Here is a 57,671-nt window from a genome sequence, read left to right as displayed (position 1 = left end):
ATGATGTTGCGTCCGGCATCACCAGGATCGCCATAGACGGCAATGTCTAACAGATCCGGGCCTCCGGTTGGATTCAGTGAGCCCAATACCTTGGTGAGTTCGGACTTGTCGGCCGCGTCTTCGATAACGCCCAAGTCGGCTGCGATTGGCTTGATTCCTGCCCGTTCGATCGCCTCGGTATCAAGGAAGCTGTTATAGATGATGGTGGATTTTGGTGCCAGTTTGGATTCATCCTCCAGAATGTCACGAATCTGCTGTTCTGCGTTCTCTGCCAGAACTGCGAAGGAGCCATATGCCGGACGGTCTGGAGGAAGTGTATAGGTATCTACCCAAGGTCCGTTTACGAAGCGGAAAAGATCCTGGGTCGGCTTGACTATTGAGGAAAATGATGTCGGGTCAATCCCTGACTGTAAATCGTGTGTCATATGCAAAAGCGTAGCCACGCAAGGTGACAATGACATAGTTCAGCAATGCTGATTTTTGGCTGATTGATTGGAGATTTGACTTATTCGAATCCGGCATCGGCAGGCTTATTGCATAGCCGGCATTCGCGTGCATACGATTATGATGGGCAAGGGGCGAGGTACGATATATACCATCCGACTATTGAGAAAGATTATCAAGTGATAGAACTGAAGACACCAGATGAGATCAAGGCCATGAGGCCAGCTGGGAAATTCGTAGGCGACATTCTCAAGAATCTGCGCGAAAACACACATCCCGGAACGAACCTGTTGGAAATCGACGATTATGTTCGTCGCCGCATCGAAGAACGCAAAGGTGCCGTATCGTGCTACGTCGATTATGCGCCTGACTTTGGAACAGGACCTTTTGCACATTATATATGTGCTTCAGTCAATGACGCTGTGCTGCATGGCGTTCCGTATGACTACACACTGAAGAATGGTGACCTCCTGTCCCTTGATCTCGCCATCACGGTCGATGGATGGGTAGGAGACTCCGCAATCAGCTTCATCGTCGGAGAAAAGAAGGATCCAGAGGATCTACGCCTGATCAAGACAACCATCGATGCCTTGCGCGCCGGCATTTCGCAGGCTGTACCCGGCAATCGTCTGGGTGATGTATCTGCAGCAATCGGGGATGTTGCGCACGAACAGGGTTATACGGTCAATCTTGAATTCGGCGGCCACGGTGTGGGGCATATCATGCATGGTGATCCGCATGTTGCCAATGATGGCAAGGCTCACCACGGGTACAAGCTCCGTTCGGGTCTGGTGATTGCCATTGAACCATGGTTCCTCAGGACCACGGATGAAATCGTTCAGGATCAGCGTGATGGATGGACCCTTCGTTCCGCTGACGGCTCTCGTGGAGCCCATACCGAGCACACGATCGCGATTACCGACGACGGTCCAATCATCCTCACCCGCCGTGATGAGGACGATGCAGCAATTCCAGACAAGGCACGATAGTTCGAGATAGACCGGCATTCACGGGTTCGGCCTGAGAACCATGCAGCGTGTGGCAGGGCAGCATATCTCGTGATGGTAAACCAGCGGTTTCCCGTGCGCTGCGGAATGCGTTTTGAGATGCCAGTTCATAGATGTAACAATCGTTCTGGTAAAATGTCGTGTTCAGTAGCGCACAGCTATGCGTGACGAACTATTCGCTAAATATCGCCCGCGACCGTATCTCTTCGAAGAAGATACGCACGAGAAGCTGGAGGCTCATTATGACCATTGCGAATTTGGATGTTGATTCCGATTCATTCAAACTTCCCGTTGTCAAGGCCACCTGTGGCCCAGACGGGATTGTCGTTTCCACATTGAGAAACGATGGATGGGTCACGCTCGATCCAGGTTTTCTTACCACTGCCCAATGCGAATCGAAGATCACCTTCATCGATGGCAACCGCTCGATTCTCAGATATCGTGGCTATCCCATCGAACAGCTGTGCGAACATTCCAACTTTCTCGAAGTCGCATGGCTGCTGCAGAAAGGATCCTTGCCCTCACGGTCGGAGTATGAGCAGTACCGCGACGGTGTTTTGAAACATACGATGGTCGGCGAGGATTTTCGTACACTGCTTGGCTCGTTCCCGCGCAATGCGCACCCCATGAGTGTACTCGCCTCGTCAGTCAATGCATTGGCAACATTCTGCCCAGATACCTGCGATATCAATGACGATGATCAGCTCGATGCGGCTGCAGCAATCATCATGGCCAAGGTGCGCACGATAGTCTCGCTGATACATCGGCGTCGTCGCAATGAGCCTTTGCTCTATCCAGACATCACGCGTGGATATGTCGACGATTTTCTTCGTATGAGCTTTGCCGTGCCATATCAGCCATTCGAATCGGATCAACTGATGGTGGAGGCTTTGGACAAGCTGCTGATCATTCACGCTGATCATGAACAGAACTGTTCGACTTCCGTGGTTCGAATCGCTGCCTCCGCACACGCGAATCTCTATTCCGCAGTTGCCGCCGGAATCAATGCACTTTCGGGCCCATTGCACGGAGGTGCGAATGAAGCGGTGCTGAAACAGCTGGAGGTCATCAAGAATTCCGGCAAGTGCGTGAAGCAGTTCGTTGAGGACGCTAAAGCCGAAGGTCGGCGCATTTCGGGCCTTGGACACCGCGTCTACAAGTCATTCGATCCCCGTGCCAAGATTGCCAAGCAATGGCTGACGCGCATCATGAATGAGCGATCGTTCAATCCGCAGAGCGAGGATCGCGAGCTTTTTGATGTCGCCACCGAGCTTGAGGACATTGCCTTGCATGACGACTACTTCGTTTCTCGCCATCTGTATCCCAACGTCGACTTCTACACGGGATTGCTGTATAAAGCCATCGGTTTCGATTCGGAAATGTTCACCACACTGTTTGCACTTGGTCGAATTCCAGGATGGATTGCCCAATATCGAGAACTTCTGAAGGATCCGATGACCAAGATCGGTCGTCCACGGCAGGTCTATACCGGAGAGCCGGAACGCGAGTATATTCCCATCGAACAACGCTGATTTGCCCCAACGAATGGCTCATTGCTCAACGAGATTTCGAGTTTTGTGGCAATTCCCAGGTTTAACCCCTGTTCTTCGGTGAAATATGACCAGAAGATCAAGGAAATGGCTATTTATACTTGGGAATTGCCACAAAACTCGAAATCTCGAGAAAAGGCACTGAACAATCGAAAAATCATCCGTTAGAATGCAGCTGAGCGTTCAATTCGATACCCTGTACCCGGCTTCTCGCCTCTACTGCTCCACTCACGGAGTTGCGCATGAAGAGTATGTGGTCCCTGCCGCTCAGCTCGGCACCTTTGACTACATCAAGTGGCTTACCGGCAGCGATCTTTGCCTTGTCATGGAGTGTCACCTTCGTTCCGGCTGTTACATACAGTCCAGCTTCGACGACGCACTGATCCCCGAGAGAAATGCCGATGCCGGCATTCGCTCCAAGAAGAGAATGCTCGCCAATGGTCACGCGGTGCCTCCCACCGCCCGAGAGCGTTCCCATAATCGAAGATCCACCACCGATGTCGGACCCATCACCAACGACCACGCCCTGTGAGATGCGACCTTCAACCATGGAAGTTCCCAGCGTTCCTGCGTTGTAATTGACAAAACCTTCGTGCATGACCGTCGTTCCCTCAGAAAGATAGGCGCCAAGACGTATGCGGTCGGCGTTGCCGATGCGCACTCCAGTCGGCACCACGTAATCGACCATGCGTGGGAACTTATCAATGGAAAGCACATTCACATCGGGAACAGGTCCCTGGCCACCTTTGGAAGCGGCCTGAATGACGTCCATCTTGCGCTGCCCATAGTCCGAAACGGCAAATGGTCCATAGTTGGTCCACACCACATTGGTGAGTGCTCCAAAGATGCCGTCGAGGTTCAGGGTGTTGGGCTTGGCAAGTCGCATACTCAAGAGATGCAGTCGCAGATAGGCATCCGCCGCATCTTCGATGGGATTGTCAAGTCTGCTGACCGTAAACACAGGAATTCTGCGTACTCCACGAAGATCGGCTTCATGATGGACAAGACTGCCGAAGCCATGATCCTCTCGTTCGGAGAGTTCCGGCACCTTGCCGATTTCGAGTTTTGGATACCATACATCCAAGGTGTCACCAGCGGCACTTATGCTCGCCAAACCCCAACCCCATGCAGTACGACTTGATTCCATTGGTTTCTCCTTTGTGTGCGACGCCTATCGGCAAGCAGCCCAGTGTTGAGCCCAGCGACTCTGTCCCCAGAATAAAGCCCACCCAAGATAGCTGTCTTGTGTGCATCTACTGTGCATATCCATCTCGGGGGAGTGTTTGTGTACCATGTGTGTATATGAGCAATGACCAAAAGGAACACAGAAACGCGCAGAACAGGCGGAAGATGATTACCCGCATTGTTGTTGCCGTACTCGCTGTGGCTATGTTCGCCTCACTTGTCATTCCAGCTGTCATCTCAGGGCTTTGACCTTTCCCAATGGAGCAGGTAGTTCATCAATGATGGATACTGATGTGAAATCAGTGTAAGCAAAGGGAACATAGCCGGTTGATGCCGGTAGGGTGGTAATGATGGCAGAATTTGATGTTAATCAAACAATAGAGCAGGCTCGCTCTACCTATGAGTCGATTGCCAAGGCAGTCGATCCTGGCGTGCTGAAAAGCAAGATACATGAACTGGAACAGCAGGCGAGTGCTCCCGGACTCTGGGATGATCAGGATCATGCCCAGCAGGTGACCAGTGCACTTTCCGTTGCACAGACGCAGTTGCGCCATCTTCAATCCGCAAGGCAGCGCTTGGAAGATGTCGAGACACTGTTGGAGATGGCGCAGGAGGAAGAGGATAGAGACACTCTTGATGAGGCTCAGCGCGATGCCGAACAACTGCAAAAAGATCTCTCGGATATGGCAATCCAGACCTTGCTCGACGGCGAGTACGATGCTCGTGCTGCAGTCGTGACGATTCGTTCTGGTGCTGGCGGTGTCGACGCAGCAGACTGGGCACAGATGCTCATGCGCATGTACTTGCGTTGGGCTGAGCGTCACGGATTCAAGACCCAGATCATGGACACCTCATATGCAGAGGAGGCGGGCATCAAGTCTGCCACGTTCCAGGTTAACGCTGCATACGCATATGGAAGGCTTTCGGTCGAGGGTGGCACGCATCGTCTCGTTCGCATTTCTCCATTCGACAATCAGGGGCGTCGTCAGACAAGTTTTGCAGCAGTAGAGGTAATTCCACTCGTTGAGGCGACAGACCATATCGACGTGCCGGATTCCGATATTCGCGTGGATACATACTGCTCGTCGGGACCTGGCGGCCAGGGTGTGAATACCACGTACTCCGCCGTGCGCATCACGCATTTGCCGACGAACATCGTCGTGACGATGCAGGATGAGCGCAGCCAGATACAGAACCGGGCAGCTGCAATGGCCGTGCTGCAGTCGCGTCTGCTCGTGCTTCGCCACGAGGAAGAGGCCAGGAAGAAGAAGGAGCTTGCCGGTGACATCAAGGCCAGCTGGGGCGACCAGATGCGCTCGTATGTCTTGCATCCATATCAGATGGTGAAGGATCTTCGCACTGGGTATGAGACGTCTGACACCCAGGGTGTTTTCGATGGTGACATTGATGCCTTCATCGATGCCGGAATTCGTTGGAGACATCAGCAGCGGCGCGAGGCTGCTGAGGAGAAAGCGGAAGAGAATAAGGAGTAGTTTCTGATGGCGCTTATTTCAATGAAGCATGTAACCAAAATCTATCCGAAGGGCACTCGCCCTGCTTTGGACGACGTGGATCTTGAGATTGAGCGTGGCAACTTCGTCTTTCTTGTAGGGGCATCCGGTTCTGGAAAGTCGACACTGCTGAGCCTTCTGCTCCATGAGGAGCTCGCGACCGATGGCGAAATCAGGGTTGCCGGCAATGATCTTCGCAGGCTGAGCAATCGCAGAGTCCCACAATATCGTCGTTCTTTGGGATTCGTTTTTCAGGACTACAAGCTGCTGACAAATAAGACCGTATGGCAGAACGTTGCGTTTGCGCTTGAGGTGATTGGGACTCGGCGCTCGACAATACGTTCGCTCGTGCCGCAGGTCTTGAAGACCGTCGGCCTGATCGGCAAGGAGAATAACTTTCCTCACGAACTTTCTGGCGGCGAGGCGCAGCGCGTCGCCATCGCACGAGCATATGTGAATCATCCCCAGATTCTTCTTGCGGACGAGCCGACTGGAAACCTTGATCCGACCACATCTCTGGGCATCATGGAAGTTCTTGATGCCATCAATCGCACTGGAACAACCGTCGTTATGGCAACACATAACGAGGAAATCGTGAACTCCATGCGCAAACGCGTCGTCGAACTGCATTCTGGGAAAATCGTGCGTGATGAACGTAATGGCTCGTATGATTCTGCAAAGTTCTTCCCTGATGCCGATGTCGCCGCCAAGGCACATCAGGCTTTGAAGCGAGGGGCGGCGGTGAATGTCGCCCAGAGCGCAGAGAGCGGGGCCATCTCTCAGCCTCTGGTCTCCGCAGTCCCGTCATCGATGGAATCTTCAACTGCCAATGCGCATGATATGGATAGATTCAAGAACACTCTCGTTGAGAGCAAAGCCGTGAACGATGCAGATGAGGGACACGAAGCGTCGCGCAGATCCGCAGATAACGGCACTGGATCCAAGGGCTCCTCCCACACTGAACATGGGGAAGCGGCCGAACAGGGCTCGGCTGAGCAGGGCAAGGTGGAACAGAACTCCTCAGGTGTTTCGTCGCCGGCGCCATCTGTACCGCCATCATCAGCTTCATCGACGCTGCCACAGCCGCCTGCCAAGACTGAATCCGAAGCGGTGGAGCACCATAAGGATGCTCACGATGAATTTCCGACAGAAGCACGTCCTGGGACTTCACTATCAGACGAGCATGTCACCAACGGGACTCGAACGAATTCACATGCACCTGCCAGAGATGCTTTCAATGCGTCTCAGTATGAGGACACGGCCAATGAAGGCATTGCGCGCTTGGCCAAATCGGTGCATTCAGGCAAAACCGGTCGGTATGGCAAGGCTTTCGCACCTGTTGAGAATACTCTGACGTGGGGCAAAGGCATAACGGCCGAAGATGTCAAGGCTGCAGCCAATAAGCCTCCGACACCGCCAAAGGCTGCTTCCCACGAGCCAGGGCAGGTCAAGGAGCATAATTCCAAGCGGCAATCATCCCCTTCAGCATCACAGCCAACGCCGCCATCAGCAGATGGTCATGAGGAGGCCAAACAATGAGATTGCGTTTCATTCTCTCTGAAACTTGGACAAGTCTCAAGCGAAACGGTTCCATGATTCTTTCGGTCACGCTCGTGACTTTCATTTCATTCCTTTTCATCGGTGCGGCAGTGCTGATGCAGGCACAGATCACGAAGGCAAAGGGGGATTGGTACGACAAGGTCGAAGTGGTTGTTTGGCTATGTCCTGATGGCACGAGTCAGGCCGCGTCATGCGCATCCGGCAAATCGCCAACTCAGGACGAGATTGTCAACATAGAAGACACCATCAACAATGAGCTTTCGAATGATGTTGCGAAAATCACCTATGTGAGCAAGCAACAATTCTACAAAGACACATTCCTGAAGCAATATCCTAATGGTGTGTATCAAGGTCGAACCCTGACCGCTGCAGACATGCAGGATTCGTTACGCTTGAAGCTTACCGACCCACAAAAGTATCAGGAAGTATCCGAGGTTCTCACCGGCAGAACCGGCATTGAGCAGGTTGAGGATCAGCGGCAGATTTTCGATCCCGTGTTCAATGCTCTGAACAAGGCGACGGAGGTCACGGTGGTGCTTGCAGGTGTGATGGTTGTCGTCGCAATCATGCTCACGGGAACCACGATTCGTATGTCTGCAGCCTCTCGACGTAGCGAAACCGAAATCATGCGCTATGTTGGTGCATCTAACTGGACGATTCGATTACCGTTCATTCTTGAGGGTTCTGTGGCTTCGATCATCGGCTCGCTGCTTGCCGTTGGCACGTTGAGTCTCGTTGTTGATACCTTCATCACGAACTGGCTTGCGAAGTCCATCACGTGGATGCCCTTCATCAGGCAAAGCAATGTACTGGTCACGGCACCGTTCCTTATTGTGGGGGCAATAATCCTTTCAGCGCTTGCATCTGCCGTTTCGCTCAGAAGGTATTTGAAGGCATAAGGAGCGGGCAATATTGATCGAATTGTTCAAAATTATGTGATGGATGCTGTGATTATGAGTTTGACACGCTACAATGTCACACACGAAGTAGTTGAAAGGTTGATGTAATGGGTGCAACGCGAGGACGACGCGCTTTGGTGTGCGCTGCAATGAGTTTTGCCATGTTCATGACCATCGGTGTGGCGAGTGTGAGTACTGCGGTCTCCACTGCCGAAGCGGTTCCGAGCTATTCTCAATATCAGCAGGCGGTTGAAACCAACAATCAGCTCAAGGCTCAGCTTGCCGGAGTGAGCACTGATTTGCAAAACAAGATTTTGGAACTGAACGATCTGACATCCAACCAGATTCCAGCAGCCCAAACAGCCGCGAATGCTGCCCAGGATGCTGCGCAGCAGGCGAAGGATCAGGCGAGTGCAGCCCAAGACAGGCTCAATGCGGCACAAGCCGATAAGACGGATCTAGAGAAGAAGATCGCGCAGACCGGTGCCAATTACGATGATGCCAAAGAGGCAGTGGCCCAGTTGGCTCGTGATAGTTTCCACGGTTCAAGTACCTCTCAGGTCATGGATGTCGTGACCAATTCCAAGACCACCCAGCAGTTTGTGGATTCGATGCAGGCAAATGTCGCTGTTACCCGAACAGAGAGCCAGGCAGCGGACTCAGCGGCTACCACACTGAATACTTCCATGAATCGTAAGCAGCGGCTTGAGTCGATCGAACAGGAAATTGCGACGTTGAAAACGCAAGCTGACCAGCAGTCAGCATCAGCGCAGAAGGCCGTGTCTGAGGCTCAGGCGAAGCAGGCCTCACTGCAGAAGCTGCGTGATGAAGGTACAGCACAACGCACCAGTCTGGAAGCACAGAAGGGCCAGCTGACTTCGGCTTCTGCCAAGCAGGCTGCCGACATCGTTACGATCAAGTCCCAGATCGATTCCTATAATCAGCAGGTTGCGGCTGCAGCGGCACAGGCATCTGCAAGTTCTGGAGGGGCTCAGCAGGTTTCCACAGGCAGAACTTCATCGTCTTCAGGATCATCAGGATCTCAGTCTTCATCGAGTTCTTCAGGATCGAGTTCCGGTTCATCATCGAGCTCTGGTTCATCATCAAGCACAGGTTCAGCAGCATCATCAGGTGCAAGTGGCATGAGCTATGCCGTTCCGGGAAGTTGCGGCTCCACGGCGACATACTGCTATGGACATAGCACTGGAAGGTCGAGCGTCGGTTCAGGGGCATATCCGTCAAGGCAATGCACCCTTTGGGCATATCTTCGTCGAACTCAGTTAGGACTTCCCGTTGGGTCATATATGGGCAATGGCGGTTCCTGGGCTGCAACGGCTCGGAGTCTGGGGTATTTGGTGAACAACACGCCTCATGTCGGAGCAGTCATGGTTGTGGCACCAGGGCAGCGCGTCACCACGTGGAATGCGAGTGCGGCCTATGGGCATGTGGCCGTTGTTGAACGAGTGAATTCCGATGGTACGATTCTGATTTCAGAAGGTGGAACTGGCTTCTCAACGTTCCCCTATTCGGAGATCGTTTCCAGCCCAAGCAGATTCCAATACATTCAATACTGAAATCGCTTCAGACATGTGCTGAAGCGTGACAATACGCTATTAAAGAAGGGCACTATGTCAAAGGAAGAGGGGACTTCGACGGTCGCCACCAATCGTCGTGCACGACACGATTATGAGATAGAGGATCACATTGAGGCCGGTGTGGCGTTGACGGGTACCGAGGTCAAGTCGCTGCGCGAGGGACGTGCATCACTTGCGGAATCGTTTGTGAGCATCGACCGCCGCGGTGAAATGTGGCTCGAGAATGCCAACATTCCAGAATATCTCAATGGAACATGGAATAACCATGCCCCAAAGCGCAAGCGTAAGCTGCTGCTTCACACTCGCGAGATTGCCAAGATGTCTCGCCAGACCGAGGCAAAAGGGTATACGATCATCCCCTTAAGCATCTATTTCAAGGATGGCAGGGTAAAGGTAGAGATCGCCCTAGCCCGTGGCAAGCGTGAATATGACAAGCGTCAAAGCCTTCGTGAGGCTCAGGACAAGCGCGAGGCGCAACGAATGATGCGGTACAAGAACAGGCAGGGCTGAACTTTCTGCTCATTGTGAACTCCTTGGAGTATACATACGTCAAAATGCTTGAAAATGGTCGATGTTTCGCGAATATTTGGCTTTGATACTTTGATGAGTTCACAATGAGCGCGTATTTCATCCGAACGCAATGCTGTACAGGTGCCCGATGTCGGTGATGTAACCGAATTGTGACATAAGGCATTGTATTGAGGCTGTATGGTTATGCGTACCATAAGTTTGGTCTCATCTAGAGGGAGAGAGCATTGAAAATTTCAACGAGCATCAAGGCTGCCATTTCGGCAACCGTGAGTGTGGCCCTGTTGGCTGCCGTTGCGGCTTGCGGCACAACTGATTCGAGCGAGAGTGCAAGTTCAGGAACCGCTTCTTCGTCTGCGGCGGATATTCGTCCCTATGATGTGAGCTCAGTGCAGAAGGATGATGCCATTGCAGCGCTGCTTCCCGCGAGCGTTGCGAAGAGTGGGACCTTGACCGTCGGCATGGATACGTCATATGCACCTGCGGAATTCCTTGATTCGGATGGCAAGACACCTATCGGTTATGATGTCGATCTGCTCAATGCTCTCTCACGGGTACTGGGACTGAAGTCCAATCCTGAAACCGCAACCTTCGATTCAATCATTCCAAGCATCGGCAGCAAATACGATATTGGCATTTCAAGCTTCACCATCACCAACGAACGCATGAAAGCCGTTGACTTCGTCTCATACTTCAAGGCTGGGATGTCATATGCGGTAAAGAAGGGGAACCCCCAGAAGATCGATGCCAACAATCTGTGTGGTGTCAATCTTTCAGTGCAGACTTCCACGACCGAAGAGGAAGACATCGATGCTACAAGCAAGAAGTGCGTTGCCGATGGCAAGAAGGCAGTCAACGTACTCTCGTACAAGCAGCAGACGGATGTCACCACTGCACTGGTGACCGGCAAGGTCGACGTGCTCTACGTTGATAGCCCGGTTGCAGGCTATGCGATCCGTCAGACTGGCGATCAGCTGCAGACTCTGGGCAACGATGTCGGCATCGCTCCGCAGGGCGTCGCAGTCAAGAAAGGCGACACGGCAATGGCTGACGCTGTTCAAAAAGCGATGCAAAAGCTGATGGATGACGGAATGTATACTAAGATACTTTCACATTGGGGGGCACAGGACGGGGCCATATCCAAGGCAGAAATCAATCCTGCCACTTCCGACTGATGCCTGGTGCATGAGCTTCCAAGTCTGATGTGAACACTGGTTTATGAGGAGTGTTCCTTGAAGATTTGACGAGCATAATCACGTTAGAGGAGAAGTGAATGAAGAGTCGAGAAGATTCTGAGTTGGGTATACCAGGCGAGATTCACGCCAGGCCCGTACGAAAGCCGGGACCTGTCGTAGCAGCAATCGTCGTTCTGATCTTTGCACTGATGCTTGCGCATGGCATTGTTACCAACCCAAACTTTGACTGGCCAACGGTATGGATGTATCTCTTCAACGAGAACGTTCTGAGCGGCATCGGCTGGACCTTGAAACTCACCCTCTACTCGATGATCATTGCCACGGTTCTGGCAATCATCCTCGCCGTTATGCGTAAATCGTCAAATCCTGTGCTGCGTTGGGTGAGCTGGTACTTCATCTGGTTCTTCCGTGGAACACCTGTGTATACGCAGCTGATCTTCTGGGGCCTGTTCGCCGTGCTGATTCCACGTCTCGCGGTGGGTGTCCCATTCGGTCCAGAATTCTGGAGCATTGACACCAAAAGTGTCGTAACAGCCAGCGTCGCTGCAGTGCTTGGCCTTGGACTCAACGAGGCTGCCTATCTGTCCGAAATCGTTCGTGCAGGCATCGAGGCGGTTGATGATGGTCAGACCGAGGCTGCGCAGGCACTCGGTATGAGACGTTCTCTGATCATGCGAAGAATCATCCTTCCTCAGGCAATGCGCATCATCGTGCCACCGACCGGCAATGAGACCATTGGAATGCTGAAGACCACATCCTTGGTTCTGGCCGTTCCTTTCAATCTCGAGCTTCAGTTTGCGACCAACGCCATTGCCAGCCGCATCTACAAACCAATTCCGCTCCTCTTGGTTGCCAGTATCTGGTACTTGGTAATCACGACCATTCTGATGATCCTGCAGGCTCAGTTGGAAAAGCATTTTGGCAAGGGATTCGACAAGAGTTCTCTCTCGCACGCCGGGAAATCTGCGGCAATCGACCATCCCACCGGTGAAAGTGCCATGGAGGCAGCGAGAATGAACAAGGTTAAAATGGGAGGTCTCAACGCATGAGCGGCGATACGGCTGAAATCGAAATCAGGGGCGTACACAAGGCTTTTGGCTCGTTGCATGTGCTCAAGGGAATCGACATAGATATTCCACGGGGTAGTGTTACTGCGATTCTCGGACCTTCCGGCTCAGGAAAGTCAACCCTGCTGCGCATGATCAATCAGTTGGAGACGCGAACTGCCGGAGACATATTGGTGCATGGCGATTTGATTGGATATCGGCGCATAGGAACCGGCGCGGATGCGACCTTGCAGGAGCTCGATGATAAGGCCATTGCGGAGCAGCGTGCAAAGATCGGCATGGTATTTCAGCGCTTCAACCTGTTCCCGCATAAAACTGCCATCGACAATGTGATGGAGGCTCCAATTCATGTTGCTCATCGTTCCAAGGCTGATGCGCGAGACGAGGCAATCAGGCAATTGACCCGTGTCGGTCTTGCCGATCGATTGGACTATTATCCTTCGCAACTTTCTGGCGGTCAGCAGCAACGTGTGGCCATTGCACGCGCCCTGGCCATGCATCCCAACATCATGCTGTTCGATGAGCCAACCTCTGCGCTTGATCCTGAACTCGTCGGTGAAGTCTTGAGCGTGATGCGGCAGGTTGCCGAAGAGGGCATGACCATGGTGGTGGTTACCCACGAAATGGGATTCGCACGAGAAGTTGCCGATCAGATTATCTTTCTGGACGAAGGGGTCGTTGTTGAACACGGTGGTCCTGAGATCATCGACAATCCTCAGACGACGCGTTTCCAGGCCTTCTTGAAGTCGGTTCTGTGACGGCTGTGATGCATTGGTAGGCTTCGATCAGTCTGTCCAAGGACATGGAGGCATTGGCTGAACTCGTTGAAGGCAAGGCTGTCATCGGAACGCAGATTCTGGAGGCTTCGAGAGTGTGAGAACAATATCGCCTGAAAAGTTGTGCCGCCCTTGTGCCGGTTGTATATATCGCATGGATATTCGATTGTAGGATAATGCCTGCAAGGTCATTCGCAACGGGATTGCGAATGCTGGCATCACTCGCGCCTTTGATATCGCAGGATTCGAGAACGTCCCACAATGCTATGTGGTAGTGATGCAGCAAGGCTTGTTTCGATGCTATCGATTCGTCATGCAACCCGCCGCTGTTTCGTATACCATGCGAGGTGCATCGATTGATGTCTGCTTCTCCACCGATGTCGCTGCCACATGGGGGATAGAGGGCCTCAAGCACTCGCCAGAAACGATTCTGCGGGTGCATGTAATAGAATCCCGCTGCGCGAGATTTGGGGCTTGGCATTGAACCGAGAATCAGAAGCTGTGATTCTTCATCCCATACGGGACCAAAGCCATGCTCAACATGTTCGTATTCGCTCATAGAGTGTTACCAGCTCCATCCAAAGGATTGGGCAAGGTACGATCTGCAACGTGGCCTTGCAGGAAGTGCCTCATCATAAGGCTCCCCGAAGGAGTCGGTATTGTTTCTGCGGATGCGGCTGTGTGGTGATGGATTCGACGAGACCCTTGTTGAGCAGCGAGCGTAGTCCCGATGCCACGGAAATCGGAGAAAGATGCAGATCAAACATGATGTCACGAACACTGGCAGATGGTCTATCCTCAAGTAGTTGGACGATGCGCTGGGCAATATTGCGTTCAGCGCTGTTTTCGAATGCCCCGCGACGGGTAATCGTCACTCTGAAGGCATCAATGGTGTGATCAATGTCTGCGGGTTCCATGCCTTCGTTGCGAAGCGTCGCTGCTATCTGTTGATAGCCTGAACCGCCGTTTTCGATGACATAGCCACCGTCCGGGTAAGGAGTCGATTCGAGAATGGAGACGAGGAACTGATTCCTGGTCGAGGGCATGATCGGATTGCCGAGCGTGCTGTGCGTGACGGAACCGAATAATCCACCCGGATTGGTGATTTCAATGCGATTGGTAAACACGTCCACGCGAACTTGCGTGCCTTGTGCCACAGGTGCATAGTCCCGGTGCATCATCGCATTGGCAATTGCCTCGCGTAGAACGGGTCGTGGATAATCGGGAGTCTGCTGGGCATCGTGGGTTTCGCGTGGTGGCCCTGCGGTCCATGACACCAAGGATTCGACGGCATCGTCGATGATGATGGGAATGGGTCCGGTAATGCTTTCGGCGGTAACGAGGTGCCCGTCACCAGAGAAGACTTCGGCTCTGCTGGTACCAGGAAATACCGCAATCGTCACGTTGAGGCGAGGAAAGTACTGTTGCGGATACCGTCCGAGAGCAAGCAAACCGGCCAATGTTGGGTGCAGCGTCGCAAAGTCTGCATCAATGGCATGCAATGCATGCTGCAGGTTCTCGCTCTGCTGCATGGTCAGTTCGCTCACGCGCGTACCGCCCTGATCCGAATCAAGATCAGTGCCAGATGTACTGTGATGAGTGAGGGAAGGGTTTGATTCGTCGGCACTGATCTCTGGCGCAAAGTCCAGCACGCGCAGCGCCCGCAGTATGTCGATATCATTGCTGGCTGCAAAAACCTTTGGGTGCAGTTCGCGCTGCCGCTCGATAAGACCATGTACCAGTGCAGGGTTCAAGTCATCTATGCTCGCTTCTGCAATGACCCGAGCATCATATGTCGGCTGTGCATGCTCTTCCATCAGACGCTCGACCTCGTAGCCGGTCATGCGTCGATCACCGTCGCCAGTACGAATGAACGAGCCGTTATATGCACCCAGAGCTGTGGTGTAGCACGGTTTATCTCGCGGCAGCATCTCGTCGATCTGCGCGAAGACGAGATTGCTGCCCTCAAAAGGGCAGGTCATGATGATCGGGCGAACTACCGGTGTCATCTTTTCACATGCCTGACTCAAGGCCTCCTGCATTGAACGCGCGTTGAAGCCTTCTACGGGCGTAAAACCCGCTTTCTCCGAAAGACCAAGGATGATATAGCCGCCTGTGCCGTTCGAAAAGGCGGAAAGTGTGTCGGTAATCGATGAAGAGAGCTTGCGCCTGCTCTCCTTCACCTCGCATTGCTGGGTATCGTTGCCGATTATGCGCATGAGTTCGATGAGCTCGCTCATTTTCGCAGCGTAATCATCGTCTCTCATGTTCCTCACCCAGTCTGAAAGCAATGCATGGAAAGCATCGTCCTTCAATCCAGAGTAGCCCAAGTTTGGGCGACATATTAGTCAGTGACTGCCTTGTTATACAAGCCTTTGGCCTTGAGCCACTGTATGGTTCGGGTGTAATGCCTCGTAATGCCGTAATAGAAGCTCGATGGCTCGTAGCCTGTGCTGTTGGTGGTGTGCAGATTGAAGTTCACGCCGAGCAGCAGATCCTTGTTCTTCAGTGCACCGTCCGAGGAATAGTCAACGACGAGAGAAGCTGGATCCGTAGGTGGCAGCGATTGATAGTCCTCGTCCATCAGCTTTGCCAGGGTCTGGGCATCGGTGGCGTTCAGGTTGACATGCCCTGCTCCAATGGTGATGTCTGGACCTTCGGCAGTGCTTGATGATGCCGATTCGATTCTGCTGTAGCCAATCTGTGCGATGCTGGTTGCCTTTCGATACCCGGAGTCATTGATAAGGCGCGCGTAGGCAGGGCTGTTCAATAGATATCGTCCATAGAACGAATAGCTTCTCGATAGTCGGGCTGCGTTACTGAGAGCGTATTCGATGTTGATGGTCTGCACTGTGCTCGCAAAGCAGTTGACGCATTCCTTCGCTGTGTATCCAGTTCCAGACGAGCCATTGCCATCGGCATCTGAAGATTCGAGCAGCGCAGCATACCTGGGATCTTTCGCGCGTTCAACGATTTCCTGATGCAGGGCACGTACATGCTGAATTGACTGTCTATTGCGCAAGCGTATTGAACCCCAGTCATAGCTGGCGGCATAGGGCAGCATGTTGAGATATTCGTTGGGTAGGCTCACCGACGACACGTTGCTGGCGCGTGGAATGCGTCGTGTGTATCCAGTGATGTCCCATGTGGTGAAGGAGCAATAGATCGCCATGATGACGACGAACGCTCCGAAGCGCTTGAGACTTTTCAAGGAAAAGATCTTGATGGTTCCTTTCACCACCATGGTGGTGATGATGAAGATGACCGGTGAGGCGATCGCCACCCCGAGGAAAAACATCGTATGGTTTGCCAGTGCATTGATATTGCCGGTTTGCAAGCTCTGCAGGATCCCGCCCGCCAGACATGATCCGACAAAGGTCACCATCACTGTGGTGATCGTCTGAGCACCCCCGAACATTACATTATTGCCTGCATGCTCCGACTTCATGCGGCGATACAGCACCATGGCGATCGTGAGCAAGGCGGCGCTGATTGCGATGAATGTGATGATATGCGCGAGTGAAATGCGGTCGCCATTCATGGCCAGATCAAGCAAGGGGTGCATCCATGCGGCGCCATTGAGGGATTCGAAGGTAAAACCATACAGGAAGAGACTCAGAATCAGCAAGGTCAGCGTATATACAACGGGAACTATCACATTGATGAAGGCAATCATGAGTATGCCAATGCCAAGATTGCCGGTCAGCATCGAGCCAAGAACCGATGTGGCAAAGATAAAGAGCATGATGATCGAGGTGATGATAAACCATCGGAGTAAATCCGCATCGTTGGGTGCAAGGAGCATGCTGGCATTGTTGACTCCCTGGCCGTCAAGGTTCAGCTGGCCGGAATTCATGAATCCCTTGAAGAAGAAGCGCATGAATGGCAGCAGCGAGAAGGTGGCGACGATATGGGGAACATAGAGCAGGATCACACCGCAAACAATGTTCGTTCGGAAGATGGTTCCGCGTGTCAGCGGCATTGAATGCATGATTGACACTCTCCCGGATGAATTCAGATAGGTGAATAACGCCAAGGCATACACCATCGGAGAGAGAATCTGATACGCAAGGAATCCTGGATTGCCATCCTGAATGGTTATGCGAAGAATGCTGGGCTGGGCATTGCCCGCTTCCGGCGTGAGCAGCACGACGATCGGTCCGGAAATGAGCAATACGGCAATGCCGAGGAGCGAAAGTGCCCACAGACGTTTGATCTCATGCCACAGTAGGGGTGCTGATATGAACTGTCGTGATGCATTGACGGTGCCTCTGCCGCGGGCAACATGACGACTGGCAGCCTGCTCGGTTGTAGGGGAGGTTTCAGTGCTTGCTGGTGTAGTCATTGCTGTCTTCTCTCAATTCATACATGAAAATCTCTTCCAAAGTCAGTGGAATCTCATCGAAGATAACCGGATGGGTGCGGTTCACGAAGCGGTCAAGCTCCTCATCGCTGTTGCGAACGATCAGATAGTTGATGGAGCCGCGATCATATTCGTGGAGTATATGCAGTGGCTCGAGCATTGCAGCCGACGGCTGACGTTGAGGGCCGAAACTGATCTGTAGCTTGTGTATGTCTGATTTCAGATCTTCGATGTCCTGCTCGATGGCCACCTTGCCTGCCTTGATCGCACAGACGTGATCGCAGTAACCTTCGAGCTCGCGCAGATTATGCGACGATATCACGGCGGTCATTGACCTATCGGCTGTGGCATCGACGATAAGTTCCCAAATGCTCTTGCGGACGATGGGATCAAGACCATCAATGGGTTCGTCAAGAAGCATATATCGAGGCTGACGCGCGAATACCAGACAGAAGACGCCCTGCTTGCGCATACCTTTGGACATCTTCGAGAATTGCATGTGCGGGTCGAGATGGAATTGATGCATTGCGGTCTCGAAGAGCTCCTGACTCCATGATTGCGCATAGATGCCGGCGGTCAAGGTGCCGGCACTGTGCAGTGTGAATCTATTGAAATATGTCAGGTCATCAGGAATGAAGGCAATCTGCCTCTTCACTTCCGCATTCTCATACACTGGATGCCCGTCATAGGCGATGGTGCCGCTATCCTGGGTCAAGACTCCGGCAAGCATCTTGAGCAATGTAGTTTTGCCAGAACCGTTGGTTCCCACCAGGCCATATATGGAACCTGTCGGCACGGAAATGCTGATATCCGATACGGCAGTATGAGCATCAAATGCCTTGGTAATTGATCGAAGCTCAATCATTGGGATTCCTTACTTGTATTGGTGTGGGGCTGAGCCGCATGGTTACTTTCGCTGATCGGGGATTCGCTGCGGTGAGATCCCTGCAGGTGAGATTCGCGAAGCTCGGACAAGAGTGAGGTGATGGTGGTCTCAAACCGATGACTATCGGGGATGATCATGCGCAAGTCTCGAATATCATCGCGAATCTGTGCCATGGACTGGGCAATCATTCTCTCGTCTGGTTGAATGTCCTGCGGAGAGTGGGCGAAGCTTCCCACTCCAGAAACGCTGTAGATGTAGCCCTGCGATTCGAGGTGTCTGAATGCTTTCTGCACGGTATTGGGATTGACCGTCAGCTCCTTAGACAATTCACGAACTGAGGGGAGCTTGCTCTCCGGTGCGATGATTCCTGAGAGAATCTGCTCCTTGATGCCACGAACAACCTGCTCATAGATCGACTTGCGGCTTTTGAGATCGATTTCAATCATGCGATGCTCCGACGGTATGACAAGATACCTCCCGATATTAAGTGCGGCGCTGCGCCTCGCGGTCTGTTGTGCATATGCCGCTGCGCTACATTGCCCAAGCAGGAAGCCCACGAAATATGCTTACTAACTGTACTAATGCAAATAGTACACCAAGAGGGTGCGCACGTCTAATGCGTGACGATTGTAATACATAAGGGAAGTAAACAAATTGGGTACCTGTGAGGAGTTTTAGCCAGAAATTTGCTTTGATATTGCGTTCAACGGTTCATTGTTCGCTCTTTACTGGGTATTTTGTGGCAATAATCTCACAAGAATGCTATTAAGTGAGTATTGTTAACTATATTGAGTTATTCAAGTGAATTCACGAAAAGATATCGTGTAATTCTGCAAGAATGGGGGGGCAGTTTGACACTGAAGTTCCCTAACCGGCCTGGTAGCCCAAACATTCACCGTGCGGGTAAGTCGCGGCTCCTGATGAGTGCGTCACCGGCGGATATACGGCTGCAAAACAGAACCGTCATTATGAGAGCGCTCTATCCTGACGATTCGTACTCACGGTCGGAGCTGGCGAAGCTCACAGGCATGTCCAAGGTCTCGACCTCGGATGTCGTATCGGAGCTGCTCAAGGAAGGTCTGCTGAGTGAAGGGGCATATAGAACACCGCATGGCCCCGGGAAACCATCGCAGCTGATCCATTTCAATGCAGCATCCGGCGCAATCGTCTCGATGGATCTTTCGAATGTTGCTCGTTTGAGGGGAGTCGTCGTTGATCTTGCCGGCAAGGTCATGCACCGCGTTGAGATAGAACTGCCGCATGACGAGAAGCTTGATGCGTCCGAAGTCATCAAGCTGTGCAGGAGCTTGCTGAAAATGTGCGATGCTTGCGTTATCGGCATTGCCGTTGCGACCCCAGGCACGGTGAATGCCGAAGGTCTGATTCTTGAGGCTCCAAAACTGGGCTGGGTCAATATGAATCTTGTCAAGCAGTTGGGCGTGCTCGCTGATTGTCCTGTGGTGGTCACGAATGACGCGGACGCCGCCGTCTTCGCTGAAGGGCATTTCGGGGCTGGTTTCAGCGACATGATACTGGTACAGATCGCACATGGCGTGGGTGCGGGCTTGCTCATTGACAATGATGTTGTGCGTGGAAAAGGCTTTATGGCAGGCGAAATCGGACATGTGGTCATGTCTGACGGAACATGTCCCTGCGTTTGCGGAAAAATCGGCTGCTTGGAAACCATGGTCTCGGCACCAGTCCTGGACGAAGCCATAACAAACAATCCGGATGGAAGAGACCAGATTCTTGCTCAGGCCGGCCATGAGCTGGGCAGGGCATTGGCCATGCCGGTAGCGTTGACGAACATCACGCATGTCGTGATTGCAGGTGTGCCTCGATTGGCCAATCAGACCATGGTGGATGCCGCGCAATCAACCATAGATGTGCTGACACGCTCGCGGTTTATGCAGGCGGTGCACGTTCAGGTATCGACGTTAGGGGAGGATGCCGCAATGCGTGGAGCTGCGGGATTGGTGCTTCGCAACGTTCTGGCCGTGCTATGAAAGCAATGGTGAGGGAAGCGACAATGACAGCAAAGGTAAGGGAAGAGAAGCCGTGTCTTCAGCACGGCATGAATGGTCTCCAATGCAATGCGAATGGGCAGCGTTTGACCACTGTCAAACATCGCGATGCTTTCATAGGCATCGATGTTGGCGGAACGACAATAGAAGGTGTTCTGATTGATGAGGCGGGTGGTGTCATCACAACTCGAAGAAGTGATAGCGCCCAGGGTGATGACGCCGTCGCCAAACAGACGGCCATGATGATTGACGGGCTTCGCGTTCTCGGTTCAGAGCTTGGATTGGCTCTCGTCGGTATTGGCATTGGGATTCCAGGTACGGTGGATGTGGAAACGGGAGAGGTTGTCAATGCCGTCAATTTAGGAATTTCGCATTTCAATCTCGAATCGAGAATTGCCCAATTCATTCCCGGCGTGCCGATTCGTATTGAAAATGATGTCAATGCTGCAGCGCTTGGTGCTTGGACCATGCTTGGCAAGTGCAATCCGCGTGGCGAAATAAAGAACGAGATGAAGAACGAGATGAAGATGGCCTTTCTCAATCTCGGCACAGGTCTGGCATGTGGCATCGTCGATCATGGTCATATCGACCATGGCTCAACGGGAGTTGCCGGCGAAATTGGCCATATTCCAGTTGAAGTTCATGGATATCCCTGTGCATGCGGCCAACGGGGATGCTTGGAGACCGTTGCATCGGGATCAGGGGTGGCGAAGCTCTGGCCAACGAGGCACGGCTATGCGTTGCCGGCCTTGCTGAGCGCTGTGCAACGAGGCGACCAATCTGCCCGAACGATTCTTAACACCGTCATTCAAGGTATGAGCATGGCAGTGATGATCATCGCAATGAGCATCGATCCACAAGTGATCGTCATCGGTGGTGGATTGGCAAGGTCAGGGCAGCCTTTGCTTGATGCCATCACTGCTGATCTGCGCATACGTGCTCAATCAAGTGCCTTCATCTCTGGTCTCAGACTTCCTCAACGGTTGATGCTCGCCCCGGTAAGCCTACCGATTGGGGCCATCGGAGCGGCAACCATTGCAGCTGACCGACACAGAATCTCATCATGATCGAAAACCACAACAGAAGGGGTAATTATGACAGAAGTCATCATCGTAAAGAATCAAGACGAGGCGGGGAGCATCTATGCCCAGCGCGTTGCTCGGCTGATTGAAAGCAAGCCGGATTGTGTGCTTGGTCTTGCCACGGGCTCAAGTCCGCTCGCCGCATATCGCCAGCTCAGCGCACTCGTCAAGAATGATTCGATTGATGTATCGCAGGTGCGCGGCTTTGCACTTGATGAATATGCGGGTCTGGATCCGAAGCATCCGCAATCGTACCAGAGCACCATCAATCGCACGGTTGTCGAACCCCTGGGATTGGATCCAGAGAAGATTCATGTGCCCAACGGTAATCTTTCAACCATCAGCGAGGCTGGACACGCATACGATCAGGCGATTGAAGACGCAGGGGGCGTTGATATCCAGATTCTGGGCATCGGCACGGATGGACATATCGGCTTCAATGAGCCGGGTTCTTCGCTCGCATCGGGAACGCGCATCAAGACCTTGACCGAGCAGACACGCATTGATAATGCCCGATTCTTTGACGACGATATCAATCAGGTTCCGACGCACTGCATCACTCAGGGTATCGGTACGATTCTCAAGGCTCGCCATTTGATTCTGCTCGCCTTCGGCTCTGGAAAGGCTGAGGCGATTGCCGAAACAGTAGAAGGTGGCATTTCATCGTTCTGCCCTGCTTCAGCGCTTCAGCTGCATCGACATGCAACCGTGATCGTGGATGAAGCAGCTGCCTCGCGCCTGCGCAACAAGGACTACTACAAGTACTCATTCGAACACAAGCCAGCATGGCAGGGCATCTGATCCTGGCTGGAAGAAATTCCCCGGAACGATCGAAACGAGGCAGGATTGCGAGTAACGATGCCTGCCAGAGGAGAGGGTGAGCGGTACATGAATGGCAACGAATCGAAGGAAGAGCAGAGCCTTGCGGTGCAGAAGGCGGTCACAGGAGCGGCACAGACCTTTGCAATCCGAAATGCCACAAAAATTGATGCTCGTGGCATCGAGCACCATTTTTGGCTGGTTTCAGCACACGGAGAGATTGTTGCAACAGGAACCAGAGATGATGATTATAACCGCGCATGGGCTGCTGTCTGTGCGCACTCGGATGCAGTGCAGTCGTCAACCGATGCCCAGGGCGCCATTCTCACACCGGGGTACATCGACATTCATTCCCACGGCGCATGGGAACGCTCATTCGATGATGGCAGTGAAGGCATTGCAATGGCACGTGTCGGCCATGCCGTTCATGGCACCACGCGGCAGGTGCTCAGTCTGATAACGAATCCACTGGATGTGATGTGCAACAATCTGCGTACGGTTGCCAAGGTCTGTGCTGCACGTCCTGATTGCCTTGGCGCTCATCTCGAGGGGCCATTCCTTGCATTATCACGCAAGGGTGCGCACGACCCTGCATGTCTGCGGGATCCTGAGCCACAGTATGTCGATCGTTTGCTGGAGGCCGGCAATGGGTGCATTCGTCAGATCACGATTGCACCGGAGCTGCCGCATGGCATCGAAGCGATACGTCGATTCAGTCAGGCAGGTGTCGTACCTGCCATCGGCCATTGCGATGCCGACTACGAGACCACGCGGCGAGGAGTCGATGCAGGAGCCAGAATTCTCACCCATGTGTTCAATGCCATGAACGGCATCCATCACCGCAAGCCGGGGCCGATTCCTGCGATTCTGGAAGATCCTCGCGTTCAGGTCGAACTGATCAACGACGGATTTCATGTGCAGAACCCTGTGGTCAAGCTTGCGTTCGCACTCTTCGGCAGACGCATAGCGCTCATCACCGATTCCATGGCGGCGACAGGATGCCCCGATGGTGCGTACACCCTGGGAAAGCTTGATGTCAACGTTGAGGAAGGTCATGCTCGACTTGTTTCGAATGGTGCCATAGCAGGCTCCACGCTGACCATGGAGGAATCCGTGCGCAGAGGAGTGGAGGAACTGGGCTTGTCCGCCGTGGATGTCGTCGCAGCTGCGACCGAAGGCCCGGCACATGCGCTGGGAATCGAGCGTCCCAATACGATCACGAACTATCCACTCGGCTTTCTTGCACCGGGATACGCTGCGGATTGCATTATTCACGCCGAACAGTCCTGGAAGGCGCAGTCAGTCTGGTGCGAAGGCCGACAGTTGGTCTGAAATCGGAGTCGAATTCGTTCATTGTGAACTTAGCGAAGTATCAACGCTGAAAAAGGGCTGTTTCATTACGTCAGATTGCCCAATATTCGCGTTGATACTTCGCTAAGTTCACAATGAACGTTTGCGAGAGGCTTTTTTATTGCTCGGTGAGTTCGGTGATGCGATTGGCCATGCCGAATTCTGTGTGAGTACTGCGATATCTGCCTCCCGCAAGCCCTATGCACACGAAGACGCAACCAAACAGCGCTACCAGGCCTATGCTTTGCAACCATCCGAACGCGCTTGGACTGGGAGTCTGGAAAGTCGTCATGCCAAGAGCATTGTTAATGGAAGCAGTGAACCACCACCCCGGCAGGAGCTTTCCGAGAGTTACCATGGCCTGAGGCATGACAGACGGATCAAATGCGGCACCCGAAGTGAACATCAGAATCAATCCAAATGATGTTGCGACTGCATTGGACACGACGGTCGACGTTCTGAATTGTCCGATCATGAAGCCAAAGGCCATCGAAACCAGGGTACAAGCCAGTTGGGAGAGGGCTACCATGGCTATCGCAGGCATGCTGATTGCAGAGAAGGCATGGTTGAACGGCATGATTGCCAGCAATACGATCGAATAATACAGTGCCCAGCAAACGAGGCCGAAGCTCACGCCACCAAGCAACTGTTGCGCGCTCAGTGCATATGACCGAACGGAGGAGGCGGATAGACGGCGTCTCGTCTCAGGCGCATTGAACACTCCGATTAATAGGGAGATGCATACGGTCATCGCCATGAAAATGGGATAGATCGAGAGCTTGATGGTCAGGCCAAAGCTGTTGGCTATTGATTTGCCCGTGTCTGCGGCATCTTTCAATACCTGAACGGTAGGGGAGAGATTGGAGCCCTTCGATTGCTGTACAACATAGCGCACGGCGCTTGGCAGGTCGGGCTGCACACCTGAAGCCAGAACGGTTCTGAGTTCTGAAAAATAGCCATTCACATCGATTTTTGCCAATGATCCCTCACTGGAAAGGTAGCTCACCGTGGTATCGGCAAGCGGCATGGTTGCATTCGAACTCTGTGACGAAGCGTTGTCTGCCGAACCATTGCTTGATGGTTCAGTGCTTGATGAGATTGCGGCCTTTTCGAAACGCTCAGCATAGCCGTGCGGAATAATTACAATCAGGTCAACGTCATTGCGTGCAATCGCATCCTGCAGGCGTTGCGGTGTGTCTTGAAGCTTCACCATGGTGGCGCTTGAACCAAGATAATCGCGCAGTCCTTGCGCGAGATTGCCTGAATCGCGGTTGATGATTGCAATATTGGCTTCTGGCAATTTGGAATCGGCATGATGAGCAGATGACGAACTGATGCCAGAAGTCTGACTTGATAAGGCGTTCGTATCATTGCCCGCCGCAATGATGCTGGAAATTCCCAGAGACAGCATCAGTGCGCCGAAACTGATTAGATAAATGAGCATGTACAGCTTGTGCGCCCAGAGAATACGAAGTGCTGTTTTAAAGGTTTGCATAGCTGCGTCTCCTCATCAGACTGATTGCCAATGTCATGCAGATGGCTCCGGTGATCAGCAGAATTCCTACGGTGGTCATGAATGGCTGCAGACTGTCGTAATAGAGCAGGTCATAGAACAGGTTCGAAACCTGCTTTACCGGGTTGAACAGATCAAATGTCGGAATATTGCGACTTATCGAATCGCTCAAGCTCATGGCAAACGATCCATACAGTCCTGCAAACAGCGCTCCAAAACACGCAATGGCAGTGCTGATACCGGTCTTCGCACCGCGTGAGAGTCTGGGAATTGCACCAATCAGCAGTCCGAAGGCAGTTGCGGTGAAGCTTGCAATCAGCAAGGCGAGAATGGCGAGCGGCTCTCGACCTCCGACCGCAATATTGCACACGAATCGGATGTAGCAGAACGACACCACGAGGCTCAGGAACGAGGTCAACCAGCTGGCGAGCAAAATGGCACTGAATTGTCGCCATTTTGGCAGCGGTGCAATCGAGCGACGCGCTCCCACTGCCGACAGATTCGCTTGTGCAGTGGATATGGAGGTGATGGCAAAGCTCATCGACATCATCGAAACCATGCCAAGCAGCGCATAATAATACCGTGCAAACTGATCTGGCGCGAAGTTAGTGAGCGAGCGGTTGCGTGTATAGCTCAGCTTTGCGCTCGCCGTACTCGCTGCAATATAACGTTCAAGCTGTGCCTGAATCTGTAGTTGTGCCTGCTGCCGTGTCTGCGTCTGCCCCTGCGTGCTCGCTGTCGGATGAGATGCAGCCAGAGTCTTGAGGGTCGTCTGGCTGTGATTGAACTGAGTGATGATGCTTCTCAAGGAGCTCACGGTAATGCTCGCAGTTGACGATGACATGTTATTGGTGAATTCGTTGTATAGGTCGTCGGAGATGGCAATGCCGAAGCTTCCTACGTCATTCACAAAGAGATAACCGCTATCGTGCCCGGCCTGCACGCGCTTTTTTGCGGCAGAAACGGACGAAACCGTTGTTGGACGTATCAACTTCGTGCCGTTGGTATTCTTTCCCGCGAGCGCATTGACCAGCGAATCTGCACCTGCAACGGTGCTCCAGTTCGAGTCATGCACAACGGCGAAATTCTGGGCCTGGATCTGCCTGTTCGTCAGTCCGCTGAACATGCCCCAGAACAGACTCGCCATGAGAATGGGGAATATGAACAGCCAGAGCAGGTTGCTTTTCTCGCGAAGATTCACCTTAATGGTGGTCAAGAATGTGGTCCACATGATGGTTTGCTTCCTCCTTGTCTCTCGCGCTCAGTCCCGTAATGCCTTGCCGGTCAATTCCAGGAACACGTCGTTCAAGGTCGGCGGCTGCGAACTTAAGTGGCCAAAGTTAGTGCCAGATGCGTGGAGAATATCGAGAATGTCGGCCAGGTTACGATTGCCATGTCTGCAAGCGATCTTGAGTTCCTTGCCATTGAAGTCAGCCTGTGCCACGAAGGGCAGCGCTTGCATGGTGTGCAGAGTCTGCGCATCAAGGTCGAGCGTATCAACCGTGATGCGCTCGCCCATGTCGATCATGTCTTTGAGCTGGTTGGCGGTGCCTTGGGCAATCTGTCGGCCATGATCCATGATCATGATTCTTGTGCAGATCTGTTCGACCTCTTCCATGTAATGGCTGGTATAGAGAATCGTTGCACCTTCGTCACGCAAGTGTTGAATGCCTTCGAGGATTGCGTTGCGGCTTTGCGGGTCAACGGCAACGGTCGGTTCGTCAAAGAGAATCAGCTCTGGCTTGTGCACGATGCCGCATGCGATGTTGAGTCTTCTGAGCAAGCCTCCAGAGAGCTTGGCCGGGCGGTAATGGCTAAATTCCTCTAACCCGACGAACGCGATGGCATCGTCGACGAGAGCTTTGCGATCCCTATTTTTTGGAATGTAGAGCGAGCAGAAAAAGTCGATGTTCTCTCTCACGGTGAGTTCGTTGAAAACGGCGACATTCTGAGGAACCATGCCGATTTTTCGTTTGAGGTCGTACGATGTTGGGGTCATTGGCCTGCCAAACACGCTGACTGTGCCGGATTCATGGCTGAGCAGTGCAAGAATGCAGTTGATTGCCGTGGTCTTGCCGGAACCATTCGGCCCAAGCAGCCCGAATATTTCGCCTTGGTGAACGTGGAGGTTGAAATGGTCAAGCGCGAGCATCGTGCCATAATGCTTGACAAGGTTGTCGACGAAAATCGCATCGTGTGCGGTGCGTGTTTTCTCGCCTGTGTTCTCGTCTGTGTTCACATGTGTGTTCGCCTGTGTGCTCATATGTGTGTCCATACTCGAATCGTCGCACAGATAGAGCCTCACGAACAGTGATAGGCGTCATCACGTGGCATGACATTTGTCATCTCTGAAGAGGAACGCAGCGTAACCTTTACTGTAGGTCATGAATGGGAGGGAGGAGTCATGGTACGCGGAGCTTTCAAACTTGTGTTGTGGGTACTATGCGTATCATTTGGGTTGCTCTTGCATGGTGGTTCTCTCTCGGCTGCTTCGGTCTTTGCTCTGTGTGCTTCCATAGCTTCCGCAGCACTGTATGAAGGGCTTGCTCCAAGCAGATTTGCCGCCGCTTCCTCGGCAGTGCTCGCAATGATGGCCATTGGATTGCCTCAGCTGTATGCATTTGTGCCATTATTCGCCTTTGACATCGCCTCTGCCGTGATGACACGCATAGGCGTGGAGGGGCGGGTCTCGATGAAGCGGCATGCGTCCACCTTCACGCTTCGGACTCTATGGTTCGAATATCTCTTGATTATCTGCATCATCACATCTACCTTCATGCTGCTTGGCTCTCAGCATGTGCATGGCGATGATTCGCTTGCTCTTCGACTTGGAGGTCTTTGCCTGGTCGCATTGAGCTTCTGCTCCGGCATGGCATCGAGTCTTGTTGCGAATCTGAGAAGGCGGATCCTCCTTGCCAACGACGAAAGGCGAGATTTAAGAAGGCGTATGCACCATGATGCTCTGGTTGCGGAGGATGAGCGCAGAAGCGCAATGCACGATGCCACGCTTGCCGAGCGGACCAGAATTGCCCGTGAGATTCACGACGGAGTCGGCCATATGCTGACCAGAGGCATCATGCAGGCACATACATCCCAAGTGATATCGATGCTCGCCGCAGATACGCAGAACGCCAGGAGCTTTGGAGATGTCGAGGCGACCTTCACCGAAGCCATGAACGCGGTGAGAAGCACCGTGCACGATTTGGATGATGAGGGCAATGATGTGGCACTGCAGATCGAATCTGCGTCCAGGACCTTGCAAGGGCTGGCGCAAAGTCCCAGGGTAACCTTGGAAAACGAAGTCAGGCAGGCACCAGCTCCAATCACGCGTTGTCTGGCGATGACCATTCGCGAATCATTGAACAATGCGGTTCGCCATAGTTCGGCAACGCAGGTCGGTATCGTTCTTCGAGATATGCCTGCGCTGTGGCAGCTTGTGATACAGGATAATGGAGCGCACAACCCAAGTGACGCTGCATATTTAGCAGTGCATGCTCATACGCGGTGGGGTGATATGCGGGGCATGGGGATTGCGGATATAGAGGCGCGAGCCCAGGAATTCGGCGGCAGTGCGCTATGTGGTCCCAATGCGCAAGGTTGGAGAGTCTTCGTATCGTTGCCGAAAGAACCTTGGAAGCAGTATGGCAGTGCTGACCATGCTGAGCATGCTGGGCAGGATCATGCAGAGCAGGTTCACGCACAGTCAGCGGTTGCTGAGCAGTCAAGCGGCATCGAACTCGTGGAAAGGCGCAGGAGGGGAGTGCAATGAAAGTAGCCATTGCCGACGATGATCCAATCGTCTGCTCGTCCATATCCACCATTCTGACGCAGGTTGCCCATGCTGACATAGTATGGATAGCAAACGATGGGACGGAGGCAGTCACATGCTATGCTCAAGCGCGCCCCGATGTGCTGCTGATGGATGTGCAGATGCCGCACACGAGTGGCTTGGAAGCCGCAACATCCATACTTGGCAGCGACAGCCTTGCGAAAATCCTATTCCTGACTACCTTTGCAGACAGGGAATACATTGAGCAAGCGCTCGCAATCGGTGGACGTGGTTACCTGATTAAGCAGGATGTTGCCGCAATCATTCCCGCCGTGCAGACGGTGCTTTCCGGCGAAATAGTTCTCGGTTCCGAGGCCCTCTCACATCTTTCGATAGGTAATGGTGATGCAACACAGAACGCCGGCAGACATGCGGTGAACAGGGAATCCGATCGGTGCGCCAATCCGTTTAAGAATCTCACCAACCGCGAGCAACGCATCAGCGCTCTCATTGCAGAAGGTCTCGATAACCACGACATTGCTCGGCAACTCTATTTGAGTGAAGGCACGGTGCGCAACCGGATCAGCGACATCCTCGCCAAGCTCAACCTGAACAACCGCACCCAGCTCGCCATTCTCTGGCTACGTTGCCATCAACGCTAGCGTTCGTCCCACACACCCAGCTCGGTGCTCCAAAGTATCTCAAAAGAACACAAGTTAAGAGGTCTGTAGTACTAATTTGTGGTATTATTTTTAGATGTTTTTGGAAATCGAGGATTCCGCGCGAAAGCATGGATGCACTGATGCTGAGATAACTCATGCAGTCATGCATCATATCGGTCGCCAAGGCATACGAGGGGTTGATAATCAGGCCACGTTTATGTTTGTCGGTCATCCTAGGGCAGGTGCTCTTGAACATGATTATCTTGAAGTTGGGGTTGCGAAGTGGAAGGACGGAACATTACATGCCTTCCATGCCATGACGCTCAGCAGTAAGTGGCAGCGACTTATCTATTAACAATACGAGTGATTCTCAATGGAGGTAACGCGATGAAAGATGTTCATTTATCTCGCTCTGCGCATGAACAGCAGCACATAAAGCTTTGGAGTGATCGGCTCTCGCAGATGGCGGAAGAAGGCAAGCTTGAACCCATCAAAGGCTCTCAGGCATATAGAGGCGAACAGGCGGCAGCCATAAGCGATGAAGATTTGCTTGCAGTATTCCAGGGAAGGCCCCGTGAGGACGAGCACCAGACGACAAAGAAAACTTGGCGAATCAGAACGACACAGGAGCTAGATGATTGGGCTGCGGCTGGAGCAAGAGAAGAGCATATTAATACGTCTGCCTTGGTGCGCAAGGCAGTGGCTGAATACCTTGAACATCATCACAGAACGGCATTGTCTGCCTGAAGGGCTTGATCTCACGAGAGTGAGACGCCCAAGCCAAGAATGACTGTAGAGGTTCAGAAGAGGTGTGGGTGCGGCGTGGGCGTGTTTACAGACGTGGCATAGACTTGGGTGACATGTGCGGAATCGTTGGATTTGCGGGAAATAAAACTGCTTGCGGCAAACCCCTTGAGGTGTGTATGCAAGGATTGAAACGACTTGAATATAGAGGGTACGACTCTGCTGGTGTTGCCTTGGCGGCTCCTGGCATGGATAAGATTGCGTGGCGCAAAAAGGCAGGCCGTTTGAACAAGCTTGTCGAAGACTTGGAAAAGAAGCCGATGCCCGATGCCACGGTTGCCATCGGACACACGCGTTGGGCAACCAACGGTGTGCCCAGCGATGTGAACGCACACCCGCATATGAGTCAGGATGGCAAGATTGCCGTGATTCACAATGGCATCATCGAAAACGCTTCCGAACTGAAATTCAACCTTGAGGCCGAAGGATACACCTTCGCTTCCAGTACCGATACCGAAGTGGCAGCCAAGCTGCTGGGCAAAATCGCCAATGAGATTGTTGAGAAGCAAGGCGCTCCCGACCTGTTTGAGGCGATGCGCCGCGTCGCGCGCATGTTGACCGGTGCATTTACCTTGCTGGCCGTCGATAGTCGTCAGCCGGATATCGTCGTTGGTGCCCGTCATGATTCTCCGCTCGTCGTCGGTCTCGGCGAAGGTGAAAATTATCTCGGCTCAGATGTTGCAGCCTTTGTTGCCTATACCAAGCACGCGATGGAACTCGGTCAGGATCAGGCTGTCTGCATCAGTGCAGACAAGGTCATCGTTACCGACTTTGAGGGTAATGTCGTATCCAACCCGAAGCGGTTCACGGTTGACTGGGACGCATCCGCTGCGGAAAAGGGCGGATGGGATTCCTATATGGACAAGGAAATCCATGAGGATCCCGCAGCTGTTTCAGAAACCTTGCTCGGACGTTTCGATGCCAAGGGCACGCTCAATCTTGATGAAGTGCATATTGATGAGGATGTCTTTCGACAGGTCGACAAAATCATTGTCGTGGCCTGCGGAACCGCTTCATATGCGGGTCTTGTCGCCAAATATGCAATCGAGCATTGGGTCAGAATTCCAGTCGAGGTTGAACTTGCACACGAATTCCGTTACCGAGACCCGATTCTGACTCCGAGAACCCTCGTCGTGGCAATTTCCCAGTCCGGTGAAACCATGGATACGCTGATGGCCTTGCGTCACGCACGGGAGCAAGGGTCGCGCGTGCTGGCAATATGCAATACGCAAGGGTCAACGATTCCCCGCGAATCCGATGCGGTGCTCTATACGCATGCCGGCCCCGAGATTGCTGTTGCCTCCACCAAGGCCTTCGTGGCGCAGATTGTCGCGGCCTATCTCTTGGGACTCTATCTTGCACAGGTCAAGGGCACGATGTTCCGCGACGAAATCCGCCACATCGTCACCGATCTGAAGGCCATGCCAGAGAAGATTCAGTGGGTGCTCGACACCCAGGCAGACACCATAGCCAAGACCGCGAAACAGATGCTGAATGCACATTCCTTTATCTTCCTCGGCCGCCATGTCGGCTATCCGGTTGCGCTTGAGGGCGCGTTGAAGCTCAAGGAGATTGCCTATACCTTCAGTGAAGGCTTTGCAGCGGGGGAGTTGAAGCACGGTCCCATTGCCCTTGTCGATGCCGGTGAACCGGTGGTGTGCATCATCCCCAGTCCCCGCGGTCGTGCCGTGCTTCACAGTAAGATGCTCTCTTCGATTGAAGAGGTCAAGGCGCGAGGAGCATTCACCATCGCGGTGGCCGAGGAAGGCGACGAATCGGTTGCCAATTATGCTGACGTGACTTTCTGGCGTCCGCAGTGCCCAACCTTGCTGAGTCCACTCGTTGATGTCGTCCCATTGCAGCTCTTTGCCATGGATATGTCGGTGTTGAAGAAGAACGACGTGGATAAGCCTCGAAATCTTGCTAAATCCGTGACAGTAGAGTGACCGGTATCGTAGACACCAATACAACAGTGCGAGCATATGCAAACTCATGAACACCGGCATCGTTGGGTCACGCGCGAACCCGCGATACCGTTCCCCATCAGGATTCTCTATGCCGATGATGCGATTATCGTCGTGGATAAACCGCATTTTCTGCCGACAACGCCACGAGGCATGTGGTATAGATCCACTGCCTTGATGCGCCTGCGCGAACAGTTTCAGGATGATCTGATAACTCCTGCACATCGACTTGACAGGGCGACGGCTGGGGTGGTGCTTTTTGTGCGTGATCCAAGCCTTCGTGGGGCATACCAGATGCTGTTCCAAAATCGTCAGGTCAGCAAAAGGTATGAATGCATTGCACCAGCTGCCATTGTCAGGCAGCCACGATGTGGGGCAACGAGATCCTTGAATCCTCCAGCCGTATTCCCGATTCTGCGTGAATCGAGGATCATCAAGCTTCGCGGCACCCTGCAGGCATTCGAATCTGTCGGCGAGGCCAACAGTTCAACAATCATCTCGCTATCGCACGATCAACGTGCAGTGCTCGAGGCGAATGACCGCGTACTTGCAGCTCAGGGAAGACACGTTCCAGCATCTCTCTGGCGAGTGTATTCACTGCAACCTCGATCCGGCAAGACGCACCAGCTTCGAGTGCATATGAATTCGATTGGACTGCCAATCGTTGGTGACGATCTTTATCCTAAGATTCGTATGAGAACGACACAGTCAACCGAGGCAGATAAGGCGTCTACAAGTCTTGATGATTTTGCCCACCCCCTGCAGCTGGTTGCTCGAACTCTCGAATTCGTGGATCCGATCAATGCAGAGTTACGGCGATTCGAGTCGCAGATTCCCCTTGAGATGCCCCTGCCAGTAACAGGAGACGATAACGCATGAATGCTGGATATGTCATAGATGTCGATTCGAGCTGCACGTGAATCTGGCTGTTGATCGCGATCCATGACGGGGTTCTTCATCAACGTCAGGCATCGTGCTAGCTTCTGACTTGCTCTCTGCTGATCTGGGCTTTCAGTTCACATCCCTGACTGAAGCGCGCTCGACCAATTCAGCTGCAATGACTTTTTTCACACCCACCTCGGGCGAGTTGCCCTCGCATGCCTGCAAGACCATGGAGAATGCCGTTGTGGCGATCTCCGAGAAGTGCAGTCTCATAGTCGACAATGTCAGATTGGGCACGAGGCCGCGTAGTGAATCGTCAACGCCCACGATGCTGATGTCCTCTGGGACACGCTTGCCCGCATTGATTATCCCCTGCATTGCGCCATAAGCCATTTGATCGTTGGATGCAAAGATTGCGGTGCATTGCGGATCCTGTGCCAATCTGCGCCCTGCCTCGAAGCCGCTATCGGCATTCCAATCGCCCTGGATGACGTCAGGAACCGATTTGCCCTGCTGCAGAAGAGCGTCCTTCCATCCTCGCTGGCGGCTTACCGCGGCCTGGGAATGCTGAGGTCCGGCTATGTGATACACCGTCTTGTGCCCCTTGCTCAGCAAATAATCCGTTGCCGTCGAGGCGCAGCCATATTGGTCGTCATCGATGGTAGGGCAGTGATCCGCTGGTCCTTCGGTGATCAGGATGACCGGCAAATCCTTAGGAGGAATGAAACCTGCAAAATCGCTGACACGTTGTTCAAGTACGAGAATGACGCCATCAACTGGCAGATTCTTCATCTGTTCAACGGCGTGTTGCAACGGGTGCCCTTCATGAGGGTCCATCGTGAGTACGGTGGTGGCATATCCGTGTGAAACGGCGCAATCGGTGATGCCTTGAAGCAGACTCATGTTGCCATAGGTGTTCATATTGAACATCGCAACACCAACGTTCTTGAAACGGCCATGTTTCAATGCTCTGCCAGCAAAATTCGGGCGGTATCCGAGTTTTTGCATTGCCTGCTGGACTCGGTCTCTGGTATCGGGCTTCACGGCTTCACTGCCATTGGAAACCCTTGACACTGTTTGCGGTGAAACTCCTGCTTCCTTCGCAACGTCTTGCATAGATGCCCATCGGGCGTGTTTTCCTGCCATTGCTCTTGTATACCTCACTTTCTCTACTTTTGTATCGAACGGGTTGATTTTTCAGCACAACGATCTATCACCGCATCCAATGCTATAATGGTTGCGTAAACATTTTTCGAGGTTTCTCATCGTGCATTGTCATGGAAGACAAGGTCGTGAGCGAATTTCAAGCAAGAAAAGGGTGACTTCATGGCGGTACCTGGAATTCCGACTGTCAGGGAGACAGGCTCCCTGCAAAAGATGAAAAGAGGCGGGAGAAGCTGGGATTGGCGTGGATGGAAATTCATGCTTCCCTTTGCACTCGTTTTCATTTTCGTGTTCATCGTCCCGATTGTCTATGCAATCTGGATTTCGTTCTATCAGAAGCGCATGGTCGGTGGAACTGTATTTGTGGGGTTGGCAAACTACATCCGACTGATGCAGGACGCACAATTCTGGGATAGTGTTCGACGTGTTGCGCTGTTCACCGTCGTCCAGGTGCCGATCATGCTTTTCCTTGCCGCTGCCATGGCCCTTGCACTTGACAGCATGAAGCTTCATGGTTCGCGTTTCTTCCGAATTTCCACATTCCTGCCGTATGCAGTACCTGCAGTGGTTTCCACGCTGATTTGGGGCTTTGTGTATGGTGCAAAATATGGACTTGTCGGCTCCATCAACAATGTGTTCGGCAGTGATCTCAATGTTCTCGCGCCTTCCGTCCTGCTAGCGGCTATCGGCAATATTGTCACATGGGAATTTACCGGGTACAACATGCTGATCTTCTATTCCAGCCTTTCCACGATTCCGCATTCGCTGTACGAAGCCGCGTCCATTGATGGTGCTTCTGAATGGCAGATCGTGCGCAGAATCAAATTGCCCGAGTTGCGAGGATCACTGGCCATAACGGTGATTTTCAGCATCATAGGCAGCTTCCAGCTTTTCAATGAGCCAAGCATTTTGCAGAACATGGTTCCAGGAAACTCTGTAACCACCTATTACACACCGAATATGTATGCCTATAATCTCAGTTTCTCGGGCAATCAATCCAATTATGCGGCTGCGCTCGCCATCGTCATGGCAATCATCACGATGAGTATCGCCTACGTCGTGCAACTTCGTAGCATGAGGGAGCAGATGAAGTGAGTGAGATGAATCGCGAGGCCACGACCTCAATGCCGATGACCAACGGTCGAGCTGCCACCAATACCACAGCGCGCCGATCAACGACGAACAGGCGTGCGCGCGCTCGTCAAACTGCTCACGACGAGCGTCTTGAACGCCGCAGAGCTGGCAAGTCAGGATTCTCGAATCCGGCGAATCCTCGCAGATCCATGATGCTGACTTTGATATGTGGCCTCTTCGTCGCATACTGCTTGTTTCCATTCGTGTATCTGTTGGTGAATGCAACCAAAACGCAGGCGGATTTCACCTCAACGTTCGGACTTGGCTTCGGTCATGGCTTCGCTCTCTGGGACAATCTGCAGACCGTATTTACCTATCAAGATGGTATTTTTGGCAGATGGTTGGTCAACACGCTGCTTTATGTGGTGGTTGGTGCAGGCGGTGCAACCTTGCTTGCCATCATGGGTGGGTATGCCTTGGCAAAGTTCAGATTCCCCGGAAGAAATGCCGTCTTTGTCGTCGTCATCGGTGCAATCAGCGTTCCTGGTATTGCCTTGGCCGTTCCACAGTTCCTGCTTTTTGCAAAGCTGGGGTTGACCAACACGCCTTGGGCAATGATTATTCCCAGTCTCATCAGTCCATTCGGTCTCTATCTGATGTGGATTTTCAGCGATCAAGCTGTGCCGACAGAACTGCTCGAAGCTGCTCGCGTTGACGGCGCAGGTGAATTCCGAACCTTCTGGCAGGTCAGTCTGCCTCTGTTGGCACCGGGCATCGTCACCACATCACTCTTTACGATCGTTGCAACATGGAATAACTATTTCCTGCCGTTGATCATGCTGAAGGATTCAAGCTGGTATCCATTGACAATCGGTCTGAATCAATGGAAGGATCAGGCAAGTACGGCGGGTGGCCAGGCTATTCAGAATCTGGTCATCACCGGTTCGCTCGTCACGATCATTCCTTTGGTCATCGCCTTCCTGCTTCTGCAGCGATACTGGCAATCCGGTCTCGCCGCCGGTGCAGTCAAAGAATAAGAATAAAGGAGTCATTCATGACATTGCATTCAGCATCCACAGATGCCTCATCGCAGCGACGCCCTCTGAGGTGGCCGCAGCCACTGGAAGGCTCGGCCGAGCGCATTTGGTATGGCGGCGATTACAATCCTGAGCAATGGCCGGAAACGGTCTGGGATGAAGATATTGAGCTTATGAAGCAGGCGGGCGTGAATCTTGTTTCCGTTGGCATCTTCTCATGGGCAAAGATCCAGCCAACGGCGACAACCTGGGACTTTGATTGGTTGGATCGCATCGTCAATAAGCTTGGCATGGCAGATATTGCCGTCGACCTTGCCAGTGCCACCGCTTCTCCTCCACCATGGTTGACCAAGATGCACCCTGAAGTGCTGTGGCGGGATGAACGTGGCGATATCTGTTGGCCGGGAGCTCGCCAGCACTGGCGTGCAACCTCTCCGGTCTTCAAGGACTACGCTCTTGCATTATGCAGGAAGATGGCGGAGCATTTCCGAGACAATCCGTACATTGTTTCCTGGCATGTCAGCAATGAATACGGATGCCACAACCGTTTCGACTATTCCGACGATGCCATGCGTGCCTTCCAGAATTGGTGCAAGCTTCGATATGGCGATATCCAGGCCGTCAACGAGGCGTGGGGGACATCATTCTGGTCGCAGCAGATGACTGATTTCAGCGAGATAGTCCCGCCGCGATTCATCGGGGAGGGAAATTTCATGAACCCCGGAAAACTGCTTGATTTCAAGCGTTTCTCTTCAGATGCCCTGAAGGAATTTTTCATGGCGGAACGCGATGTGCTTGCTTCGATCACGCCGAATCTTCCCCTGACGACCAACTTCATGGTGAGTTCAACCGGATATCCCCTGAACTATGACGATTGGGGCTCGCAGGTTGATTTCGTATCGAACGATCATTACTTCCTGCCGGGCGAGGCGCACCTTGATGAGCTCGCATACAGTGCATCGTTGGTGGACGGCATCGCGCGCAAGCGACCCTGGTTCCTGATGGAGCATTCCACTGGAGCCGTGAATTGGCGTACGGTGAACTATGCAAAGGAGAAGGGGCAGCTGATTCGTGACTCTCTGGCGCATCTAGCCTTTGGCTCAAACGCCATTTGCTATTTCCAATGGAGACAGTCACGCGCAGGCGCTGAAAAGTTCCATACGAGCATGCTCCCTCATGCCGGTACGGATACGCAGATTTTCCGAGATGTCTGTGAACTCGGGCGCGATCTGAATGTTCTCTCCACAACTGGATTGAACCATACGACGCTCAGCATGTCAGCAGTCGCCGTCGTGGTTGACTACGAAAGCGAATGGGCGACGGAGCATACTGCCACGCCAACCCAGCGGGTGAGGCACTGGTCCGAGCCCTTGGACTGGTTCAGAGCTCTGCTTGACAATGGTGTGACAGCCGACATGGTGCCGATCGCAGCGGATTGGGATTCGTATCAGGCGGTTGTGCTGCCAAGTGTGTATCTGCTGGATGAGCGCAACACTCAGCGTGTCCATGACTATGTTGAGGCGGGAGGCAAGATTTTCGTCACCTATTTCACGGGTATTTCGGATGTCAACGATCGCGTCTGGCTCGGCGGGTATCCGGGTTCCATCAGTGAGGTGGTGGGGGTCAGTTCCGAAGAATTTGTTCCATTGGGATCGGACTTTGACGGCACTCTGGAATATCTGGATCTTAGCAACGGCACGGTCGCTCATGACCTTGCGGACAGAATTACCCGCGTGGCGGATACGACCAGGGTGTTAACCACGTATCAAGCGCCTGAATGGACTGGTATGAATCAGGTTCCTGCGATCACCGTCCATGAATTCGGATTGGGAATTGCTGCCTATGTGGGTTGCAGACTAGGAAGAAAGGGCTTGGCACAGTCAATGCCGGAGCTGTTGGATGCCATGGGTCTGCAGTTCTCGGATGCAAAGCAGAGCGAAATGCCGCATGCATGGAATGAAGGTGAAAGGACCTTGCGGGTTGAACGTGTAAACGCACAGACCGGTGAACGATTCATCTTCGTATTCAACAGGACGCATGATGCGGTGACGATCCCTGTGGAAGGCACGTGTCTGATAATGTCGCGGGCGGTCTGCAAGGACGAAGCCTCTGAGGGTCTTGGTACTGCTGACTATGTCTTACAGGCCAATGGTGTCATTGTATCGAAGGTCTGACGCGTCCGACAGGGGAGAACGTGGCTTCACCCGTCAACGAAACCATCTTTTGTTTGCGCAAACATCATTGAAAATGATATCGTAAACATACTTGATATTCCAACGTTTTTATAAGTAAAGAAGGGTGAGAGGCTCGATTTGAAAAGTTGCATGATACAACCGATCTGCCGGGCCAAATATCAATAAGGAGAATGAACGATGAAGTTCACAAAACGAGCAGTTGCTCTAGTTGGTGCTGTTATTATGTTGGCACCGTTGGTGGCCTGTGGTTCGAGTAGCTCATCGAGCGATTCGGGCAGTGCCACAACTTCGATAGTCGTGTGGTCATGGGATTCGACGGTGCCTCGCACTGTTGCCGGATTCGAAAAGGCCAATCCGAACATCAAGGTCAAGGTGACCAACGCTGGAACCAACAAAGATGAATATACGGCGTTGAACAATGCGATGTCGGCTGGCAAGGGTGCGCCGGATATTGCACAGATCGAATATTACGCTCTGCCTGAATATGTCATACGCGATAATCTTCAGAATCTCTCCAGTCTGGGAGCCTCGTCCTACAAGAGCTTCTATACGCCAGGTACCTGGAGTTCGGTGAACATCAACGGTGGTGTCTATGCATTGCCTATCGATTCCGGCCCCATGGCGTTGTTCTACAACAAGGAGGTCTTCGATAAGGCTGGTGTCACCCAGGTGCCAACAACGTGGGATGAATTCTACGAGGCTGCAAAGAAGATTCGTGCAACCGGTTCATACATTACGTCAGACACCGGCGATGCAGGGTTCTTCGATTCCATGACATGGCAGGCTGGGGCCACCCCATTTGCAACGAGCAAGGACGGCAAGACCGTTACCATCGGCCTCACCACTGATTCAGGAGTCAAGAAGTGGACCGCATTCTGGCAGAAGATGATTAATGAAGATCTGATCGATACCAAGACCCCAGGCTGGTCGGATGACTGGAACAAGGGATTGAACGATGGCTCGATCGCCTCGCTGCTTACTGGTGCCTGGATGCCATACAACCTTCTTTCCGGAGCTCCCGACGGATCCGGAAAGTGGCGCGTAGCACAAATGCCAACCTGGGAGGCTGGCGGTACCGAGAATTCGGAGAATGGCGGTTCATCACTCGCCATCATCAAGTCCAGCGATGATGCCAAGGTCAAGGCTGCATACAAGTTCCTTGATTATGTTGCCCATAGCGCGACGGGTATCAAGACGCGTGTCGATGCCGGCGCATTCCCTGCAGACAACGACACCCTCAAGTCATCTGACTTCCTGGATGCAACGTCCTTGACTGATTCCAACGGCAAAGCCAATGAGTACTTCGGTGGACAGGAATATAACAAGGTTCTCGCGAAGGCGGCTACAGACGTGATCACTGGCTACAAGTTCCTGCCGTTCGAAGTCTACGCACGTGGCATCTTCGCTGATGATGCAGGCGCCGCCTATACCGACAAGTCGATTACCTTAAGTCAGGGCATCGCGGCATGGCAGAAAAACCTCACCAAATATGCCGAAAGTCAAGGCTATACGGTCAAATAATGGCAGATTGCTGGAAAGCTTATCCCAATAATCTATGCCAATAATCTATGAACAATGCTCATTGTGAACTGCTCACGGTATAAACTCTTGCCATCGTTGATTTTAGAGTGGAATCGAGCGAAAAAGAGGCCACTATACTGTGAGCAGTTCACAATGAGCATTTAGCGACTGATATTTTTGTCATAGATCATGCGCATGCCCTTGAAAATCAGATTGGGATCGTAGACATCGATGGAGTCCGTCTCTCCCTCGATGATGCGTCCGAAACCACCGGTTGCGACGACTTTGAAGCTCTCGCCAACTTCCCTTTGGAATTGCACTATTGTGCGCTCTACTCCACCGAGGAAGTTATAGAACAATCCTGCCTGCATGGCCGTTTTTGTATCGGTTGCGAAAACCGATTTTGGTCTGGTGATTTCGACTTCGGGGAGTTGCGCAGTCTTGTTTGAAAGTGCAGCAGCACCGCTTCGAATGCCAACGGTTATCAAGCCCGCCGTGATCGTGCCTTTGGCATCCACATAGTTATATGTTGTCGCAGTGCCAAAATCCAGCACCAGAAGCGGACCGCCATACAGACCGAACGCCCCCACGCAGTCACAGAGGCAGTCGGCACCCAGAGAGCGCGGATCGTCGAGTCGGATGTTGATTCCCGTTTTGATGCCAGGTCCGACAACGATCGGATCGACACCAAAGAACTTGATTATGGCTGCGCGGAATGAGTGCATCACATTGGGCACGACTGAAGAGATGATGACGTCATCTACGTCTGAATCTGCATAGTTGCTCATCTGAAGGAACTCGCTGAGCATGAGCCCATATTCATCAGATGTATGGCTGAGCAGAGTGGTCATGCGATACGAAGCAATGATCTTGGTGCCTTCCAGAAAGCCGAGCACAATGTCGGTATTTCCTATATCAACGGCGATGAGCATAGCAGACCCTTCGATGGTATGATGCGCGTAACCATGTCGCGGTATTGCAAGTTGGAATAGCGCGCTGAGACTTATAGAACCAGTGTATATCCCTTGGTTCATATCTTCGATTGTGTGAGCGCTTTGAGGGCGGGTATCATTGAATGATGATGGTCGACCTTGTGAGAGGCGGCCAATCATCGTCACACCGCTCATGTTGACGGATGCGAGGAGCAACCGTGTGCTGAGGCGATGGGATGCAAGACAGATAACTCAATATCAGAACAGCAATGACAGAGAGAACATAATGGCTGAAAATTTAAACAGCGGGGATGCCAGGAGCACCACGACTGGAACTACAGGACTTGTCCATGATGATCAGCATGTTGCAGAACAATCGACGGGTACTGCAGGATCGACCGATGATTCGCTGAATTCGTATCAGAAGCGTCATAGAAGAGTTCCGCCATGGATATGGATCGTGGCGGCGATTGCAGCTGTGGCGATTATCGTCGGCGGCGTATTCGCATATCGGCATAGGAATTCCACGGGCAGTGTGGCGGCGACGTCACATTCCATATCGATTGGGCTCAAGCTTGCCCCAACGAACCTTGACATCAGGAATGAGACAGGTGCCGCACTTGACCAGGTATTGATCGGAAACGTCTACGAGGGTTTGGTGGCGCGCGATGCTGACAATGCCGTTGTTCCGGCACTGGCAAAGTCGTGGACGGTTTCCAAGGATGCCAAGACTTATACCTTCACACTCAACGCGGGCGAGCGATTCTCGAATGGCGACGCCCTGGATTCCAAGGATGTCGCGTGGTCATTGAATTCCCTGATCAGCAATGACTATGTCAACGCACAGGCCCTGGCCAACGTGGAGAGCGTGAGTGCTGACGGGGCAACCACCGTCGTTGTGAAACTCAAGGCTCCTGATGCGACATTGCTGTGGAATCTCACAGGTCGTGCCGGTCTTGTCCTGGATGAAGATGCACAATACGATGCCAAGACACAGGCGGTAGGTTCGGGACCGTATCTGGTGCAGAGCTTCAAGCAGAACGAATCCCTCACATTGAAGGCCAATCCTCACTATTGGGGAAGTCATAAGGCAAAAACGCAAACGGTCGTACTGAGGTATCTCACCGATGACAATGCTGCAATCAACGCGCTGAAGAGCAACAATGTGCAGGTTCTTGCACCGATTACGGAGAATCTTTCATCATCTGTTTCCAAGGACGGCAATTTTGTCGTCAAGGCCGGTGATGATACGGATAAGTTCGTTCTTGCATTCAATGGAGCAGGATCGAAGACTTCGGACAAACGCGTTCGAGAGGCGATTCGCTATGCCATTGACAACAAGGCACTGATCTCTTCACGAGGTGGAGCGGACGCAATGCTGGGTGGACCGATTCCTGCGCTTGACCCCGGTTACGAGAATCTGACGAAGCTCTACCCCTTTGACCAGGCCAAAGCCAAGAAATTGCTCTCTGAGGCCGGTTACAATGCATCAAAGCCGCTCAAGCTCGACCTTGAATATGCGAATATCTATGGCACTGAAATAGGGGACCAACTCCGTTCACAGCTCAAGACCGTTGGCATTGAACTCAACGTCAAGGTCGTGGAATTCTCGGCCTGGCTTCAGGATGTATATACCAACAAGAACTATGATCTCTCCTTGGTGGATCACAATGAAAGCCATGATTTCTATACCTGGGCAAATCCTGACTATTACTTCAACTACGACAACAAGCAGGTTCAGGATCTCTATGCCAAGGCAGTTTCGTCCACGACCAATAGCGAATACGAGTCGTATCTGAGGAAGGCTGCACGGCTGGTATCAGAAGATGCCCCTGCCGACTGGCTTTTCAACTATCGAGTGACGACCGCATATCGCAAGGGCGTCACCGGTTTCCCTCTCAACCTGAATCAGTTCCAGCTTCCGTTGTGGAACGTTCAATACAGGGCATAGGGATTGCTTGAGACTATGAGATTTCTGGTTCGGCGTTCTGCTCTCCTTCTGGCTGCCCTGTTCGGTATGTCAGTGCTGATTTTCCTTGCCTTGCGAGTTTTGCCAGGCAATGTTGCATCGGTTATGGCAGGGTTGAACGCCACGCCGGATCGCATTGCCAGATTGCGCCAGGAACTCGGGCTGAACCGCTCATATCCGCAGCAGTATCTCGATTGGGCTGGTGACATCATCCACGGAAACCTCGGTGTTTCCGTCCTGACCGGCCGTGACGTTGGCGTGCAGATACTTTCACGCGTGCAGATAACCTTTCCCCTGATTCTGCTTGGCCTGCTGCTATCGTGTCTGTTCGGCATACCGCTCGGCTGCGCGTCTATCCTTGCATCTCATGCAAAGGTTCGGCATGGCCTGCATCTGCTTGCGCTTGTCGGTGGCGCGATACCAGCCCTGTGGGGTGCGATGCTGTTCATCCTGTTGTTTTCGAAGGGCTCGGGATTGATCAACATATTCCCGTCCCAGGGTTTTCCGGATAATGGCTGGAAACAGCCGGGGTCCGCCCTTGTCTCCTTGGTTCTTCCCGCACTGACAGTCGGCATCATTGTGGGCTCCAGCATTCTGCGCTATACGCGTTCTGCATTGCAGGAGATGCTTGCGTCTGAATTCGTCAACATGGGTATGGCTTGTGGGATGACGCGAGTCCAGGCTGTGCTGCGAATTGGTCTGCGCGTAGTGACTCCCCAGCTGGTTTCCGTCATTGGACTGACCTTCGCAGAAATGATAACCGGAGTCATGGTGATTGAGAACCTCTTCGGCTTGCCTGGTATCGGCTCGATGCTGGTCACTGATATTGGCAATCGCGACCTTCTGACGGTGCAGAGCGAACTCTTTGTGCTTGCCGCGTTCTTCCTATGCATTGGGTTCGTTGTCGATGTGTTGCATCGAATCCTGGATCCTCGCTTGAAGAACGCAGCTCTGTTGTCATCGGCTGGAGGTGTGTAATGATCGCGATGAATTCACGCAGATACGCATTCAGAGCCACGGGCATCGTGCTGCGGTCCATGTGGCATCGAGCTGAAGGAAGGTTTTCCCTGCTCGTTCTGGGAGTGTGGATTCTCGTCTCGCTGGTTTCCGTGTTCTGGACACCATGGTCGCTCTGGTGGACAGATGGATATCACGTCTGGCAGAAACCATCGATGCGTCATCTTCTTGGAACCGACGGCACAGGTGCCGATGTCCTGAGCTGGTTGATGGCAGGTTCGCGAACCAACTTGCTGATCTGCGTGCTTACCGTGGCCGTAACGGCAATTTTTGGTCTGCTTCTTCTGGCTGCGATGCTTGCGCGGGCAACGATATTTGCGCAGATATCAGTGGTCGTCATCGATGCATTGATCTCCCTGCCGACGGTCTTGATTGCCTTGATACTTGCAGTTCCGTTTGGCCCGAGCGTCGCTGTTATCATCGCTGCGTGCGGTTTTGGATACGGCCTTAATCTGGCGCGTATTGCCCGGCCTCAAGCCTTGCTGATTGCGCGATCCGGCTATGTTGAATCCGCCTTGTCGAACGGTGCTCGTGCGTCGGGCGTCTTTCTCAGACACATAGTGCCCAACATCATGCCGGTACTTACGGTGCAGCTTTCCATTTCAGCTGGAACCGTGGTCCTCGCGGAATCGGGACTTACCTATCTGGGTATTGGCGTGCAGAGCGGTGTGCCATCATGGGGACATAGTCTGGCGACTTCCGTGTCCTTCATCAATATATATCCGTTGACCGTGCTATGGCCAGGGCTGATTATCACCTGCATTGTGCTTTCCTTGAATCTCTGTGGAGATACTCTGCGTGATTGCGCAGATCCACTGAGCAACGTCCAATTGCGCAATGCCCAATTCAACAGTGGTCAGGAGCGCAGTGGTCAGGTGCGCAGTGGTCAGGTGAGCAGTGGTCAAGCACGCAATGATCAACTGAACCGTGTCACAACGAAGGGGAGTGGCCAATGAGCACGTCGCTGAATGCGCACAGTGGCTCCCTCGCCAAGGCGCTGACAATCAGGGATCTTGATGTTACGATTGCGGGCCACTCCATACTCTCCCAAGTTTCACTGGACATTGGGACACGGGCACGCGTTGGATTGATAGGAGCCTCGGGTTCGGGAAAATCGATGTTGTCCCGTTCAATTCTCTCTCTGCTGCCGGCACATGCTCAGGCGGCGGGCTCCATCCGGCTTTTCAACAAGGAGCTCGTGGGCGCTTCGGATCGTGAGCTGGCTGAAATGCGTGGACGTACAGTCGGCATGATCTTCCAAAATCCTGCTTCTACATTGAACCCTGTGATGAAGGTCGGCAGACAGATTGCTTTGCCTTTGCGGCTGCATTACAATCTTCCGGCAGACGAAAGATTACGACGGGTTGAAGCCATGCTGAACAGGGTCGGGTTGCCTTCGAGCATGCTCGATGCATATCCGCACCAGCTCTCTGGAGGGCAACAGCAGCGCGTTGCGATAGCCACAGCGCTCGTCACCTCTCCTCGTCTCATCATCGCGGACGAGCCTACCACGGCACTGGACTCCATCACGCAATTGCATATTCTCGACCTGCTTGTTGATCTGGTTGATCAGGCCGGTGCCTCTCTACTCTTCATTACCCATGATTTCGGTGTCTTGGCGCATGTGACGAGTAGTTGCTATGTGATGGATCACGGACGCATCATAGAGCATGGCAATACCTCGAATGTGCTGGCGAAGCCCAGCAGCCCGGTGACGAGACGACTAGCGCAGTCGGCTGAGGAGCTCAAATTCGACAATGCTCATGCTTCCCTCTCTCAAGAAGGAGACAACAATGACTGAGAGGCAGCATGGAGCGCAGTCGGATGATGAGATTCCTACACGCCAGCCCGTTCTGGAAATGAACCATGTGAGCAAGAACTATCATGCTCGAGGAATGTCCCGGAGACTGCTGGACAACGTGATTCACGCATCTGCCAAGAGATATCAGGGGCAACGGCTCGCTCTCGACGATGTGTCGCTTTCCCTTAAGTCCGGTGAATGCCTTGCAATCATAGGCGAATCAGGTTCAGGAAAAACCACCGCCACACGCATTTTGCTTGGTCTGCTCGCGCCGACTGCCGGCTCGCTGCGGTACAGGGGCAAGCAGGCACCGATGCATTCGACAGAGTGGAAAAGGCTCCGGCGCGAGTCTTCGATGATTTTCCAGAATCCATATTCCTCACTGGATCCGCGGTGGACGGTACGTCAATCGTTGAAAGAAGCTGTGTCGCTGCGTTTTGGTCGTGGTCTGGACCCGTCTTCAGTGGAGGCTCGTTCACTGAAAATTCTCGATACCGTAGGTTTGGATGGACGGGTCGTGATCGATCGCTATCCGATCGATCTTTCTGGCGGTCAGGCCCAGCGCGTGGCGATAGCACGAGCCATTATCGATGAACCGGAGATACTTCTTGCCGATGAGCCCATGAGTGCGGTCGATGTGACCGCCCGTGTGCAGATTCTTCACACCTTGCAGGAAGTTCGGACGATTCAGGGAGCATCGCTGAGTATGATTTTCGTCTCGCATGACATTGGCATGGTGCAGCATATCGCCGACCGCATAGTGGTGCTCAGGCAAGGTCGTGTTCTTGAGCAGGGGTCATGCGCCGAATTGCTGAACCATCCACAGCATCCATACACCATGGAACTCTTGAAGGCGGCATCGCTCTGACCCGTTCACCGCACTGCAGGGCAGAGGCCTCTGCGGTTGCGCGGTTGATGGCGACGTTGTGCAGCCACTGGGCTGCATATGCTGCGAGAGCAAGATTCTTGGCGTGAGACACGCCTGGCTGATATGTTGTGGTACATTAATGAGCATGATGTTTCTTTCATGTTGTTGTCGCTAACCGACGCCCAGCGCGGGCGGTTGACGACGCATAACTTGAGATTGAACACATTCTTGCATCTGAGTGAATTCTTACATCGAATAGCTGGAACGAATTGCTGGAACTGTAGCTACACGGTGTAGTTGCACGGTGTAATGACACGGTTGCACACATTCACATTGTCTGGCGATTGAGCTTTTCGATTTGGCTCAAGAATACTTGCATGATGTATATTTTTTCTGTGTGATGAATATGGTGAATCTCGTTATCGTTTGTGATTGCTCGCACGGCGACTGCCGAGGCATTGATGCTCGGCACATGATGAATGCGATGTAAAGCCATTGGACACAATACATGCAGATAGTAAGAAATCTGAAGATAACGAGGAATGATGGATATTGCAAACAATATTACAGAACTTATTGGGGGCACACCGTTGGTGAGACTTCACCACGTAACCGATGGTCTCCGTGCTCAGATCGCAGTCAAGGTCGAATACTTCAATCCCGGAGGTTCGTCAAAAGACCGCATCGCTGAGCGCATCATCTCGAAGGCAGAGGAGGAGGGGAAGCTTCTGCCTGGAGGCACGATAGTCGAACCCACCAGTGGCAATACTGGTGTTGGCTTGGCCTTGGTGGCGCAGCTGCATGGATATCGAATGATTTTTGTGGTTCCAGACAAGGTATCTGAAGATAAGCGAGCGGTGCTTCAGGCGTATGGAGCGCAGGTGGTGGTGACCCCTACTGAAGTTGAACCAAGCGATCCGCGCTCGTATTATTCTGTTTCTGACAGACTGGCGGCAGAGATTCCCGGAGCATACAAGCCAAATCAGTATCAGAACATGAACGGGCCCGAGAGCCATTACCATACGACTGGGCCAGAGATCTGGGAAGACACGGACCGAACGATCACTCATTTTGTTGCAGGAATAGGCACCGGCGGCACGATCTCCGGCACGGGACGTTTCCTCAAGGATGCATCCCAGGGCACAGTCCAGGTCATTGGCGCAGATCCGGAAGGTTCGATATATTCCAATCCTGCAGATGTTCATCAATATTTCATTGAAGGGGTGGGCGAGGATTTCTATCCGAAAACCTATGATCCGTCGGTGGTCGATGAAGTCGTTCAGGTGAGCGATGCGGAGGCCTTCGAGATGACGCGCAGATTGGCGCGCGAAGAAGGGCTTCTTGTTGGAGGGTCGTCGGGCATGGCAGTTGCGGCAGCCGTCAAGTCCGCAAAGATGCACGACCTTGACGAACATGCATTGATGGTCGTTCTTCTCCCTGACTCGGGACGTGGATATCTCTCGAAGATTTTCTCTGACTCATGGATGCAGTCCCATGGATTTGGAGCAGTAGTGGAGAGAACGTCACCAGCTCGTATGGTTCGGCAATAACCATTGAAGAAACGGCGCAGCTGGTGGATGCGCGCCAAACGGAACATGTCAGTCACAGACGTGCCACAGACAATGTAGTTCAATCACAGACAATCACCGATAATCACAGCAATCACTTTCAACGTAAGGATACGACCATGACAGAGAATTTTGCAGAAACAAGCTTGGCAACTCGAGCAATCCACGCAGGACAGGAAGCTGATGCGGCCACTGGGGCAGTGGTTCCACCGATATACATGACTTCCACATTCAAACAGGACGGTGTTGGGGCATTGCGGGGTGGATACGACTACAGCCGTTCGGTAAATCCCACGAGAGATGTTTTCGACACGCAGCTGGCTGCAGTTGAAGGCGCGCGTTACGCAGTCGCCTTGTCATCGGGACTGGCAGCGATTGATGTCTTGCTCCGGTCAACCTTGAAACCTGGAGATTCAATCCTTCTCGGTGACGATGTCTATGGTGGAACGTACCGCTTGCTGAGCAAGGTGTTCGTTCCCTGGGGTATCCATGTGGATGTTGTCGATGTTACCGATCTCAATGCCGTTCGAGCCAAGCTCTCGGAGCGCCATGTTGACGTGGTATGGGTGGAGACGCCTTCGAATCCCCTGCTCCGTATTACGGACATCTGGGCGACCGCCTCACTTGCTCACGAGTTCGGTGCGAAAATCGTGGTCGACAATACCTTTGCCTCGCCGGTTTTGCAGCATCCTCTTGAGGATGGTGCAGACGCAGTGGTGTATTCGACGACCAAATACATCGGTGGCCATTCCGACGTGGTCGGGGGTGCAATATTGCTGAATGACCCAGAAGTATACGAAAAGGTGACGTTTTTGCAGAATGCAGCGGGCGCCGTTCCCTCTCCATTTGATTCGTGGTTGACAACCCGTGGTCTGAAGACCCTCGATATTCGTGTCAGGCGGCATAGCGCGAATGCGTTGTCTCTTGCGCGGCATCTGGAAGGCAATGACAAGATCGAACGAGTGCTGTATCCCGGTCTTGAATCTCATCCTGGACATGACATCGCTGCCCGTCAGATGCAGGGGGGCTTCGGCGGGGTGTTCTCGATTCAGCTTAAGGATGGTATGGAAGCGGCCAAGACCTTTGTTGCACGCACCACCATATTTACACTTGCGGAATCTCTTGGTGGCGTTGAATCTCTGATTGAACATCCCGCTGCAATGACCCATGCTTCCGTGTCCGGGACAGCCTTGCAGGTTCCCGACAATCTCGTTCGTCTTTCCGTGGGCATCGAATCTATCGAGGATCTGACCGCAGACATTGATCAGGCTCTGGCTTCGCTATAGCTCGGATCGATGGCTCGGCTCCTATGGGTTCACCATCCATGCAAGGATGACCCGGTGTGGTCTTACAGTGGTTTGCATGGTTACTGATGAGGCACAGGCGCAGTCTGCTCTCCATCGTTATTTCGGGTACGATTCGTTCAGAAAAGGTCAGGCAGGAGTGGTTTCTGCCATCGTACATGGCAGAGATTCATTGGCGGTGATGCCGACTGGCGCAGGTAAGTCTGTATGCTATCAGATTCCGTCGGTGTTGCTCCCAGGCATTACGATTGTTGTTTCGCCCCTGCTCTCACTGATGCGCGATCAGGTCGATGTATTGGATGATGTTGGAATCGCAGCGGCATTTCTCAATTCCACACAGACAGTGGACGAGCAGCGCGAAGTCCTGAGCAAGGCATACAGCAACGCTTATCATTTGCTGTATGTCGCGCCGGAACGCCTTACAGAACCTTTCTTCATCGCTGCGTGCAAACGTTTGCAGATATCCGCCGTTGCTGTGGATGAGGCGCATTGCATATCGCAGTGGGGCCAGGATTTTCGACCGGCGTATCTCGATATCGGCACATTCATCGCCACTTTGCCACATCGTCCGGTTGTTGCTGCGTTTACTGCGACAGCAACGGAAAAGGTACAGGAAGATATAGTGCGGATCCTGCATCTGCACGATCCGCTGCTCACTGTTACCGGTTTTGATCGGCCGAATCTTTTTCTTGATGTTCAACGCATGACGAAGTCCGAGAAGGAGGCCTGGATCTTGCGTTATGTTGTCGAGCATACCGACGAGTCAGGCATCATCTACTGTGCCACGCGCAAGGAGACCGATGCGATTGCCAATGCATTGCAGTCTCATGGATTGAGGGCCGCCTGTTATCACGCTGGCCTAAGCCATGAGGAGAGACGAGAGGCTCAACGCGCATTTGTCAATGATGATGCGCAGGTTGTGGTCGCAACCAATGCATTTGGCATGGGAATCGATAAATCGAACGTTCGATATGTGATCCATCACAATATGCCGGAGAGTATCGAAGCATACTATCAGGAGGCAGGTCGAGCAGGCCGGGATGGAGAGGATTCGAGATGCACCCTGCTTTGGAATGAGTCCGACATCGTTCTTCGCAGACGTTTTCTTGAATCCGCTGGATCAAACGATCGAATGACTCCTGAGGAGGAGCAGCAGGTACAACAGACCCGGAATCGCTTGCTTCAATCCATGATTGGATATTGCCGGACCGTGAACTGTCTGCATCGCTACATTCTGCAGTATTTTGGTCAGAGGAATGACAATTCTGGAGTCATTTCGTCTCGTCGGGCAAGTTCGGACCCATCCAGCGTCGAAGCTATGCACACAGACATACCCCGCGAACAGTCGACAGCGTCGCGGCTCGTGGAATCCTGCGGCCACTGTTCGAACTGTATGAGCACCATCGTCTCTGACGATGTCACCACGGTTGCACTCGCCATTGGCAGATGTGTCAGCGCCATCAACCAGAGATATGGCATGACTATGGTCGTGCGCATCCTCAGAGGATCGCAATCACAGCAGGTTCTTCAATATGGATTGAACAATATACCTCAATTTGGCGCACTTCGTGAATGTTCAGAAGCTGCTGTGCGCGATGTACTGAATCAGATGACGGTGGATGACCTGCTGGCGGTCACTCCGGGTCGAATGCCAATCATCATCTTTGGAACCAGGGCGGCGAGATTGGCAGCGCCTGATTTTCATTATGAAATCAAGCATCGCACACGCAGCGGAAAAACGGGAAACCCACACGCAGATCTTGCCGGAACCATGCGAGACGAACAGCATGACACAAGCGATGATCCCATGGATGAAAGGCTGTTCCAATGTCTTCGAGGAGTGCGCAAACGAATCGCAGATGAGATGGGCAAGCCCCCATATATCGTGTTCTCCGACCGAAGCTTGCGAGACATGGTTCGACGTCGTCCAACGGATAAGGACTCCATGCTGGAGGTCAATGGCGTTGGCGAGCACAAGTGGCAGAGCTACGGCAAACAGTTCATCGATGCTATTGCAGAGTGCTGCCGGCAGTGAATTGTGCGGATGCTCCACTTCGAACAAGGCGAAGTTAGCACTTTCAAGGGCACAGACGCTGCCGGTAATCGAATCGAGCGTGTATGACATGTTCACGCGTAGCGTTCCAGCCCGGGTACTTTTCGAATCGCTGTCTCTACACGCGTTAAGATTTCATAGAGTATTTCAAATCGTAGAAGGGAAGCATCATGAGTGACAAGCCGGTTGTAGAAAGTTTCCAACTCGACCATACCAAGGTAAAGGCACCATACGTTCGTCTGATTGACGAGGAGCAGGGGCCGAACGGCGATGTGATTTCCAATTATGACCTGCGTCTCGTGCAGCCGAACGAAAACGCGATTCCAACCGCTGGTCTGCACACGATTGAACACACGATTGCGGTGCTGCTTCGTGAGCGCATTCCTGGATACATCGATTGCTCGCCGTTCGGATGCCGTACCGGTTTCCATCTGCTGACCTGGGGCAGACACAGCACTGAAGACGTTGCGAAGGCGCTCAAGGAATCGTTGACATTCATCGCCGACGAGGCAACCTGGGATGACGTTCCGGGTACCGAGATTACCAGCTGCGGCAACTATCGCGATCACAGCCTGTTCTCGGCAAAACAGTGGTCAAGGGACATTGTTGATGCCGGCATCAGTTCCGACCCATATGTGCGCAAGCTCGTCTGATTTTCTTAACGCAACAATTTTAGGAGTCCTTTATCGTGCAGCAGGAAGTACGGCACAACCGTCATGTTCGTCACGCCGCGAAGGCAGATTATACAGCGATTCTGGGCATATACGCCCATGCAAGAGCTGTGATGAAACGCAATGGCAACCCTTCGCAATGGGGGGATGTCTATCCTCTCGACGCGGATGTGCTGCACGATATCGAGTTGCATCGTTCGATGCTGCTTGTCGATCAGAGCCCACATGATGGTTCCGAGCGAATTCTTGGAGTTTTCGCTGCCTGTCAGGGGCCGGATTCGACATATGCGCACATTGATGGCGCATGGTTGAATGATGATGACTATGTGGCAATGCATCGAGTGGCATCGTCTGGACTGGCGAGGAAGACCGGTAAAGACATGCTTGACTGGGCGGTTCACCAATACCGCAATGTTCGTGCTGACACGCACGAAAGAAATGCTGCAATGCAGCATATTCTCACATCCGCAGGTTTTACTCGCTGTGGCATCATTACCTTGCCTCCGCGCGAGGTGGGCGGTCGCGAAAGAATCGCGTATCAGCGGCATATCTAGATACACATTCGTCTCATTGTGGGGTCACAATGGTGGCCATGACATTGAGTGCTTCCCCACAATGGGATTTTTCGTCCACATCAGGTACAGCCAATTATGATAATGCGCGTCGTGAGTATCCAGCGCAGGCAATCGTGGATTTGGCTGCATTGGCGAGCAACATGAAGCATGTGGTTGACATATGTGGAGGAGTGCATTCGAAAACAGCCGTTATGGGAGTGGTCAAGGCAGATGCGTATGGGCACGGTCTGATTCCTGCCGCTCTCGCCGCGCTCGCGGGTGGTGCCACATGGCTCGGTACGGCTCAGCCGCGAGAGGCACTCCTGCTCAGAAAGGCAGGCATTGGACCCAATCGCTGCCACATTCTGACATGGATGTATAGCGGTCTTGAAGCTCCATTCGAAGAGCTGATTGGCAATGACATCGATATTTCAGTAGGTTCGCTGGCTGGAATCGATGCATTGGCGAAGGCAGCCAGAGCAGTCGGACAGCCGGCTCGTGTGCACGTCAAGGTTGACACAGGGTTCGGTCGAAACGGCTTTACGCCACAGATTTTCGATCAGGCATTGGCGAAGCTCAAGCAATATTCCAGTGAGGGAGCGTTGCAGATCGTTGCGCAATGGAGCCATCTTGCCGTTGCAGACATGCCCAAGATACCTGCATTTGTTCAATCGACAGAGCGACAGATTGCGACTTTCAATGAATTCACCTTGCGCATGAAACGAGCTGGACTTGAGCCTCAAATCCGTCATCTCGCCAATACTGCAGCAACATTGAGCAGACCTGAAATTCACTTCGAACTGGTTCGTCCAGGCATCGCACTCTATGGATACGAACCTGACCCCTCGATGGGCACTCCACGGGATTTCGAGCTTACGCCCGCAATGACGTTGCAGGCTCAACTCTCGACCGTCAAGGATCTCGAACAGGGTCACAGCATTTCATATGGCAAGACATACAAAACCGAATCCGAAACGAGTTCGGCGATTTTGCCCGTCGGATATGCCGATGGGATACACCGTTCGGCATCTGGATTCGATGAGGAGGGAGCTCTGCACACCACGCATCTTGGTGGACCGGTTCGCATCATGACCGATGATGGTCCACGAATCGTTCGCATCTCTGGACGTGTGTGCATGGATCAGTGCGTGCTGGATCTGCATGGAAAAGCTGATGAGCTGAATGTTCACGAGGGTGATACGGTGACCGTGTTTGGGCCGGGCAGGGGAGCGGCGTTCAATGAGCCCACTGCAGACGACTGGGCACAGGCGGCAGACACAATCAGTTACGAAATTTTCACCTGTCTACGAAGCAGAATCCCAAGATTGTATCTGCATGCAACAAAGACATTGTCGGAGCGTGACATCAGTATTCTTGACCCGAAATCACTACTTTAGTCCCAGTTTCGGTCATGATGATCGGTGAACTCTCGTAGCTGAATCGCAAGATATCTGACTCGGGTTGTGATGATATAGAGTCATGACACAATACAAAGGAAATGAACCGAAGAGCATTGCATACACCGCTGTGGCAAATGTGACGGGAGGTCGAAACGGACGAGGAATCAGCACAGAGCCTGATCTGGATTTGAAGCTCGATACACCTGTGGCCATGGGCGGCAAGGGAGAAGGAACCAATCCCGAGCAGCTGTTCGCCATCGGCTGGGGAGCATGCTTCCAGGGAGCTCTTGGCCTTGCCGGCAAGGAGATGCGCATCGCGGGGAGCAAGCTGGCACAGTGCAAGTTGCGCTCTCATGTCTCGATCGGCGATGAAGGTGAATCCTTCGGCATCAAGGCAAAGATGGAAGTCTATCTGCCTGGCATCGACAGGGAAACTGCCGAAAAACTTGTGAATCGCACTCAGGAGCTGTGCCCATATTCCAAGGCAACGGCAGGAAACGTCCCGACTGAGATCGTGGTTGTGGATTCGCTTGACTAATCGGTGAATCTTCACGGCTGTATGCGAAACAAAGGTTGGGGACCTCATAAACTTGTGATTCCACGAGTTTATGGGGTCTTTGTCGTTCCCAGGGCGTGGATGGGATGGGCACAAAGCTCCAATCAGCCAGCATCGCGTAATATTTCCTATAGATGTGATGTCAGATTGTGACCGTACACAAGTATGTCAGGAGTGGCGATGCATGAGAATGTGAGAACCCAGGTACATTCGTCGGGTGAAGACGTTCTGATCGCCGAGGGGTATGTTGCCCACGATGAGGAACGATGGGCTCCCGAGCCTCCGAAATCTCGGAGCAGAACGGCATTTGAAAGAGATCGCGCGCGGCTTGTCCACTCATCGGCATTGCGCAGACTTGGTGCGAAGACGCAAATTCTTGTTGCAGGAACGGATGATTTTGCCCGAACCCGGTTGACACACACCTTGGAGGTCGCGCAGATCGGCAGACAGATTGGCGGATTGTTGGGCTGCGATCCCGATGTCGTTGATTGCGCCTGCCTCGCTCATGATTTGGGACATCCTCCATTTGGGCATAATGGCGAACATGCGCTTGCCGAGGTTGCTCAGTCCATCGGTGGCTTTGAAGGCAATGCACAGACGTTGAGACTGCTGACACGCCTCGAACCGAAGATATTCCATCCGGACGGGCGAAGTGCGGGCGTGAATCTCACGCGCGCAGCATTGGATGCGACGGTCAAGTATCCTTGGACTCTGGCCGAAGCTGCTCAACATCCCAAAGGGGAGCGTAGCAAGAAATTCTGCGTATACCCCGACGATGTGGATGTGTTCCGCTGGCTGAAGCAGGGTGCACCTGTGAACGCGTGCCCGATGGAGTGCCAGGTCATGGATCTTGCCGACGATATCGCATACAGTGTGCATGATGTTGAAGATGCGATTGTTTCCGCATACTTCAACCCTGTCAGTTTGGCGGATTCGCGGATCGTAGATGACATAGTCGTCATGACACGGGACTGGTATGGGCGGAAGTGGAATCCAGACGAGCTCGTCAACGCTCTGCAACGGCTGCGTTCGGAACGACTGTTCCCAGCTCATTTCAATGGTTCGAGGCAGTCGCTTGCTCAGTTGAAGAACATCACCAGCGCTCTGATCGGGAGGTTCGCCGGATCGGTGGAAAACGCGACCCGAGAACGCTATGGTGATGCGAACCTGACAAGGTATTCGGCATCCGTGGTCGTTCCCGAGGATACGGCATACGAAATCGTTGCCCTGAAAGGAATATCAGTATACTTTGTCATGGCTCCGCGTGAACACGAGCCATTTCATGCCGAACAGCTGCGCATCGTGACTGACCTGGTCGACGTGATGATGCGCGACTCACCAAGACCATCAGAGGCATTGGAGACCGTATTTTTGCAAGACTGGAACGAAGCCACAAACGATGATGAACGGCTGCGTGTCGCCATTGATCAGGTTGCCAGCCTGACCGACGGGTCGGCGCTGGCCCTGCACTCTATTTTGTGCGACTGAGACAATGCGCTGCCCGTTGTTCGAACTTTCGCTGCCGGTAGAGTGTTGTGCTCGTTGAAGGGGACGGTGCTGAAATGCGTTAAGAAATCTGCAATCTATTGTATGCTCATTATGGAAGTTGTATTTATATATAAGCTATACAATAGCATTGTATTTCTATGATGAGTAGAGAAGGAGGTGAGGAAGTATGAGTACTACGACGATTGCGATTCGTACCGACGAGGAGACGAAGCGTGAAGCTCAGAAACTGTTCAAGTCGATGGGAATGGACATGAGCACTGCGATCAATATGTTCCTGCGTCAAACCATCAGTGAACATCGTTTGCCTTTCCAGCCTGGGCTGACTCGGTTCGAGCGTTCTGTTCTTGATGCTGCAAGCGAGGAGAGCATACCTGTACGAGACATTGACGAGCTGAGGGAGATTATTGCCAATGCTTAGTATTCGGTATATGCCAAATTGTTTGCGAAGAATCAAGAAGCTTAAACGAAAGCACTACGATATGGAGCAATTTGTTGCGGCAGTTGAAACCATATCCAAACAGGACATTCAATTGCTCTCTACCAAGTACCGCGACCATGCGCTCAAAGGAGAGCTTGCTGGTTTCAGGGAACTTCATATACAAGCTGACTGGCTTCTGATCTACAAGATTGAGCATGACACTCTGACTCTGGTGGTCATCACCACTGGAAGCTATGACGACTTGTTCTGACTCAGACACACTCATGTGATCTGTGCGCGAATACATACGTGCGCCAATGCATTCGTGCACCGGCAGGTGCCGTAGAACAGTTCTTGCGAAGCGAATATCCGCATGGCTTCGCTTCAGGGCCTGCTTGATCGTTTGAACCAGCGGTATTCCATGAACAGTGGCTTATGAGCGGTAGTGACCCGTATCTGATCCCCGGCACGAAGGTGCTGCGGAACGCAGTCCATGCCCACAGTGAACAGGAGTTGGCTGACGCCGAGAACGACCGTGCATCGTTCCTTGCCCACGAGAATACGGTGACACCTATGGAAAGACGAATAATCCACGCAGCTTTTGAGATTCTATGGGCGCTCGTT

General features: G+C 52.8%; 53 protein-coding genes (2 of these 53 cut by a window edge). 41 read left to right on the top strand and 12 right to left on the bottom strand.

Features of this window, described 5'->3' with window-relative positions; translation table 11 throughout:
* On the bottom strand, nucleotides 1-425 hold the start of the coding sequence (locus tag BAQU_RS06325) for a M13 family metallopeptidase (RefSeq protein WP_094693687.1). It extends 1,657 nt beyond the left edge of the window; only the first 425 of its 2,082 coding nucleotides appear in the window; its start codon is at nucleotides 423-425; its stop codon lies beyond the left edge, outside the window.
* A gap of 198 nt (nucleotides 426-623) precedes the next feature.
* Here BAQU_RS06325 and map point away from each other — a divergent pair, with 198 nt between their 5' ends.
* Both map and BAQU_RS06315 read left to right on the top strand, forming a co-directional pair.
* Nucleotides 624-1,433, top strand: a complete 810-nt coding sequence (gene map, locus BAQU_RS06320; RefSeq protein ID WP_094694079.1) for a type I methionyl aminopeptidase — start codon at nucleotides 624-626, stop codon at nucleotides 1,431-1,433.
* Nucleotides 1,434-1,693: 260 nt separating this feature from the next.
* Complete coding sequence (locus BAQU_RS06315; RefSeq protein ID WP_094693685.1) at nucleotides 1,694-2,983, top strand: citrate synthase; 1,290 nt, start codon at nucleotides 1,694-1,696, stop codon at nucleotides 2,981-2,983.
* A 175-nt stretch (nucleotides 2,984-3,158) separates the two neighbouring features.
* Here BAQU_RS06315 and dapD read toward each other — a convergent pair whose 3' ends face one another.
* Nucleotides 3,159-4,148, bottom strand: a complete 990-nt coding sequence (gene dapD / locus BAQU_RS06310; protein ID WP_094693683.1) for a 2,3,4,5-tetrahydropyridine-2,6-dicarboxylate N-succinyltransferase — start codon at nucleotides 4,146-4,148, stop codon at nucleotides 3,159-3,161.
* Between the two features lie 155 nt (nucleotides 4,149-4,303).
* Here dapD and BAQU_RS10680 point away from each other — a divergent pair, with 155 nt between their 5' ends.
* The 9 genes from BAQU_RS10680 (at nucleotide 4,304) to BAQU_RS06270 (ending at nucleotide 13,300) form a co-directional block, all read left to right on the top strand.
* A complete protein-coding gene (locus tag BAQU_RS10680) occupies nucleotides 4,304-4,435 on the top strand; it encodes a hypothetical protein (protein ID WP_275542235.1) in 132 nt (43 codons plus the stop codon).
* Nucleotides 4,436-4,536: 101 nt separating this feature from the next.
* A complete protein-coding gene (prfB, locus tag BAQU_RS06305) occupies nucleotides 4,537-5,679 on the top strand; it encodes a peptide chain release factor 2 (RefSeq protein WP_094694077.1) in 1,143 nt (380 codons plus the stop codon).
* 6 nt (nucleotides 5,680-5,685) lie between these two features.
* Complete coding sequence (gene ftsE / locus BAQU_RS06300; protein WP_094693681.1) at nucleotides 5,686-7,236, top strand: cell division ATP-binding protein FtsE; 1,551 nt, start codon at nucleotides 5,686-5,688, stop codon at nucleotides 7,234-7,236.
* Nucleotides 7,233-8,156 (top strand): permease-like cell division protein FtsX, encoded by a 924-nt coding sequence (ftsX, locus tag BAQU_RS06295; RefSeq protein WP_094693679.1) that lies wholly within the window; start codon nucleotides 7,233-7,235, stop codon nucleotides 8,154-8,156. The genes ftsE and ftsX overlap by 4 nt, the downstream gene beginning before the upstream one ends.
* A gap of 107 nt (nucleotides 8,157-8,263) precedes the next feature.
* Complete coding sequence (locus tag BAQU_RS06290; protein ID WP_211277122.1) at nucleotides 8,264-9,730, top strand: CHAP domain-containing protein; 1,467 nt, start codon at nucleotides 8,264-8,266, stop codon at nucleotides 9,728-9,730.
* A gap of 54 nt (nucleotides 9,731-9,784) precedes the next feature.
* Nucleotides 9,785-10,261, top strand: a complete 477-nt coding sequence (smpB, locus tag BAQU_RS06285) for an SsrA-binding protein SmpB (RefSeq protein ID WP_094693677.1) — start codon at nucleotides 9,785-9,787, stop codon at nucleotides 10,259-10,261.
* A 245-nt stretch (nucleotides 10,262-10,506) separates the two neighbouring features.
* The gene (locus BAQU_RS06280) at nucleotides 10,507-11,454 is read left to right on the top strand and encodes an ABC transporter substrate-binding protein (protein ID WP_094693675.1); all 948 of its coding nucleotides are present in this window, start codon (nucleotides 10,507-10,509) and stop codon (nucleotides 11,452-11,454) included.
* A 98-nt stretch (nucleotides 11,455-11,552) separates the two neighbouring features.
* The gene (locus tag BAQU_RS06275; protein ID WP_094693673.1) at nucleotides 11,553-12,524 is read left to right on the top strand and encodes an amino acid ABC transporter permease; all 972 of its coding nucleotides are present in this window, start codon (nucleotides 11,553-11,555) and stop codon (nucleotides 12,522-12,524) included.
* Nucleotides 12,521-13,300 carry an amino acid ABC transporter ATP-binding protein gene (locus BAQU_RS06270; RefSeq protein ID WP_094693671.1) on the top strand — a complete coding sequence of 260 codons (780 nt, stop codon included), beginning with the start codon at nucleotides 12,521-12,523 and terminating at the stop codon, nucleotides 13,298-13,300. The genes BAQU_RS06275 and BAQU_RS06270 overlap by 4 nt, the downstream gene beginning before the upstream one ends.
* On the opposite strand, the gene BAQU_RS06265 is transcribed toward BAQU_RS06270, so the two are convergent.
* The 5 genes from BAQU_RS06265 to BAQU_RS06245 all read right to left on the bottom strand — a co-directional run bounded on the left by BAQU_RS06265 (nucleotide 13,245) and on the right by BAQU_RS06245 (nucleotide 19,013).
* Complete coding sequence (locus BAQU_RS06265; RefSeq protein WP_094693669.1) at nucleotides 13,245-13,877, bottom strand: uracil-DNA glycosylase family protein; 633 nt, start codon at nucleotides 13,875-13,877, stop codon at nucleotides 13,245-13,247. The two genes, BAQU_RS06270 and BAQU_RS06265, sit on opposite strands and share 56 nt — an antisense overlap.
* A gap of 73 nt (nucleotides 13,878-13,950) precedes the next feature.
* Nucleotides 13,951-15,585 (bottom strand): ATP-binding protein, encoded by a 1,635-nt coding sequence (locus BAQU_RS06260; protein ID WP_094694073.1) that lies wholly within the window; start codon nucleotides 15,583-15,585, stop codon nucleotides 13,951-13,953.
* A gap of 77 nt (nucleotides 15,586-15,662) precedes the next feature.
* On the bottom strand, nucleotides 15,663-17,663 hold the full coding sequence (locus tag BAQU_RS06255; protein WP_094693667.1) for a hypothetical protein: 2,001 nt from the start codon (nucleotides 17,661-17,663) through the stop codon (nucleotides 15,663-15,665).
* Complete coding sequence (locus tag BAQU_RS06250; RefSeq protein ID WP_094693665.1) at nucleotides 17,641-18,546, bottom strand: ABC transporter ATP-binding protein; 906 nt, start codon at nucleotides 18,544-18,546, stop codon at nucleotides 17,641-17,643. The genes BAQU_RS06255 and BAQU_RS06250 overlap by 23 nt, the downstream gene beginning before the upstream one ends.
* The gene (locus BAQU_RS06245; protein WP_094693663.1) at nucleotides 18,543-19,013 is read right to left on the bottom strand and encodes a GntR family transcriptional regulator; all 471 of its coding nucleotides are present in this window, start codon (nucleotides 19,011-19,013) and stop codon (nucleotides 18,543-18,545) included. The genes BAQU_RS06250 and BAQU_RS06245 overlap by 4 nt, the downstream gene beginning before the upstream one ends.
* Nucleotides 19,014-19,487: 474 nt before the next feature.
* Here BAQU_RS06245 and BAQU_RS06240 point away from each other — a divergent pair, with 474 nt between their 5' ends.
* The 4 genes from BAQU_RS06240 to nagA all read left to right on the top strand — a co-directional run bounded on the left by BAQU_RS06240 (nucleotide 19,488) and on the right by nagA (nucleotide 23,824).
* The gene (locus BAQU_RS06240) at nucleotides 19,488-20,573 is read left to right on the top strand and encodes an ROK family protein (protein ID WP_094693661.1); all 1,086 of its coding nucleotides are present in this window, start codon (nucleotides 19,488-19,490) and stop codon (nucleotides 20,571-20,573) included.
* A gap of 23 nt (nucleotides 20,574-20,596) precedes the next feature.
* Complete coding sequence (locus BAQU_RS06235) at nucleotides 20,597-21,658, top strand: ROK family protein (RefSeq protein ID WP_158215653.1); 1,062 nt, start codon at nucleotides 20,597-20,599, stop codon at nucleotides 21,656-21,658.
* Nucleotides 21,659-21,685: 27 nt separating this feature from the next.
* A complete protein-coding gene (gene nagB / locus BAQU_RS06230) occupies nucleotides 21,686-22,474 on the top strand; it encodes a glucosamine-6-phosphate deaminase (protein WP_094693657.1) in 789 nt (262 codons plus the stop codon).
* An 87-nt stretch (nucleotides 22,475-22,561) separates the two neighbouring features.
* Nucleotides 22,562-23,824 carry an N-acetylglucosamine-6-phosphate deacetylase gene (gene nagA / locus BAQU_RS06225; protein WP_094693655.1) on the top strand — a complete coding sequence of 421 codons (1,263 nt, stop codon included), beginning with the start codon at nucleotides 22,562-22,564 and terminating at the stop codon, nucleotides 23,822-23,824.
* Nucleotides 23,825-23,960: 136 nt separating this feature from the next.
* Here nagA and BAQU_RS06220 read toward each other — a convergent pair whose 3' ends face one another.
* From BAQU_RS06220 to BAQU_RS06210, 3 genes are read right to left on the bottom strand one after another with little or no spacing between them, the layout of a single operon-like run.
* On the bottom strand, nucleotides 23,961-25,337 hold the full coding sequence (locus BAQU_RS06220) for an ABC transporter permease (protein WP_094693653.1): 1,377 nt from the start codon (nucleotides 25,335-25,337) through the stop codon (nucleotides 23,961-23,963).
* Entirely contained in the window at nucleotides 25,324-26,586 is a 1,263-nt protein-coding gene (locus BAQU_RS06215; protein ID WP_094693651.1) for an ABC transporter permease, read from the bottom strand. The genes BAQU_RS06220 and BAQU_RS06215 overlap by 14 nt, the downstream gene beginning before the upstream one ends.
* A 30-nt stretch (nucleotides 26,587-26,616) precedes the next feature.
* Nucleotides 26,617-27,594 carry an ABC transporter ATP-binding protein gene (locus tag BAQU_RS06210; RefSeq protein WP_415447734.1) on the bottom strand — a complete coding sequence of 326 codons (978 nt, stop codon included), beginning with the start codon at nucleotides 27,592-27,594 and terminating at the stop codon, nucleotides 26,617-26,619.
* A 93-nt stretch (nucleotides 27,595-27,687) separates the two neighbouring features.
* Between BAQU_RS06210 and BAQU_RS06205 the strand changes: the two genes are divergently transcribed.
* The 6 genes from BAQU_RS06205 (at nucleotide 27,688) to BAQU_RS06180 (ending at nucleotide 33,433) form a co-directional block, all read left to right on the top strand.
* Nucleotides 27,688-29,124 carry a sensor histidine kinase gene (locus BAQU_RS06205; protein ID WP_094693647.1) on the top strand — a complete coding sequence of 479 codons (1,437 nt, stop codon included), beginning with the start codon at nucleotides 27,688-27,690 and terminating at the stop codon, nucleotides 29,122-29,124.
* A complete protein-coding gene (locus BAQU_RS06200; RefSeq protein ID WP_094693645.1) occupies nucleotides 29,121-29,786 on the top strand; it encodes a response regulator transcription factor in 666 nt (221 codons plus the stop codon). Before BAQU_RS06205 ends, BAQU_RS06200 begins: the two co-directional genes overlap by 4 nt.
* A 94-nt stretch (nucleotides 29,787-29,880) precedes the next feature.
* Entirely contained in the window at nucleotides 29,881-30,141 is a 261-nt protein-coding gene (locus tag BAQU_RS06195) for a hypothetical protein (protein ID WP_094693643.1), read from the top strand.
* A 32-nt stretch (nucleotides 30,142-30,173) separates the two neighbouring features.
* Nucleotides 30,174-30,533 carry a hypothetical protein gene (locus tag BAQU_RS06190; protein ID WP_094693641.1) on the top strand — a complete coding sequence of 120 codons (360 nt, stop codon included), beginning with the start codon at nucleotides 30,174-30,176 and terminating at the stop codon, nucleotides 30,531-30,533.
* Between the two features lie 113 nt (nucleotides 30,534-30,646).
* Nucleotides 30,647-32,536, top strand: a complete 1,890-nt coding sequence (glmS, locus tag BAQU_RS06185) for a glutamine--fructose-6-phosphate transaminase (isomerizing) (RefSeq protein WP_094693639.1) — start codon at nucleotides 30,647-30,649, stop codon at nucleotides 32,534-32,536.
* 36 nt (nucleotides 32,537-32,572) lie between these two features.
* Nucleotides 32,573-33,433, top strand: coding sequence for a pseudouridine synthase (locus BAQU_RS06180; RefSeq protein WP_094693637.1), 861 nt, complete (start codon nucleotides 32,573-32,575; stop codon nucleotides 33,431-33,433).
* Nucleotides 33,434-33,565: 132 nt separating this feature from the next.
* Here the strand turns inward: BAQU_RS06180 and BAQU_RS06175 are convergent, their stop codons facing one another.
* Nucleotides 33,566-34,552 (bottom strand): LacI family DNA-binding transcriptional regulator, encoded by a 987-nt coding sequence (locus BAQU_RS06175; RefSeq protein ID WP_094693634.1) that lies wholly within the window; start codon nucleotides 34,550-34,552, stop codon nucleotides 33,566-33,568.
* 261 nt (nucleotides 34,553-34,813) lie between these two features.
* Between BAQU_RS06175 and BAQU_RS06170 the strand changes: the two genes are divergently transcribed.
* From BAQU_RS06170 to BAQU_RS06155, 4 genes are all read left to right on the top strand, one after another.
* Nucleotides 34,814-35,695 (top strand): carbohydrate ABC transporter permease, encoded by an 882-nt coding sequence (locus BAQU_RS06170; protein WP_338022696.1) that lies wholly within the window; start codon nucleotides 34,814-34,816, stop codon nucleotides 35,693-35,695.
* 35 nt (nucleotides 35,696-35,730) lie between these two features.
* Nucleotides 35,731-36,711, top strand: a complete 981-nt coding sequence (locus tag BAQU_RS06165) for a carbohydrate ABC transporter permease (protein WP_244568470.1) — start codon at nucleotides 35,731-35,733, stop codon at nucleotides 36,709-36,711.
* Between the two features lie 17 nt (nucleotides 36,712-36,728).
* Nucleotides 36,729-38,885: a beta-galactosidase gene (locus BAQU_RS06160; RefSeq protein ID WP_094693629.1), complete on the top strand. Its 2,157-nt coding sequence runs from the start codon at nucleotides 36,729-36,731 to the stop codon at nucleotides 38,883-38,885.
* Nucleotides 38,886-39,083: 198 nt separating this feature from the next.
* Nucleotides 39,084-40,427 (top strand): ABC transporter substrate-binding protein, encoded by a 1,344-nt coding sequence (locus BAQU_RS06155; protein ID WP_094693627.1) that lies wholly within the window; start codon nucleotides 39,084-39,086, stop codon nucleotides 40,425-40,427.
* Between the two features lie 161 nt (nucleotides 40,428-40,588).
* On the opposite strand, the gene BAQU_RS06150 is transcribed toward BAQU_RS06155, so the two are convergent.
* A complete protein-coding gene (locus BAQU_RS06150; RefSeq protein WP_094694071.1) occupies nucleotides 40,589-41,359 on the bottom strand; it encodes a type III pantothenate kinase in 771 nt (256 codons plus the stop codon).
* Nucleotides 41,360-41,645: 286 nt separating this feature from the next.
* Here BAQU_RS06150 and BAQU_RS06145 point away from each other — a divergent pair, with 286 nt between their 5' ends.
* From BAQU_RS06145 to BAQU_RS06070, 16 genes are all read left to right on the top strand, one after another.
* Nucleotides 41,646-43,310 (top strand): ABC transporter substrate-binding protein, encoded by a 1,665-nt coding sequence (locus tag BAQU_RS06145; protein ID WP_094694069.1) that lies wholly within the window; start codon nucleotides 41,646-41,648, stop codon nucleotides 43,308-43,310.
* 15 nt (nucleotides 43,311-43,325) lie between these two features.
* Nucleotides 43,326-44,306, top strand: coding sequence for an ABC transporter permease (locus BAQU_RS06140; RefSeq protein ID WP_094693625.1), 981 nt, complete (start codon nucleotides 43,326-43,328; stop codon nucleotides 44,304-44,306).
* Complete coding sequence (locus tag BAQU_RS06135; protein ID WP_420807214.1) at nucleotides 44,306-45,301, top strand: ABC transporter permease; 996 nt, start codon at nucleotides 44,306-44,308, stop codon at nucleotides 45,299-45,301. The genes BAQU_RS06140 and BAQU_RS06135 overlap by 1 nt, the downstream gene beginning before the upstream one ends.
* Entirely contained in the window at nucleotides 45,298-46,146 is an 849-nt protein-coding gene (locus BAQU_RS06130; RefSeq protein ID WP_094693623.1) for an ABC transporter ATP-binding protein, read from the top strand. Before BAQU_RS06135 ends, BAQU_RS06130 begins: the two co-directional genes overlap by 4 nt.
* The gene (locus BAQU_RS06125) at nucleotides 46,139-47,014 is read left to right on the top strand and encodes an ABC transporter ATP-binding protein (protein WP_244568452.1); all 876 of its coding nucleotides are present in this window, start codon (nucleotides 46,139-46,141) and stop codon (nucleotides 47,012-47,014) included. Before BAQU_RS06130 ends, BAQU_RS06125 begins: the two co-directional genes overlap by 8 nt.
* Before the next feature lie 545 nt (nucleotides 47,015-47,559).
* The gene (locus BAQU_RS06120; protein ID WP_094694064.1) at nucleotides 47,560-48,564 is read left to right on the top strand and encodes a pyridoxal-phosphate dependent enzyme; all 1,005 of its coding nucleotides are present in this window, start codon (nucleotides 47,560-47,562) and stop codon (nucleotides 48,562-48,564) included.
* Nucleotides 48,565-48,701: 137 nt separating this feature from the next.
* Complete coding sequence (locus BAQU_RS06115) at nucleotides 48,702-49,868, top strand: cystathionine gamma-synthase (RefSeq protein ID WP_094694062.1); 1,167 nt, start codon at nucleotides 48,702-48,704, stop codon at nucleotides 49,866-49,868.
* Between the two features lie 76 nt (nucleotides 49,869-49,944).
* Complete coding sequence (locus BAQU_RS06110; RefSeq protein WP_094693621.1) at nucleotides 49,945-51,921, top strand: RecQ family ATP-dependent DNA helicase; 1,977 nt, start codon at nucleotides 49,945-49,947, stop codon at nucleotides 51,919-51,921.
* Nucleotides 51,922-52,109: 188 nt separating this feature from the next.
* A complete protein-coding gene (locus BAQU_RS06105) occupies nucleotides 52,110-52,592 on the top strand; it encodes an S-ribosylhomocysteine lyase (RefSeq protein WP_211277121.1) in 483 nt (160 codons plus the stop codon).
* A 35-nt stretch (nucleotides 52,593-52,627) separates the two neighbouring features.
* The gene (locus BAQU_RS06100; RefSeq protein WP_244568451.1) at nucleotides 52,628-53,164 is read left to right on the top strand and encodes a GNAT family N-acetyltransferase; all 537 of its coding nucleotides are present in this window, start codon (nucleotides 52,628-52,630) and stop codon (nucleotides 53,162-53,164) included.
* A gap of 38 nt (nucleotides 53,165-53,202) precedes the next feature.
* Nucleotides 53,203-54,561: an alanine racemase gene (alr, locus tag BAQU_RS06095; protein ID WP_094694058.1), complete on the top strand. Its 1,359-nt coding sequence runs from the start codon at nucleotides 53,203-53,205 to the stop codon at nucleotides 54,559-54,561.
* Between the two features lie 82 nt (nucleotides 54,562-54,643).
* Nucleotides 54,644-55,102 (top strand): Ohr family peroxiredoxin, encoded by a 459-nt coding sequence (locus BAQU_RS06090; protein WP_094693617.1) that lies wholly within the window; start codon nucleotides 54,644-54,646, stop codon nucleotides 55,100-55,102.
* Between the two features lie 198 nt (nucleotides 55,103-55,300).
* Nucleotides 55,301-56,608, top strand: a complete 1,308-nt coding sequence (locus tag BAQU_RS06085; RefSeq protein ID WP_094693615.1) for a deoxyguanosinetriphosphate triphosphohydrolase — start codon at nucleotides 55,301-55,303, stop codon at nucleotides 56,606-56,608.
* 187 nt (nucleotides 56,609-56,795) lie between these two features.
* On the top strand, nucleotides 56,796-57,047 hold the full coding sequence (locus BAQU_RS06080) for a type II toxin-antitoxin system RelB/DinJ family antitoxin (RefSeq protein ID WP_094693613.1): 252 nt from the start codon (nucleotides 56,796-56,798) through the stop codon (nucleotides 57,045-57,047).
* A complete protein-coding gene (locus tag BAQU_RS06075; protein ID WP_094693611.1) occupies nucleotides 57,040-57,318 on the top strand; it encodes a type II toxin-antitoxin system RelE/ParE family toxin in 279 nt (92 codons plus the stop codon). Before BAQU_RS06080 ends, BAQU_RS06075 begins: the two co-directional genes overlap by 8 nt.
* A 164-nt stretch (nucleotides 57,319-57,482) precedes the next feature.
* On the top strand, nucleotides 57,483-57,671 hold the 5' portion of the coding sequence (locus BAQU_RS06070) for a hypothetical protein (protein WP_094693609.1). It continues 81 nt past the right edge of the window; 189 of the gene's 270 nt are visible here — the first part of the coding sequence; its start codon is at nucleotides 57,483-57,485; its stop codon lies off the right edge, out of view.

Origin of the sequence: Bifidobacterium aquikefiri (genome assembly GCF_002259795.1) — a bacterium.
Taxonomy (GTDB): domain Bacteria; phylum Actinomycetota; class Actinomycetes; order Actinomycetales; family Bifidobacteriaceae; genus Bombiscardovia; species Bombiscardovia aquikefiri.
This window is presented reverse-complemented; position numbering and strand designations above follow the sequence as displayed.

Excerpts from the sequence above, each read along its gene's own strand:
- BAQU_RS06315 (WP_094693685.1), top strand. The coding sequence starts at position 1,694 with ATGACCATTGCGAATTTGGATGTTGATTCCGATTCATTCAAACTTCCC.
- dapD (WP_094693683.1), bottom strand. The coding sequence starts at position 4,148 with ATGGAATCAAGTCGTACTGCATGGGGTTGGGGTTTGGCGAGCATAAGT.
- BAQU_RS10680 (WP_275542235.1), top strand. The coding sequence starts at position 4,304 with ATGAGCAATGACCAAAAGGAACACAGAAACGCGCAGAACAGGCGGAAG.
- prfB (WP_094694077.1), top strand. The coding sequence starts at position 4,537 with ATGGCAGAATTTGATGTTAATCAAACAATAGAGCAGGCTCGCTCTACC.
- ftsE (WP_094693681.1), top strand. The coding sequence starts at position 5,686 with ATGGCGCTTATTTCAATGAAGCATGTAACCAAAATCTATCCGAAGGGC.
- ftsX (WP_094693679.1), top strand. The coding sequence starts at position 7,233 with ATGAGATTGCGTTTCATTCTCTCTGAAACTTGGACAAGTCTCAAGCGA.
- BAQU_RS06290 (WP_211277122.1), top strand. The coding sequence starts at position 8,264 with ATGGGTGCAACGCGAGGACGACGCGCTTTGGTGTGCGCTGCAATGAGT.
- smpB (WP_094693677.1), top strand. The coding sequence starts at position 9,785 with ATGTCAAAGGAAGAGGGGACTTCGACGGTCGCCACCAATCGTCGTGCA.
- BAQU_RS06275 (WP_094693673.1), top strand. The coding sequence starts at position 11,553 with ATGAAGAGTCGAGAAGATTCTGAGTTGGGTATACCAGGCGAGATTCAC.
- BAQU_RS06270 (WP_094693671.1), top strand. The coding sequence starts at position 12,521 with ATGAGCGGCGATACGGCTGAAATCGAAATCAGGGGCGTACACAAGGCT.
- BAQU_RS06265 (WP_094693669.1), bottom strand. The coding sequence starts at position 13,877 with ATGAGCGAATACGAACATGTTGAGCATGGCTTTGGTCCCGTATGGGAT.
- BAQU_RS06260 (WP_094694073.1), bottom strand. The coding sequence starts at position 15,585 with ATGAGAGACGATGATTACGCTGCGAAAATGAGCGAGCTCATCGAACTC.
- BAQU_RS06255 (WP_094693667.1), bottom strand. The coding sequence starts at position 17,663 with ATGACTACACCAGCAAGCACTGAAACCTCCCCTACAACCGAGCAGGCT.
- BAQU_RS06250 (WP_094693665.1), bottom strand. The coding sequence starts at position 18,546 with ATGATTGAGCTTCGATCAATTACCAAGGCATTTGATGCTCATACTGCC.
- BAQU_RS06245 (WP_094693663.1), bottom strand. The coding sequence starts at position 19,013 with ATGATTGAAATCGATCTCAAAAGCCGCAAGTCGATCTATGAGCAGGTT.
- BAQU_RS06240 (WP_094693661.1), top strand. The coding sequence starts at position 19,488 with ATGAGTGCGTCACCGGCGGATATACGGCTGCAAAACAGAACCGTCATT.
- BAQU_RS06235 (WP_158215653.1), top strand. The coding sequence starts at position 20,597 with ATGACAGCAAAGGTAAGGGAAGAGAAGCCGTGTCTTCAGCACGGCATG.
- nagB (WP_094693657.1), top strand. The coding sequence starts at position 21,686 with ATGACAGAAGTCATCATCGTAAAGAATCAAGACGAGGCGGGGAGCATC.
- nagA (WP_094693655.1), top strand. The coding sequence starts at position 22,562 with ATGAATGGCAACGAATCGAAGGAAGAGCAGAGCCTTGCGGTGCAGAAG.
- BAQU_RS06220 (WP_094693653.1), bottom strand. The coding sequence starts at position 25,337 with ATGCAAACCTTTAAAACAGCACTTCGTATTCTCTGGGCGCACAAGCTG.
- BAQU_RS06215 (WP_094693651.1), bottom strand. The coding sequence starts at position 26,586 with ATGTGGACCACATTCTTGACCACCATTAAGGTGAATCTTCGCGAGAAA.
- BAQU_RS06205 (WP_094693647.1), top strand. The coding sequence starts at position 27,688 with ATGACATTTGTCATCTCTGAAGAGGAACGCAGCGTAACCTTTACTGTA.
- BAQU_RS06200 (WP_094693645.1), top strand. The coding sequence starts at position 29,121 with ATGAAAGTAGCCATTGCCGACGATGATCCAATCGTCTGCTCGTCCATA.
- BAQU_RS06195 (WP_094693643.1), top strand. The coding sequence starts at position 29,881 with ATGTTTTTGGAAATCGAGGATTCCGCGCGAAAGCATGGATGCACTGAT.
- BAQU_RS06190 (WP_094693641.1), top strand. The coding sequence starts at position 30,174 with ATGAAAGATGTTCATTTATCTCGCTCTGCGCATGAACAGCAGCACATA.
- glmS (WP_094693639.1), top strand. The coding sequence starts at position 30,647 with ATGTGCGGAATCGTTGGATTTGCGGGAAATAAAACTGCTTGCGGCAAA.
- BAQU_RS06180 (WP_094693637.1), top strand. The coding sequence starts at position 32,573 with ATGCAAACTCATGAACACCGGCATCGTTGGGTCACGCGCGAACCCGCG.
- BAQU_RS06175 (WP_094693634.1), bottom strand. The coding sequence starts at position 34,552 with ATGCAAGACGTTGCGAAGGAAGCAGGAGTTTCACCGCAAACAGTGTCA.
- BAQU_RS06170 (WP_338022696.1), top strand. The coding sequence starts at position 34,814 with ATGAAAAGAGGCGGGAGAAGCTGGGATTGGCGTGGATGGAAATTCATG.
- BAQU_RS06165 (WP_244568470.1), top strand. The coding sequence starts at position 35,731 with ATGACCAACGGTCGAGCTGCCACCAATACCACAGCGCGCCGATCAACG.
- BAQU_RS06160 (WP_094693629.1), top strand. The coding sequence starts at position 36,729 with ATGACATTGCATTCAGCATCCACAGATGCCTCATCGCAGCGACGCCCT.
- BAQU_RS06155 (WP_094693627.1), top strand. The coding sequence starts at position 39,084 with ATGAAGTTCACAAAACGAGCAGTTGCTCTAGTTGGTGCTGTTATTATG.
- BAQU_RS06150 (WP_094694071.1), bottom strand. The coding sequence starts at position 41,359 with ATGCTCATCGCCGTTGATATAGGAAATACCGACATTGTGCTCGGCTTT.
- BAQU_RS06145 (WP_094694069.1), top strand. The coding sequence starts at position 41,646 with ATGGCTGAAAATTTAAACAGCGGGGATGCCAGGAGCACCACGACTGGA.
- BAQU_RS06140 (WP_094693625.1), top strand. The coding sequence starts at position 43,326 with ATGAGATTTCTGGTTCGGCGTTCTGCTCTCCTTCTGGCTGCCCTGTTC.
- BAQU_RS06135 (WP_420807214.1), top strand. The coding sequence starts at position 44,306 with ATGATCGCGATGAATTCACGCAGATACGCATTCAGAGCCACGGGCATC.
- BAQU_RS06130 (WP_094693623.1), top strand. The coding sequence starts at position 45,298 with ATGAGCACGTCGCTGAATGCGCACAGTGGCTCCCTCGCCAAGGCGCTG.
- BAQU_RS06125 (WP_244568452.1), top strand. The coding sequence starts at position 46,139 with ATGACTGAGAGGCAGCATGGAGCGCAGTCGGATGATGAGATTCCTACA.
- BAQU_RS06120 (WP_094694064.1), top strand. The coding sequence starts at position 47,560 with ATGGATATTGCAAACAATATTACAGAACTTATTGGGGGCACACCGTTG.
- BAQU_RS06115 (WP_094694062.1), top strand. The coding sequence starts at position 48,702 with ATGACAGAGAATTTTGCAGAAACAAGCTTGGCAACTCGAGCAATCCAC.
- BAQU_RS06110 (WP_094693621.1), top strand. The coding sequence starts at position 49,945 with ATGGTTACTGATGAGGCACAGGCGCAGTCTGCTCTCCATCGTTATTTC.
- BAQU_RS06105 (WP_211277121.1), top strand. The coding sequence starts at position 52,110 with ATGAGTGACAAGCCGGTTGTAGAAAGTTTCCAACTCGACCATACCAAG.
- alr (WP_094694058.1), top strand. The coding sequence starts at position 53,203 with ATGACATTGAGTGCTTCCCCACAATGGGATTTTTCGTCCACATCAGGT.
- BAQU_RS06090 (WP_094693617.1), top strand. The coding sequence starts at position 54,644 with ATGACACAATACAAAGGAAATGAACCGAAGAGCATTGCATACACCGCT.
- BAQU_RS06085 (WP_094693615.1), top strand. The coding sequence starts at position 55,301 with ATGCATGAGAATGTGAGAACCCAGGTACATTCGTCGGGTGAAGACGTT.
- BAQU_RS06080 (WP_094693613.1), top strand. The coding sequence starts at position 56,796 with ATGAGTACTACGACGATTGCGATTCGTACCGACGAGGAGACGAAGCGT.
- BAQU_RS06075 (WP_094693611.1), top strand. The coding sequence starts at position 57,040 with ATGCTTAGTATTCGGTATATGCCAAATTGTTTGCGAAGAATCAAGAAG.